This window comes from Streptomyces sp. SID12501, from assembly GCF_010550245.1.
Classification (GTDB): Bacteria; Actinomycetota; Actinomycetes; order Streptomycetales; family Streptomycetaceae; genus Streptomyces.
The window spans coordinates 1-57,671 of record NZ_JAAGLU010000011.1 but is presented as its reverse complement, the minus strand read 5'-3'; the positions used below and the strand labels follow the sequence as shown (position 1 = coordinate 57,671).

Sequence of the window (57,671 nt, the reverse complement as noted above, 5' to 3'; positions counted from 1 at the left end):
AGATCGTGCAGCTGCTCGTCAAGGACGGGCGGATGAGTTACACCGACCTGGGCAAGGCCACGGGCCTGTCCACATCTGCAGTGCATCAGCGGGTGCGCCGACTGGAACAGCGCGGCGTCATCCGCGGCTATGCCGCGGTGGTCGACCCGGCAGCCGTGGGGTTGCCCATGACGGCCTTCATCTCGGTGAAACCGTTCGACCCCAGCGCCCCGGACGACATCGCGGAACGCCTCCGGGACGTCCCGGAGCTCGAGGCGTGCCACAGCGTGGCGGGCGAGGAGAACTACATCCTCAAGGTCCGCGTCGCCACCCCTCACGAGCTGGAGGAGCTGCTGGCGAGGGTGCGCACCCTCGCGGGCGTCTCGACCCGTACGACGGTCGTCCTGTCGACACCCTACGAGGCGAGACCGCCAAAGATCTGAGGCCGCTCAGCAGTGTTCCGGGTGGCCGGCAGAGGCGCCCCAGGTGCAGGTCCGCCGGGCGCCCGCGAGAAACTGTCCCCATGAGTGAACGCCCGGCACCGCCCGACACCGTCCTCCTCCGAGGCGGCGAAGTCCACAGCCCCGCAGACCCCTTCGCGACCGCGATGCTCGTCGAGCGCGGACACATCGCCTGGGTCGGCTCGGAAGGCGCCGCAGACGCCTTCACAGGAGCGGCGGACGAAGTGATCGACCTCGACGGCGCCCTGGTCACCCCGGCGTTCACCGACGCACATGTGCACACCACCGCCACCGGCCTCGCGCTCACCGGTCTCGACCTGTCCGACGCGCCCTCCCTGGACGCGGCCCTCACCCTCGTACGCGCGTTCGCCGCCGCCCGGCCCGCCGACCGCGTCCTCCTTGGCCACGGCTGGGACGCCGCCCGCTGGCCCGGCGGCCGTCCGCCGACCCGCGCCGAACTGGACGAGGCCACCGGCGGTCGCCCGCTCTACCTCAGCCGTATCGACGTCCACTCGGCGGTCGTGACGACGGCACTGCTCGACCTGGTACGGGGCGACACCGGCCGCTCCGACGCCCCGCTGACCGGCGACGCCCACCACACGGTCCGCGCCGCCGCCCTGGGTGCGGTCACCCCGGCCCAGCGCACCGAGGCCCAGCGGGCCGCTCTCGCACGCGCCGCCTCGCTCGGCATCGGCTTCGTCCACGAGTGCGGGGGACCGGAGATCTCCTCGGAGGACGACTTCACCGGCCTGCTGCGCCTCGCCGCCGAGGAGCCCGGCCCGCGTGTGGTCGGCTACTGGGCCGAACAGGGCGAAGCGGGGATCGAGAAGGCCCGCGCCCTGGGCGCGATCGGCGCCGCCGGTGACCTGTTCGTCGACGGCGCCCTCGGCTCGCACACCGCCTGCCTGCACGAGCCGTACGGCGACCGGGCCGGCCACACGGGCACCGCCTACCTGGACACCGCAGCCGTCGCCGCCCATGTCGTCGCCTGCACCGAGGCGGGCCTCCAGGCGGGCTTCCACGCCATCGGGGACGCCGCCGTGACCTCCGTGGCCGAGGGCGTGCGCGCAGCCGCCGAGAAGGTCGGTCTGGCCCGCGTCCGAGCCGCCAGGCACCGCGTCGAGCACGCCGAGATGCTCACTCCCGAGACCATCGCCGCCTTCGCCGAGCTGGGCCTCACGGCCTCCGTGCAGCCCGCCTTCGACGCCCTGTGGGGCGGCGAGGACGGAATGTACGTCCAGCGCCTGGGCGCCGGCCGTGCGCGGGCCCTGAACCCCTTCGCGGCCCTCCTGAAAGCCGGCGTCCCGCTCGCTCTGGGATCTGACAGTCCCGTCACCCCGCTCGATCCCTGGGGCACGGTCCGTGCCGCCGCCTTCCACCGCACCCCGGAACACCGCATCTCGGTCCGCGCGGCGTTCACGGCCCATACCCGCGGCGGCTGGCGGGCCGTCGGCCGCGACGACGCGGGCGTCCTGGTGCCGGGCGCGCCCGCGGACTACGCCCTCTGGCGCACCGACGCCCTCGTGGTCCAGGCCCCCGACGACCGGGTCGCCCGCTGGTCCACCGACCCCCGCTCCGGCACCCCGGGCCTGCCCGATCTCACCCCGGGCGCCGACCTTCCCGTATGCCTGCGCACAGTGGTGGGCGGACGGACGGTGTTCGTACGGCCGGGCGAGTGATCTCCCGGGGTGGCGCGGTACCGATCGGTGGCCGACACGCCGCCGCACGACCTGCGCATCCTCGGCCCTGACCAGGCGATCGGTGAAAGAACCGCAGTTCAAGCAGCTGTTGACAGCCGACGGCAGCTGGCCGGTAGGTTCGGCCGGGTCCACCACCGGACGCCCGACCGGGGAACCTCCGCGCAGTCGCCGCAGCGCCGCTGGGTCAGGGATGGTGTGCCGCACCGGCGCACCACCACTGGCAGCCAGGCTCAGCGCCCGCGCCGCTGCGACGGAACGTTCCACCCGGTCGGCAAGGTGTGACCCGGGTGGGGCCCGGACGTCCAGTAGACAACGGCTTTCGGTCGACCCGCAGCCAGCGGGTCCCAGGTCGGCCCGAAGGGCGCCGGGCCCCGATCCGCAGTGTGCGCAAAGCGACGAAGCGGACCCCCTTACCCGGCTCTTGCCGAATAGACACCCCCGTACGCACGTGCTGACACGTCGGCGCAGGCTGCGGCCACTATGGTGGACCTCTGCGTACGGACTTGAAGGGGCAGCAGTGAACGACGGCGACGGGACCCTCGCGGCACAAGCCCAGGGACGGCGGTTCGGCCCGCTCGGTACGGCCTTGGCGATCATTCCGACCTACAACGAGGCGGAGAACATCAAGAAGATCGTCGGCCGGGTGCGCGAGGCGGTCCCTGATGTCCACGTTCTGGTGGCGGACGACAACAGCCCCGACGGCACCGGCAAGCTCGCCGACGAGCTGGCAGCCGGGGACGACCAGGTCCAGGTGCTGCACCGCAAGGGCAAGGAGGGCCTCGGCGCCGCCTACCTCGCGGGCTTCCAGTGGGGTATGGACAACGGCTACGGCGTCCTGATCGAGATGGACGCCGACGGCTCCCACCAGCCCGAGGAACTGCCCCGCCTGCTGACCGCCCTCAAGGGCGCCGACCTGGTCCTCGGCTCCCGCTGGGTGCCCGGCGGCCGGGTGGTCAACTGGCCCAGGTCGCGCGAGCTCATCTCCCGCGGCGGCAGCCTCTACTCCCGGGTCCTGCTCGACGTACCCATCCGGGATGTCACCGGCGGCTACCGCGCCTTCCGCCGCGAGACCCTCGAAGGCCTCGGCCTCGACGAGGTCGCCTCGCAGGGCTACTGCTTCCAGGTCGACCTGGCCCGCCGCGCGATCCGGGCGGGCTACCACGTGGTCGAGGTGCCCATCACCTTCGTCGAGCGCGAGCACGGCGACTCCAAGATGAGCCGCGACATCCTGGTCGAGGCGCTGTGGCGGGTCACGACGTGGGGTGTGGCGGAGCGAGTGAACCGGGCCCGCGGCAAGACCAGGAAGCCGTAGCGGTCAGTCCGGGTATGCCCGTGCGAAGTCACAGGTCCTGTTGATCGTCCTCTTATCCTGTGCTGAGCCCGGTCCAGGCACACTGGACGCATGACGACTGGCGCACCGACCCCCACTCACCCCGCCCGGCCGCGGCGTTCCCGGCTGCGCACGTTCCTGCCGCTGAGCATCGCCGCCTGGCTGGTGCTGGAGATCTGGCTGCTGTCCGTGGTCGCCGGCGCGGCCAGCGGCCTCGCGGTCTTCGTGCTCCTGACAGCCGGCTTCGTGCTCGGCTCCGTGGTCATCAAGCGAGCGGGCCGCCGGGCCTTCCGCAACCTCACTCAGACGCTGCAACAGCAGCAGGGCGGCACGCCGGCGGCAGGCACGGACCGCCCCGGCGGCAGCGAGGGCAACGGCCTGCTGATGCTCGGCGGTCTGCTGCTGATGCTGCCCGGCCTGATCTCGGACGCCCTGGGCCTGCTCCTGCTGATCCCCCCGCTCCAGAAGGCGATCAGCCGCTACGCGGAACGCACCTTCGAACGCAAACTGAGGGAGGCGACCCCGGGCACCCTGGGCGACGCCTTCCAGCAGGCGAGGATCCGCCGCCCGGACGGCAAGGTGGTCCAGGGCGAGGTCATCCAGGACCACGGGACGGGCGGGACCGCGGGGGAGCGGCGCCCGCCGCTGACCGGCTGACACACGGCTCCGGACGTGACAGGCCCGCGCCGAGTAGGCGCGGGCCTGTCACGTTTTTACCTGCCCCTGCCCCTGCTGCGGTCGCCGACGCCGGAAAACGCAAAACCGCAGGCACCGTACGCCGAATTCACGTACGGCACCCGCGGTGTCACGCGTGCGTTGTATGCCGCCCAGCCCCCGGAGGGACTACGCGGACTTGCGGCTGTCCCGCGGATGTACCGCGATGTTCATCGCTCCGGAGCGGAGTACGGCCAGTCGCTCCTCGAGGACCTCTTCGAGTTCCTCTCGGGTGCGCCGCTCCATCAGCATGTCCCAATGTGTACGCGCGGGCTTGGCCTTCTTTTCCTCAGGGCCGTCGCCGTCCACCAGGAGTGCCTGGGCCCCGCAGACCTTGCACTCCCACTCGGACGGGATCTCCGCCTCGACCGAGAAGGGCATCTCAAAACGATGGCCCTTCTCGCATGCGTACTCCACGGCCTGGCGCGGGGCCAGGTCGATGCCGCGGTCCGTCTCGTAGCTTGTCACCACGAGGCGCGTACCGCGAAGAGCTCGCTCACTCATGAATCGTGCCTCCCGGGCTTGTCGCCCACAGGACAGGTGTCGCTGTCGTCGTCATCCGGTTCAACGTCCGGTCGGCGGTAAAGATTCCCGTCCCGTGTCCCGTTTCGGGGTCATGCGTCGCCGTCGTAGCTGTCCCTTGTTGTACCCACCAGTGCCCGGTTTGTCACATCTGCAAGCAGATATCACGCAGCGCTCAGTCATCTTTGACGCGCAGTAACGGTACGCCTGGCAGGCCAACGGCGTACACTACCGCTTTTTTGCCGCCGATGCTAAATCCTTTCGGGAACGGGATTGCCCGCGTCGCGGATCGCCCGACCTACCGGAACCCGGGCGAGCAGCACGAACCCGATGACGAAGAAGGCCACGAGCGAGATGATCGCGTCCCGGTAGCTGCCGGTCAGCTGGTAGGTGATCCCGAACAGAAGCGGGCCGAGCCAGCTCATTCCGCGGTCGCTCATCTCGTACGCCGAGAAGTACTCGGCTTCCTTGCCGGGCGGCACCAGATGTGAGAACAGCGACCGGGACAGTGCCTGGCTGCCGCCGAGGACCAGGCCGATCCCGGCGGCCAGCACGAAGAACCACGCCGGTGCGCCGGCCGGCAGGAAGTACCCCGCCGCCAGTGTCACCGTCCACGCCACCAGCGATCCGAGAATCGTCCGCTTGGCCCCGTACACGCGGGCCAGTCGGCCCATCCCCAGCGCCCCCGCCACCGCGAGCACCTGCACCAGCAGCACCGCCACGATGAGGGTGGACTGGCCGAGCCCGAGCTCCTCGGAGCCGTACACCGAGGCCTGGGAGATCACGGTCTGGATGCCGTCGTTGTAGATCAGGTAGGCGAGCAGGAAGGCCAGGGTGAGCGGGTGACGGCGCATGTCGCGGACCGTCGCCGCGAGTTGCCGCAGACCCGGGGAGGTGGCCTTCTTCGCGGCGATCTCCTCCGGGGCGGCCCGGTGGTCACGGAGTCTGCGCAGCGGTACGAGGGTGAAGGCGCCCCACCACAGGCCCGCCGAGGCGAGACAGATGCGGACGGCCATGCCCTCCGACAGGCCGAAGGAGTCGTGGGCCGTGTACAGCACCAGGTTGACGACGAGGACCAGTGAGCCCGCCGCGTAGCCGAACGCCCAGCCGCGCGAGGAGACCGCGTCGCGCTCCTCGACCGTGGCGATCTGGGGGAGGTAGGAGTTGTAGAGCATCATCGACACGGACTGGGCCGCGTTGGCGACGATCAGCAGGAGCCCGCCGAGCAGATACCGGTCGCCGTCGAGGAAGAACATGGCGGCCGTCGCCGTGGCGCCCACGTAGGCGGCGGCTCCCAGGAGGGGCTTCTTGCGGCCGGTGCGGTCGGCGGCTGCGCCCACCAGGGGCATGACCAGCACGGCCACGATGACCGACAGGGACACCGAGTAGGCGAAGAACGACCCGGCGCGGACCGGTATGCCCAGCGGATGCACGAACCCGTCCGCGTCCGCCGCCTGCTCGGCGACCGAGGTCAGATATGGGCCCAGGAACACGGTGAGCACGCTCGTCGAGTAGACGGAGCACGCCCAGTCGTAGAAGTACCAGCCGTGCTGCTCGCGGCGGCGCCCGGCGGCCTCGTCGGCCGCCTCGTTCCGCGCGGTGTCGATGCCCACTCGTGGCCCCTGCTCTCCCCGTGAAGGTGGTGCGCGCGGGGAGTCAGAACCAGGTGCCCCGGTCCTCCAGAACCTTGCGCAACGTGTCGATGTGATCGGTCATGATGCCATCGACTCCCAGGTCCAGGAGCCGGTGCATGCGATCGGCATCGTTGACCGTCCATACGTGGACGTGCAGCCCGCGCGCGTGGGCGGTGCGCACGAAGCTCCGGTCGACCACCGGTACGCCCGACTGGGACTCCGGAACCTGTGCGGCGACCGCGGACCGGCGCACCCCCACGGGCACTCCCCACGAGCGCAGTCGAAGGTTGAGGACGCCCCGGGTGCCGTACGAGGTCGCCAGGCGCGGACCGGCGAGCCGCTGGGCGCGCACCACGCGCGCCTCGGAGAAGGAACCGACGCAGATCCGGTCCCAGCAGTCGGTGCGCTCGATCAGGTCCAGGAGCGGGCGCAGCGCGGGCTCGGCCTTGACATCGACGTTCCAGCGAACCTCGGGGAACGCTTCGAGCAGGTCCTCGAAGAGGGGCACCGGCTCGCTGCCCGCCACGCGCGCGTGCTGTATGTCGGACCAGGGCAGGTCCGCGATCAGGCCGCCGCCGTCCGTCACCCGGTCCAGCGTCGAGTCGTGGAAGGCGACGAGTTTTCCGTCCGCCGTGCGGTGCACGTCGGTCTCCAGGTAGCGGTAGCCCGTCTCGACCGCCCGCCGGAACTGGAACATCGTGTTCTCCAGCCCGTCCGCCGCCCCGCCCCGGTGGGCGAAGGGGATCGGGCCGGGGTGGTCGAGGTAGGGATGACGTATCCGCGAGGTCACGGTCGAAGTATCGCCTCTGCCGGTTGACCGGCGGCAACGGCCGTGCTGCCGCCCGATGCCGCGGAGACGGCGAACACGCGCAGGAACACCTGCGCCAGCGGTCCGATCGCCACCGCGTACAGGACCGTACCGATCCCCACCGTGCCGCCCAGGGCGAAGCCCGTCGCCACCACCGCCACCTCGATCGCCGTACGGACGAGCCGGATCGAGCGGCCGGTGATCCGGTGCAGGCCGGTCATCAGGCCGTCGCGCGGGCCCGGGCCGAAGCTCGCCGCGATGTACAGGCCGGTGGCCACACCGTTGAGGACGATGCCCGCCACCAGGAGCGGGACGCGGGCGGCGAGGTCGTGCGCGTCGGGGACCAGGGCGAGGGTGCCGTCCATGGCGAGGCCGACGACGAAGACGTTCGAGACCGTGCCGAGGCCCGGACGCTGACGCAGCGGGATCCAGAGGAGCAGTACGGCGGCGCCCACGAAGATCGACACGACGCCGATCGTCAGTCCGGTCAGCTCGGCCAGCCCCTGGTGCAGCACGCCCCATGGCTCCAGGCCGAGGCCCGACTCGACGAGCAGAGCCGAACTGGCGCCGTACAGCGCGAGACCGGCGTAGAGCTGGATCAACCGTCGGCCGAGCCGGTCCGGCGCTGACAACGAACTCACGAGCTGCCCCCTGTGGTGATAGTGGCCTGACACATGACACCCTGTGGCTTGGGATCGGATCCCATCCATGGCCAATTCGGGGAAGGTGGACTGATCTGCATGGTGCAGTGGACTTCGGCGGTGGGTACCGCGCAGCTCGCCCGGCTGCTCACCTCCCAGCAGGACCGCCCGGCGGGCCCCGGCACCCGCCGCCCGCCCGCCTACCGCTCACTCGCCGACGGCATCCGCCTGCTGGTCCTCGAGGGCCGGGTGCCGGTAGCCGCCCGCCTCCCCGCCGAACGCGAACTGGCCCTCGCCCTCTCTGTCAGTCGCACCACGGTCGCCGCCGCCTATGAGGCGCTGCGCGCCGAGGGCTTCCTGGAGTCCCGGCGCGGCGCGGGCAGCTGGACTGCTGTGCCCGCGGGTAACCCACTTCCCGCGCGCGGGCTCGAACCCCTGCCTCCCGAGGCGCTCGGCTCGGTGATCGACCTCGGCACGGCGGCTCTGCCCGCGCCCGAGCCCTGGCTCACCCGTGCCGTCCAGGGCGCCCTGGAGGAACTGCCCCCCTACGCGCACACGCACGGCGACTACCCGGCCGGGCTGCCCGCGCTGCGCGCGACGATCGCCGAGCGGTACACCGCGCGCGGGATCCCCACCATGCCCGAACAGATCATGGTGACGACCGGCGCGATGGGCGCCATAGACGCGATCTGCCATCTGTTCTCCGGGCGGGGCGAGCGCATCGCGGTGGAGTCGCCCTCGTACGCCAACATCCTTCAGCTGATGCGGGAGGCGGGCGCCCGGCTCGTGCCCGTCGCGATGGCCGAGGGGCTCGCCGGCTGGGATCTGGACCGCTGGCGCCAGGTGCTGCGCGAGGCCGCGCCCCGGATCGCGTACGTCGTCGCCGACTTCCACAACCCCACCGGCGCGCTCGCCGACGAGGACCAGCGACGGCAACTCGTCGAGGCGGCCCGCTCGGCGGGGACGGTGCTCGTCGCCGACGAGACGATGACCGAGCTGTGGCTGGAGCCGGATGTCGAGATGCCACGTCAGGTGTGCGGCTTCGACCCGGCCGGGTCGACGGTCATCACCGTGGGTTCCGCCAGCAAGGCCTTCTGGGCCGGGATGCGCATCGGCTGGGTGAGGGCGGCTCCGGACGTGATCCGCAGCCTTGTCGCCGCGCGCGCCTACGCGGACCTGGGCACGCCCGTACTCGAACAGCTGGCCATCAACTGGTTGCTGAGCACGGGCGGTTGGGAACAGGCGGTCGAGATGAGGCGCGAACAGGCCCGCGGCAACCGGGACGCACTGGTCGCGGCGGTACGACGGGAGCTGCCGGACTGGGAGTTCACGGTGCCCAGGGGCGGGCTCACGCTGTGGGTCCGTACGGGTGGGCTGTCGGGGTCGCGGATCGCCGAGGCGGGGGAACGGGTGGGGGTGCGGGTGCCCTCGGGACCGCGGTTCGGGGTCGACGGGGCCTTCGAGGGGTATGTGCGGCTGCCGTTCACGGTGGGGGGAGCGGTGGCCGACGAGGCCGCTGTCCGGTTGGCCGCCGCGGCGCGGATCGTGGCGAGTGGGGGGTCGGGGGGCGCAGAGTCCCCCCGTACCTTCGTGGCGTGAGCGGTGAGCGGGACGGGGCTGCTGGGCGCGGCTAGGCCACCGGCTCCTGTTCCTGTTCTTTTTCCTGCTTCACGAGTGTCTGGGCCGACCGTGGCGGCAGCAGTTCCAGTACCGCCTGGCGCTGTGCGTCGTTCGTCGCGTCGTCGTGGGGGTCCGGGGTGGCAGGGACCTGGAGGCGGTGGACCGGGCCCGTGCCCAGGCGGGCGTAGCCGCGGCCCGGGGGCATGACCGGGACCGGTGTCGTGTGCGGGGGCGCGCCCAGGACCGCCTCCAGTTGGGTGGAGGGCGCGGGACCGAGGACGACACGCGCGCGTGTGTGCTGCCGTACGGCTTCGCTCAGGGTGTCCGCGCTGTCGAACTGTTCCGCCACCACGACCGTCACGTTGGCTGCCCGGCCGTGCCGCAGGGGGACCTGGAGCAGGGACTGGGGGTCGGGGCGGCCGTCGGCGGCGGCCAGGTGGGCGAGGGCTCCGGGGCGGTCGAGGAGGAGCCAGAGGGGGCGTCGGGTGTCGTCGGGGATCGGCTGACCGGCCTGACGGGCGTGGTTGGCGGCGATCAGTCGGCGTTCCGTTTCCTGGCCGGCCCATTCGAGGCTCGCCACGGCGCCGGACGCGGCGCACTCGACGGCCAGTACGCCGTCGCGGCCGGTCAGGCACGCGTACTCACCGGTGCCGCTGCCGTCGACGATCAGGACGTCGCCGTACTGCAGGGCCTGCAGGGCGATCGAACGCAGGAGGGTCGTGGTGCCGCTGCCCGGCTCGCCCATCACCAGGAGGTGCGGTTCGGTGGAGCGAGGACCCGTGCGCCAGACGACCGGCGGGACGTCACGCTGCTCCTCGCCGTGGTTGAGGGGCAGCGTGCGCTGTACCTGGGTGGGGTCCGTGAAGCCGAGCACCGTCTCGCCCGGGGACGTGACGAAGCGCTGCGCGGCGATGTCGGTGGGCAGCGGTGGCAGGACGGTCACCGTGAGCTGGTTGCCCTCCTCGTCCCACGCGAAGTGGTACTCACGGCCCCGGCCCGACTTGGCGTGCAGCAATTGCTCGATCCGCGCGCGGGAGCCGGCCTCGCCGTCGGTGAAGTACGCCGGGTAGCGCACCACCAGGTGCGAGACGCGGCTGGTGCCGTCGAACTCGTATGTGGGGAAGGCCTTCTCCCACTCGCCGCCGTGGGCGTAGAGGGGAGCGGGGTCGTCGGCGGTGGAGAAGTAGGGGACCAGCGCGTCGTACAGGGACTGGAGGCGCTGGGTCTGGGAATCGTCGGGGCCATCGGGCTCCGCCGGGGCGCGGTCGCGGCCGTGCCAGGCCGCTGCCGCCATCACCGAGATGACGGCGAGCAGCGGGCCGTACGGCACGAGGGCCACGACCAGGACCACCGAGGCCACCAGGAACAGCAGCGGCCCGCGCCTGTCCTTGGGCGTGTCCGCCCACTTGCGCCGCCCGGCCGCGGCCAGTCGGCGAAGACCCCGGCTGATCACGATCAGCGGGTGGAGGACGTCGGTGGCGCTGTCCGCAGCGGTCCGGGCCAGCTCCCGGCTCCGGGCGATCTGTGCGCTGCCGTTGCTCAGGATGCGGGGGAGGGGGCGCCGGGCCACTGCTGTCTCCTGGGTGCGTGTGGGCGGGACGGGCGTCAGAACTTGATTCCGCCGAGCAGGCTCGCGAGGCTCTCGCCGCCGGCCTTGATGCTCGGCGCGATGGCGGTGCTCGCCATGTAGAAGCCGAACAGCGCCGCGACGAAGGCGTGCGACGCCTTGAGCCCGTCCTTCTTGAAGAAGAGGAAGACGATGATGCCGAGCAGAACGACGCCTGACATGGAGAGGATCATGAGGATCTCCTGGTGTGGTGGGGACAGTCACCATGAGTTCTTCCAGGATCACAGCATGTATCCATACGATAAAAGGTGCACTCGGGTGAATTTCGGCGTATTTCACTCGCGTGGCGTACCTGTTTGGTGTGGTCCGGGCGGGCTGATCTTTGCTGCTGAGGTGTCGGGTCATGCGCCTGTTAAGCCAGTACTCTGGCGATTCACCCGTACGGTTGTAGCGAGAGGTGGTCCGGCCGATGAGTGAAGCCCCCGACCCCGAGGTCGTGGAGCTGGCGACGAAGATCTTCGATCTGGCCCGGAAGGGGCAGACCGAAGCACTCGTGGCGTACGTCGACGCCGGCGTACCGGCCGACCTCACCAACGACCGCGGCGACTCCCTGGTGATGCTCGCCGCCTACCACGGCCACGCCGACGCGGTCCGGGCGCTCCTCGCGCGTGGTGCTGACGGGGACCGGGTCAACGACCGGGGCCAGACACCACTCGCCGGGGCCGTTTTCAAGGGTGCGCAGGATGTCATCCAGGCACTCCTGGAGGGTGGCGCCAACCCGGCCGAGGGCATGCCCTCGGCTCTCGACACCGCCCGGATGTTCGGCAAGACGGAACTGCTGGAGCTGTTCGGCGCGCACTGAGGTGTACGCGCTGACCAGCTAGGACAAGGAAAACGGGGGAGGCGGAACGGGGCCGCCGGAAATACGGTCGCGGCAGCTTGAACAGCCGGGTCATCATGACGTCGTGATTCATGGACGTGATGGCCGGGCAGATGTTGCCGAACCGCGCGGGCCGTGATGCGGTCCGCATGGGCCCACCTACGAGAGGCAGAGGAAGATGGTCTACAGCAAGCAGGAAACGGCGGACGCTCCGACGTGTTGTCACGTGGCCAGGTAGAGCAGGATCCCGGTTGCGTCGACGCTTGATGTGAGGCTGTTTCCCATGTTCGATCCGGTCATAGCGCCCAGCGGAACGCTGCTCGGCCTGCTCCAGAGGGGCCGCGGCGACGGCACGCTGCACGCGCTCACCGCACCGCGGGCCGACGCGCTCGCGGCACTGAACCACTGCGTGCTCCACGACCCCCGCCACGACTGGCAGGTGGAGAACCGCTCCCTTTACTACGCCCGTCTCTATGTCGACCTCCATGGCGGGCTCGACGAGATCGAGGCCCATCTCTTCGACGCCGAGGACATGCTCGACACCGACGAGTCACGCACCGGGCTCGCCCTCGCGGTCCTCGGGCACCTCGCCTCTTATGGCAGGCGGGACGCACTCGCGGTACTGCGCAGGTATGCCGCCACCGGCACCAGCTGGGCCTGGGCGCTGGACGAGCTGGCGCTCAGGGACGACGACGCGGGGCTGCGCGCCCTCGCCGCCCCCGTGCTCGCCCGCTTCGGCACCGACGCGGAGGGCGAGGCGGAACTCGCCGCCGTCGTGCGGGACGCCTTCGAGCCCCGGCCCTGGCGGCTGTGGGCCGACGATCCGCGCGAATCGATCTCCACGCGGGTGCGTGTCGCCCAGGAGACCGGCTGTTTCGACCGCTGGCAACGCCAGATGCGACCGTCCGGGCCCCGCCCGGGCTGGAGCGTGCAGGCCGTCTTCGAGTGGGCCCAGCAAGGCATCGACCGCGGTGCCGTGCTCCATGTGCCCGCCGCGCGCTGCCTGACGGCCGTGGCAGGCCCGGAGGACCGGCCCCAGATCCTGGAGGCGGCCCGCAGCGGTGGCGACGGTGCCCGCTGTACGGCCCTGCGCTATCTCGCGGACAGCAATGATCCCGATGCCCTCGACCTGGTCGAGGGGGCGGTCACCGACGGCACGACGGCCGTCGTGGAGGCCGCCGTCGACGCATTCGAACGTATGCGCAGTATCGCCGCCGTCGACCGCGCGCGCGGGTGGGTCCACCGACCGGATCCCCTGGGCGCCGCCGCCGGACGGATGCTCGCCTGCCTGGGCGGCACCCGGGACAGCGACCTCGTCCTCGGCGCGCTGAGGGAGGCCGTACGGGGCGAAGGGCCCGACGCGCAGACCCTGTGGACCCTGGTGGACGGCGCCGGACGGCTCGGCATCGTCTGCGCGGCCCCCGTACTGCGTCACGTCTACCGCGAGACCGCCTCGTCCCATCTGCGCGGCCGGGCCGCCCGGGCCCTCGCCGCCACCGACCCCTCCTTCGCCGCCGGCTTCGCCGTCGAATGCCTGTGGGACTGCGAGGAGACCACTCGCGAGGTCGCCGCCCGGCACGCCGAGACCGGTGACGCCAGGGTCGTCGACCAACTGCGCAGACTCGCCGCCGACCCGGCCGAGGAGGCCGAGGTCCAGACAGCCGTACGAAGCCGGATCGGGCCCGACAGCACCCGCCGTATGAACGGGGGATGACCCGGGGACCAGGAGCGTGTGGACGCGCGCCGACCCGGGAGGGGGCGGTGCGCAACGCTCATGGGACGTTCCCCGTCCGGAAAGATCGACGTTGACGCGAGCACGTCCAGTACGGCGACAACACCCCTATGCGTGTAGTCATCGTGACCGAATCCTTTCCCCCCGATGTGAACGGCGTGGCCCACTGCGCGCTCCAGACCGCCCGGCACCTCGTCGATCGCGGTCACGTTCCCCTCGTCGTCGCCCCGGCCACCGCCGCCGGGAACGGGCCCGACGCCTCGTCGCCGTGCCCCGTCGTCCGTGTCCCCTCCCTGCCGCTCCCCGGCTACCCCCAGGTCCGCGTCGCCCTCCCCAGCCGACGCGTCGCCGCCGCGATCACCGAGCACCGCGCGGACATCGTCCACCTGGCCAGCCCGTTCGTCCTCGGCGTACGCGGCATGGCCGCCGCCGCCCGGCTCGGCATCCCCGCCGTGGCCGTCTACCAGACCGACCTGGCCGGATACGCCCGTACGTACGTCCACGCGGGCGAGGCGGCCGCCTGGCGGCGCATCCGCTCCGTCCACGCCGCCGCCGACCTCACCCTCGCGCCCTCCAGCGCGGCCCTGCACGATCTGGAGTCCCACGGCGTGCCCCGGGTGAAGCTGTGGCAGCGCGGAGTGGACACCGCGCGCTTCCGCCCCGAACTCCGGGACGAGGCCATCCGCCGCGAACTCGCCCCGAACGGCGAGCTGATCGTCGGCTACGTCGGCCGGCTCGCTCCCGAGAAGCAGGTCGAACTCCTCGCCGGTGTCTGTGCGCTGGACGGCGTGCGGGTCGTCGTCGTGGGCGACGGACCCAGCGAGCCGGGACTGCGCGAGCAGCTGCCGGGAGCGGTCTTCCTGGGCCGCCGTACCGGCGACGAACTCGCCCGGATCTTCGCCTCGCTGGACGTCTTCGCGCACACCGGCCCGTTCGAGACCTTCTGCCAGACCGTGCAGGAGGCCATGGCGAGCGGTGTGCCAGTCGTCGCGCCCGCCGCCGGCGGACCGCTGGACCTGGTCGCCCACGGGCGCACCGGCCTGCTGGTCCCGCCGCGCGACGCGGCCGCCGTCCGGGACGCGGTGTGGTCCCTGGCCCGTGACCCGGGCCTGCGGGCCGCCTACGGCGCCACCGCCCGGGAGGCCGTCGAGGGCCGTACCTGGGCGGCTGTCGGCGACCAGCTCGTCGGGCACTACGCCGACATCCTCAGCGCGCGGACGGCGGTGGCCGCATGAACGGCGAGACACCACGGGGCGCGAGCGGACCGCTGCGCATCGTCCGGCTGGCGAACTTCGTCGCCCCCGCCTCGGGCGGCCTGCGCACCGCGCTGCGCGAACTGGGCGCCGGCTACCGGGCCGCCGGGCACGACCCCGTCCTGATCGTCCCCGGTGAGCGGGTGAGCGACCGCGACACCGAACAAGGGCGCGTGATCACTCTGCCCGGCCCGCTGCTGCCCGGCACAGGCGGCTACCGCGTCCTCACGGACAAGCGGCGCGTCGCCGCCCTCCTGGAAGAACTCGCGCCCGACCGCCTGGAGGTGTCCGACCGGACGACCCTCAGGTGGACCGGCAGATGGGCGCGCCGGGCCCGCGTCCCCGCGGTGATGGTCTCCCACGAGACCGCCGACGGCGTCCTGCGCACCTGGGGCCTGTCGGAGAACCTCTCCCGGCGCGCCGCCGACGCCCTCAACGTCCGTACGGCACACACCTACGCGCGCGTGGTGTGCACCACGGAGTTCGCCGAGCGGGAGTTCGTGCGGATCGGGGCGCGCAATGTCGTACGGGCTCCGCTGGGCGTCGACCTGGTGCGGCGGCATCCGTCACTGCGGGACCCGGCGGTGCGGGCCGCGCACGCGCGCGGGGACGAACTGCTCCTGGTGATGTGCTCCCGGCTGTCCGTCGAGAAGCGGCCCGGTACGGCGCTGGACGCCCTGGAGGCACTCCTGCGGCGCGGACAGCGGGCGAAGCTGGTGGTGGCCGGGGACGGGCCGCTGAGGGCCCGCTTGGAGCAGCGGGCGCGGGAGCGCGGGCTGCCGGTCACCTTCCTCGGGCACGTCACCGACCGCGCACTGCTGGGCGGACTCCAGGCGTCCGCCGACGTGTGCCTGTCGCCCGGGCCCGCGGAGACGTTCGGGCTCGCCGCGCTGGAGGCGATGGCCTGCGGCACACCCGTGGTCGTCAGCGCGTCCTCCGCGCTGCCCGAGGTGATCGGGTCCGCCGGGGCCGTCGCCGCCGACGACGGAGAGGCGTTCGCGGCCGCCGTACGGCTGCTGCTGGGGCGGCCCGAGCACGAGCGCCGGGCGAACGCACGCACGCGTGCGGAGTGTTTCGGCTGGCCGGCAGCGGTCGAGGCGTTCCTCGCGGCGCACGACGCGGTGGTGCCGTCCGTCGGTGACGTTCCCGTGCGGCCCGTCGTACCGGAGGGCGTCGGATGAGACCCCTGCGGTTCGTGGCGCTCGGTGACTCGCTGACCGAGGGTGTGGGCGATCCCGTGGACGGCGCCTGGCGCGGCTGGGCCGCGCTGCTCGCCGACGGGTTCGGCGACACGCCGGTGGAGTTCACCAACCTCGCGGTCAGCGGCGCGCAGACGCGTGACGTGCGGGAACGGCAGACGCCGGCCGGGCTCGACCTGGAGCCGGACGTCGTGTCCGTGGTCATCGGGGTGAACGACACACTGCGCCGCACGTTCGACATCCACGCGGTGGCCGCCCGGCTGGACGAGGTGTACGCGGCCTTCACCGAGCGGGGCGCGCTCCTGCTCACGGCGTGTCTGCCCGACCCCGGGACGATGCTGGGGCTGCCCGGTGTCCTGGCGAACCCGCTGGCCCGGCGGCAGCGGGCGGTCAACACCGTCGTCCACGCGCTCTCCGAGCGCTACGGGGCCGTGCATCTGCACGCGGCCGAGGGGGAGTGGCTCAGCGGGCGCGAGATGTGGAGCGCGGACCGGCTGCATCCCGGCGAGCAGGGGCACCGGCAGCTCGCGGTCCGCTTCCACGCGCTGCTCGCGGACGCGGGCGTCACGGGCGGGGCGGGTCCGTCGCTCGAGCCGGAACATCCCGCGCCCACCCGATCGGAGAGTCTGCGCTGGCTGGCCACCGCGGGCACGGGTTGGGTGGCGCGGCGGTGCACGGACCTGTTGCCGCAGCTCCTCCGGCTCGCCGCTCAGGAGGTCCGGCACCGCGCGCGGGGCACCAGTGCCCGCCTCGACCTGGGGGCGTCCCACGCCGTCGTGGCGGCGCTGGCCGCCCTGACGGTGGCGGAGCACCGGGCCGAGCCGGACGTGGCGTAGGCCTGGCCGGCGGATCGGGTGGAGGACGGCTACGGCGCCGAACAGGCACGGGCGAGCGCGGATTCGGTGGGTCCGGCTGAAAGGCGGAAGGGACGCCGACATCAGCTGTGGCCACGTCGGGCGACGCGGCGGGGAGTCGGCAACCGCGTCGTCCGCCGCAGACGGGCGCCCGTCGCGGAGCAGCTGGTGGCACCGCAGCGCCGCGTCTCCGGCCTGATCCGCCGGACCGGCCCAGGGTGGCTCAGCGGCGGTGCGCGGGCACGAATCTGACCGGGGTGCCCGGCGCCGCCTGGGCGGCGGCGCGCAGGTCCGCGGTGCGGACGACGGCGATCACCGGGTAGCCGCCGGTGGTGGGATGGTCGGCGAGGAAGACCACCGGCCTGCCGTCCGGGGGCACCTGGACCGCGCCCAGGACCATGCCCTCGCTGGGGAGTTCGCCGGAGAAGGCCCGCTCCAGGGAAGGGCCCTCCGTGCGCAGCCCGATGCGGTTGCTCGCGGAGGACACCCGGTACGTGGACGTGGTGAAGGCCCGTAGCGCCGCCGGAGTGAACCAGTCGTCGCGTGGCCCGACGGTGACCCGGAGCACGAGTTCGGCCGGGGGCGCGGGCTGCGGAGCGACGTCCACGCGTGCGTGCCCGCCGATCACGTGCCCGAGGGGCAGCACCGCGCCGTCCGTGAGGGGCGGCGGGCCCAGGCCGGACAGCAGGTCGGTGGAGCGGCTGCCGAGCACCGGTTCGACGGCGACTCCGCCGGAGACGGCCACGTAACCGCGTACTCCGGTCAGGGCGGCTCCGACGTTCAGCAGCGCGCCGGCGGGCACCCGCACCGGAGCGCCCCAGGCCACCGGGCGACCGTCGACGGTGACCCGGCAGGGGGCGCCGCCGACCGCGACGGTGACCGGGCAACGGGGGCGCAGGGCGCAGCCGTTGAGGGTGGTCTCCAGAACGGCCGCCCCGGACGGGTTGCCGACCAGCCGGTTGACGAGCGCGGCTGTGGGCGAGTCCAGGGCGCCGGATCGCGGCACCCCGAGATGGGCGTACCCGGGACGCCCCAGGTCCTGCACGGTGGTCAGCGCCCCCGCCCGTACGACGGCGAGCGCACGATCCGTCATGGGCGGCCCACCGGGACGAAACGGACCCGGGTGCCCGGGGACAGCAGTGCGGCCGGCACGCGCGTGTGGTCCCACAGGACCGCGCCCGTCGTACCGATCAGCTGCCAGCCGCCCGGCGAGGAACGCGGGTACACGCCTGTGTACGGACCCGCCAGTCCCACCGCACCGGCCGGGACGGACGTCCGCGGGGTGGCCCTGCGCGGTACGTCGTAGCGCGCGGGGAGACCGGTGAGGTACCCGAAGCCGGGCGCGAAGCCGCAGAAGGCGACCCGGAACTCGGTGGCCGCGTGGATGCGTGCCACCGCTTCCTCGGACACGCCCCACAGGGCGGCGACGTCGGCGAGGTCAGGGCCGTCGTAGCGGATCGGGAGTTCGATGAACTCCTGGGTCAGGGGGAGCGCCGGGGGCACTTCGGAGGCGGTCAGTTCCGAGGCCAGCCGGGCGGGGTCGTCGAGGCCGTCGAGGAGGACCGTACGGGCGGCGGGGACGATCTCCCGTACGGACAGGGTGCCCTCCGCGCGGCGGCGCAGCAGTTCGGCGTGCAGAGCCTGGGCCTGTTCGCCGGAGGAGACCTCGACCAGCAGCGCGTCGTCGCCGACGGGCAGCGCCCTCATCCCGTGCGTCGTACCGCTCGTCGCGCTCATGCGAAGGCCTCCACGCGGATGCCCGACGCCTCCAGGCGCTCGCGGACCCGGCGGGCCAGGTCCACCGCGCCTGGTGTGTCGCCGTGTACGCACAGGGAGCGAGCGCTGATCGCTAGGAGCGTCCCGGAGAGCGACGCGACCACGCCGGTCCGGGCGAGGGTCACCGAACGCGCCACGACGGCCTCCGGGTCGGTCACCAGTGCCCCTTCCTGGCCGCGCGGCACGAGAGTGGCCTCCTCGGTGTACGCGCGGTCGGCGAACGCCTCGGGGACGGCCGGGAGGCCCGCCCCCTCGGCGAGTTCCAGCAGGCGCGAGCCCGGCAGCCCGAGCACCGGCAGTCCCTTGCCGGCCAGAAGCACGCCGGCGATCACCGCCCCCGCCTGCTCCGCGTCGTGCACGACGCGGTTGTACAGCGCGCCGTGCGGCTTGACGTACGACACGCGCGTGCCCGCCGCGCGTGCGAACACCTCCAGGGCGCCGATCTGGTAGGCCACCTCGGCCGCCAGTTCGTCGGGCGGCACGTCCATCGCGCGCCGCCCGAAGCCGGCCAGGTCGCGGTAGGAGACCTGGGCGCCGATCCGTACGCCGCGCTCGGCCGCCAGGTCGCACACCCGCCGCATGGTGACCGGGTCCCCGGCGTGGAAGCCGCAGGCCACGTTGGCGCTGGTGACGACGGACAGCAGCTGTTCGTCGTCGGTGAGCCGCCAGCGGCCGAAGCCCTCGCCGAGGTCGGCGTTGAGGTCGATCATGTTCCGGACTCCTGTCACGCTCCGGTCAGGCGACGCGGTACTGCTCGTCGCGGGTGTCGGTGAGGAACATCTGGCCCGGCGCGTGTGTGATGGCGAAGGGCGGGCGGGACGCCATCACCGCGGCCTGCGGGGTCACCCCGCAGGCCCAGAACACCGGGATGTCGTCCGGCGCGAGGTCCACCGGTTCGCCGAAGTCCGGCCGGCCGAGGTCGTCGATGCCGAGCCCCGACGGATCGCCGCAGTGTACGGGGCTGCCGTGCACCGCCGGGAGCAGGCTGCTCTCCCGGATGGCGGCTGCCAGATGCTGCGGCGGCACCGGACGCATGGACACCACCATGGGGCCGTGCAGCCGCCCGGCGGGACGGCACTGACGGTCGGTCACGTACATCGGGACGTTGCGCCCCTGTTCGATGTGCCTGATCGGGACGCCCGCTTCGGCGAGCGCCCACTCGAAGGTGAAGCTGCACCCGATGAGGAACGTCACGAGATCGGCGCGCCAGTGGGCGAGCACGTCCGTGGGTTCCTCCGTCAGTTCGCCGTCCCGCCAGACCCGGTAGCGCGGCAGGTCGGTGCGCAGGTCCGCGCCCTCGGCGAGGACGGTGGTCCAGGAACCGGCGTCCGTGACGTCGAGTACCGGGCAGGGTTTCTGGTTGCGCTGACAGAACAGCAGCATGTCGTACGCCCAGTCGGCGGGCACCGAGATCAGGTTGACCTGGGTGTGGCCGGCGGCGACGCCCGCCGTGGGGCCCGTCAGGCCCGCGCGGAACCGGGCTCGCGCGGATTTCGGGCTCCACGCGTGCGCGTGCTCGTCGAGGAGGGACAGGGGGCGGTCGTCCGTACGGTTCACTGGAGTTCCTTTCCGCGGGTCTCCGGCAGGCCGAGCAGTGCCAGGGCGGCGATGCCGTATCCGATCGCGCCGAAGACCAGCGCGCCGCCCACGCCCCAACTGTCGGCCAGGAAACCGACCGTGGTGGGGAAGACGGCGCCGACGGCGCGGCCGGTGTTGTAGGTGAAGCCCTGTCCCGTGCCGCGTACGGCGGTCGGGTACAGCTCGCTCAGATAGGAGCCGAAGCCGCTGAAGATCGCCGACATACAGAACCCGAGCGGGAAACCGAGCACCAGGAGAAGGGTGTTGGCGCCGTCGGGGATGTTCGCGTAGGCGAGGATGCACAGCGCCGAGAGGACCGCGAACAGCCAGATGTTGCGCTTGCGGCCGATCCGGTCGGTGAGGTATCCGCCGGTCAGATAGCCGATGAAGGCTCCGGAGATCAGGAAGGCGAGATACGAACCGGTGCCGACGACCGACAGTCCGCGCTCCGTCTTCAGGTAGGTGGGCACCCAAGTGGCGAGGGTGTAGTAGCCGCCCTGTACACCGGTGGACAGCAGGCCCGCGAAGACCGTGATGCGCAGCAGTCCGGGTGCCTCGGGTGTGCCGGGCTTGAAGATCGCGGCGAACGAGCCCTTCTGGGGGTTCTTCTCGCGCTCGGCGACCGCCCGGGGCGCGTCCTGCACCGAGCGTCGCACCCAGATGACCAGCAGCGCGGGCAGAGCGCCGGTCCAGAACATCACGCGCCAGGCCAGGTCGTCGTCGAGGAACGAGAAGACCACGGTGTAGACGACCACGGCCAGGCCCCAGCCCACGGCCCAGGAACTCTGGATCGCGCCGAGCGTACGGCCGCGGTGCTTCGGGCTCGCGTACTCGGCCACCAGGATCGCGCCGACGGCCCATTCGCCGCCGAAACCGAGGCCCTGGAGGGCGCGGAACACCAGCAGCGTCTCGTAGTTGGGTGCGAAGCCGCAGGCGACGGTGAAGACCGCGTACGTGATCACCGTGATCATCAGTGCCTTGACCCGGCCGATCCGGTCCGCGAGTACCCCCGCGCCGGCGCCGCCCACCGCGGAGACGACCAGGGTGACGGTGGTGAACAGCCCGGTCTGGCCGCTGTCCAGACCGAAGTACGCGGACAGCGCCACCATGGTCAGGGGCAGTGTGAAGTAGTCGTACGAGTCCAGGGCGTAGCCGCCGAACGCGCCGCCGAAGGCACGGCGACCGCGCGGGCCCAGTGCCCGCAGCCAGGCGAACGCGCCGTCGTCGACAGCGGGTTCACCCGCTCCGGGGCGGGATTCGGCGGCCAGGGCCTGCGGTGGAGGGGTCGTGCTCATGTGCACCTCGCAGATGAGGGACGGAGAGTGCTTGAGGAATGAGCGGTGCGGGAGCGGTCGGCACCGCGTGGATCCCGCGGTGTCTGTTCAGCAAGGTAGAGGATCGTTGAACGATCCTTCAATACCCGTGTTGTTTCGTTCTTGTATCTACGATTGAATTCCGGGCATGGCAGAGCAGCTGACGGGACTGGCCGACGACCGTGCGCTCCTCGGGCGCACCAGTACGGCCGAGCGGGTGTCGGACATCCTCAGAAGCCGTATCGCCGACGGGTACTTCCCGCCCGGGACCCGGCTCTCCGAGGACAGCATCGGCGGGGCCCTCGGTGTCTCGCGCAACACGCTGCGCGAGGCGTTCCGGCTGCTCACGCACGAACGCCTGCTGATCCACGAGCTCAACAGGGGCGTCTTCGTGCGGGTCCTCACCGTCGAGGACGTCGAGGACATCTACCGCACCCGCGCCCTCGTCGAGTGCGCCGTGGTCCGCGGCCTCGGTGAGCCGCCGTACGCCCTGGAGAACCTCGCCGCGGCCGTCGAGGAGGGGCAGCGGGCGGCGCGCGACGGTGACTGGAAAAAGCTGGGTACGGCCAACATCCACTTCCACGGCGAACTCGTCGCGCTGGCCGGCAGCGCCCGCACCGACGAGCTGATGCGCAGCGTCTTCGCCGAACTTCGCCTCGCCTTCCACGTCGTGGACGACCCGCGGCGCCTGCACGAGCCCTATCTCGCGCGCAACCAGCAGATACTGCAGGCCCTCCAGACAGGCGACCGGGAGCGGGCCGGGGGCCTGCTTTCGGTCTATCTCGACGACTCGCTCAAACGGGTTGTCGAGGTCTACCGGCGGCGGGTGGGCGAGGACGGGTAGCGGGTACGGGTAAGCCGGTACGGGGGTCGGGACCTGCGGTCTTCCGCAGGGCGTGAACGGCACGGTGGCGGGGTGGCAGCGGGTCGCTTCTGAGTCGTTTGGGCCGTTGTCAGACCGAGGACCTAGTCTGTGCACCGTGACTTCGCCTGCATCGACGGACAGCGTTCCGCCCCAGCTCAGCGCGGGGCCGCGCCCCGCTCCGGGCCCGGCCGCCGACGAGGGACTGGCACGTCGCCTGCGCGCGCTCGCCTGCACCGCCCCGCTCCACGACCTGGACGCGCGCAAGGCCAATCTCGCCGGCGAGTACTCGGTGTACGGCATGGCGGAGGTGGCCCTCTCGGCCATCGACCTGGTCACCCTGAACATGGACTTCGACACCGGCGCCGACCACGACCAGATCGTCGCCCGCCTCATCCCGCGCATCGCCGCCCAGGCCCCGCAACGGCCCGTCACCGAGCACGAGCGCGTCGCCCGCTGGGTCCTCGAGAACCTGATCAACGTCGGCAGCGTCGACCGCGGCTTCCGGGCCGTATACGGCACGTTCGCACCGGACGGTACGTATGTACGCCGTGACTACGACTTCAAACTGATCGAAGAGGTCCCGGGGTACGGCGGAAGCGTCTACCTCCGTACGACGGACGAAGCGGTCAACGTGCTCGTCGGCGCCCTCGACACCGACGTCACCAGCGCCCAGATCGCCGCCGAGGTCAAGCTGGAGGTGCTGATCAGCCGGGGCCGGCTGGCCGACGCCCAGCTCGCCGCGGAGCAGGCCCGCTACCGGACCGTGCAGTACTCGGAGATCCTGCGCCGGGCGCTGGACGCGACCCGGCGGAACGTGCGCGCGGTGGACTGGCTCCAGACCGTCCCCGACATGATCGCCGAGGCGCTCGACCATGTCGCCGACCGGTACCGCCATGAGAACGCGATCCTGACCAACATCCGCAAGGCCCGTGACGAGTCCGAGGACCCGGAGCAGAAACGGCGCGCCGCCGAACTCGTCGACATCGTGAAGGACTGCATCCGGCGGCACACGCTGCTCCAGTCCCGGCTGCTGGAGGCGGGCCCGCTGTTCCGCGCGGAACAGGACCGGCAGGCTTTCGCGACCCCGATGACGTCGTCCGGGATCGATCTGTACGGGCATCTGGTCGCCCCTGTGCTGCCGTTGCCCCTGGAGGCGGCGGTGCGGGTCACCGACGCGTTCTTCGCGCGCGGGACGGGGCTTCGTACGCCGGTGTCGGTCCGGGTCGGCGACCTCGTGGACATACTGCTGACCCCACCGGTGGAGCGGGAACATCTCGGGGCGGAGATGCCGGAGCCGGATCTCATCGCCACACCGGACGACAGCCGGTTCAGCGAGGAGCAACTGGCGTCGGCGATGGAGCTGCTGGACCTGCCCGCGGATGCGCCTCGGCGGTTGTCGGGGCTGTTGGCCGAGGCGCGTCTCCGGGATGCGGAACTTCCGTATCTGGTGGCCCTGTTGGCCGTGCACGCGGCCAGTCCGCCGGTCGGTACGGCTTATCGGCAGGGCGAGGAGAAGTTGCTGTTCGCCGTGGATGACGGGACGGAGCTGGACGATCCGGAGTTCGGGGGCGCCGATCTGATCGTGGGGATGGCGTTGCTGGATGCGGTCGGGATGGCTGCGGGCCGGTTGGAGGCGGCGTGATGTTCCGCGGGTTGTTCTTCGGCTTGCGGCCAGTGGGGGCCTGTCGCGCCCACGCGGCTGAGCCGCACATGTCACAGCCCCGTGCCCCCATAGGGGTGCCTGTCCGCCCGTCCGATGATCAGAACCCCAAGGAGTCTCGGCCGTGAACGAGCACGTCGACCGGAGTGAGCCGGAGGTTGTTGTCGCGCCGGCTGCTGCCGGTGCCGTCATCACTCCTGGCGATGCCGCCGATGCGGCGCGGCTGGTTGCCTTCGGGCTTCAGGCCAAGCTTCAGGCCGCGCGGGACCAGGAGTACGCCGAGTTGTTGCGGCGGTACCGCGAGGACTCGGCGTTCGCACGGCTCGCCGATGCCGTGGCCGCCGGGCTGGGGTTGGTCGTGCTGGAGGTGTCCCCGCGCGCGGGGATGGCGGTCACCGCCGCCGAGGACTCCGTCTTCGCCGTGCGGATGGGGGACTACGCACGGCGTACGTCCGCCGACGGCTCGGACCGTTTCCTGCACGGGCTCGCCCATCTCGCCGTGGCCGCCATGGCGTTTCCGCGCCCCGAGGATCTCGCCGACGACGGCTACATCGGGCGCGTCACCGTCAACGGGGTCGAGGCCTTCGTGCGGCAGGCCTGTCGGCGACTGGAGGAACGGGCCGAGGCACAGGGCGAGAACACCGACCCGGTCAGCGACGCTCCGGGACTCGAGGCCGCCTGGCGGATCTGGATAAGGCGCAGCGCCACGGGGGCCACCAAGGACGCGCGGAGACCGGCCGGTTCGACGACCGGCATCGTCGGCAAGGCCGTCGTCTTCCTCACCGACTCCGGCTTCCTCCAGCGCACGGGTGACGACAACGGCGGCACGTATCGGACGACAGCCCGCTACCAGCTCCAGGTCCGGGACATGGCCGGCAACGCCGCCATGGCCGAGCTGCTGGAGCTGGGCGTCGTGCCGGTCACCGACGGGACACCGACGCTGCTGCCCGCCGAGGACACCGAGGACCTGGACCTGGTGGCCGACGCCGGACTGCCCTTCCACCACTCCTGACCGCCGCCCCGACTCCCTCCACACCCAACCCGACTGCTCCCTCACCCGACTACTTCCTTACGACTACGAGAGTCCGCCATGTACGAGCTGTCCCGGGTCCGCCTCTACTCCATCGGTCCTGCCGGTGCGCGCTACGCCGACACCGTGCTTGACCTGCGGGGTGTCGGCGAGCCGGTGCCCGACCCCGCGCCCACCCAGGCGGAGTTCTTCGAGGACGAGCCCGTCGGACCGCCGCGCCGGCCCGCCCCCGCGGGCGTGCTCTTCCTGGAGAACGGCGGCGGCAAGTCCGTACTCCTCAAGCTGATCTTCTCCGTGATGCTGCCCGGGCACCGCAACACGCTCGGTGGCGCCAGTTCCGGTGTGCTGCGGAAGTTCCTGCTCGCCGACGACTGCGGGCACGTGATCCTGGAGTGGCAGCACACGCTCACCGGCGAACTGGTCGTGGTCGGCAAGGCGAGCGAGTGGCGGGGGCGGCAGGTCTCCAACGATCCGCGGAAGTTCGCCGAGGCCTGGTACTCCTTCCGGCCCGGCCCGGGGCTGAGCCTCGACAACCTTCCCGTCGCCGAGTCCACCGCCGTACGGCCACCGGTGGAGGGTGCCTCCGGTGCTCAGGGACGTCGCCGGACCATGAAGGGCTTCCGGGACGCGATCACCGAGGCGGGCAAGGCGTACCCGCATCTCGAAGTGCACTGGGAGGAGATCCACGACCGCTGGATCGAGCATCTGGGGGAGCTGGGGCTCGACCCCGAACTCTTCCGCTACCAGCGGGAGATGAACGCCGACGAGGGTGAGGCCGCCGGCCTCTTCGCGGTCAAGAAGGACTCCGACTTCACCGACCTGCTGCTGCGCGCGGTCACCGACACCCGGGACACGGACGGGCTCGCCGACCTGGTCGGCGGCTTCGGCAACAAGCTGGGCCGACGGTCCGAACTGATCGCCGAACGGGACTTCACCGCCGGGTCCGTGGACCTGCTCGGCCGGATCGTCGAGGCCGCGCAGACGCGTTCCCGCGCGCGGGACGTCCACGCGGGTGCGGAGCGGCGTACGCGCACCCTCGCCCGGCGGCTGTCCGCACGGGGCGTGCAGGAACGCGTCCGGGCCGGCGATCTCGCCCAGCGGGTCACCGCCGCGGCGTATGCCGTCACCCATTCCGAGGGCGGGCGGGAGCGCAGCGCGCTGATCGCCGCCGAACTCGCCTTCCGGCACGCTTCGCTGGCACTCGCGGCGGCTGAGAAGACGGCAGCCGCGCAGAAGCGCGAACTCGCCGACGCGCGCACCATGCACTCCGCCTGGCAGGCCGCCGAGGTCGTCCTGCGGCACCGCGCCGCAGCCGACCGCTCCGCGCGCGTGGCTGTCGCGATCCGCGAGGCCGAACGGGACGCCGCCCCTGCGCTCGCCGCCCGCGCCAAGGCCGCTGTCGACCTCGTACGGGCGCTGCACTCGGCGGCGGAAGGCGCGGAGGCGCTCGCCAACGAGGAGGAGGAGCGGTCCGTCGCCCTTCAGGAGGTCAGCGAGGTCGCCCACCGCGACTCGACGGGCGCGGCCACCGAGGCGCAGCGCGCCCGCAGCGAGGTCGGGCATCTGCGGCAGCGGCTCAGCGAGGTCGAGCAGGAGACCGCCGAGGCGGTGCGCGCGGGCTGGCTCGACGACAGCGCTCCCGACGCGGATCCGGCACGGGCCGCGCTTGCCGCGAGCGACGCCGAGAAGACGGCCGTCGCGGCCTGGGACACCACCCGTGAGGCCTCCCGGCGGGCTTCCGAACACGCGCGTGAGGCGGCGTCCGCCGAGTCCCGAGCGGAGCTGACGGCGGCCCGCGCGGCGGATGCCGCCACGGCGGCCGAGCGCGCGTACGACGCCGAGCGGAGCACCGCCGAGGCCCTGGCGGAAGAGGAACGGCTCGCCGAACTGCTGAACCTGCCGTCCGCCGGCGGTGCGCGACAGCGGGGCCGGGCCGCGCTGCCGCGCCAGCACGGCGCGAGCGAGGGCGAGGCCGGCGGCGCCGGGGGTACGGCCGCGGACGGCGGGAAGGGCGCCCCCCGCGCCGTCGACGAAGGTCCCCTGACCTCCGAGGAGCTGGACCGCTTCGCCGACGAACTCCGTGAGCTGCTCGTCGACGGTGTCACCTCCGCCGAGCGCCAGCTCTTCGAGCTGCGCACCGGTGCCGCCGACGACGCCCGCATCCTCGGCGCGCTCGGCGACGGCGGACTGCTGCCGCCCGGCCCCGACGTGCTGGCCACCGTCGAGTTCCTCGGCGAGCACGGCATCCCCGCGCTGCCCGGCTGGCGCTATCTCGCCCAGGCCGTCGACCCCGCCGACCACGCGCGCGTGCTGGCCGCCCGCCCCGAACTCGTCGACGGCGTCATCATCACCGACCCCGGCACGCACGCGCGTGCCCGCGAGACCCTCGCCGACGCGGCCCTGCTGCCCCGGTCGGCCGTGGCGGTCGGCACGGCAGCCGCCCTGCTCGCCCCCACCCCGGCCCCCGGACCGGGCGACGGCGACGTGTTCCTCGTACCGCCGAACCCGGCCATGCACGACGAGCACGCCGCCGACGAGGAACGGCAGGCGCTGCGGGCCCGGGCGGGTGAGCGGGAGGAGGAGATCCGCACGCTCGCGGCGCGGCTCGGGAAGGACCGCGAGCTGGCCGCGCGGCTCACCTCCTGGCGTACGGGCTGTCCGGCCGGGCGGCTCGTCGAGCTGGCCCGGGTCGCGCACGACGCGCGTGCCTTCGCCGAGGAGGCCGAAGCCGAGCTGGCCGAGGCGCGGACCGTACGGGCCGAGGCCGACGAGGTGATGAGCGAGGCGTCCCGGGTGCGGGACGAGCGGCAGGAGGCCGCCCAGCGCGCCCGGCGCGCCGCCGACGCGCTCGCCGGACTGGCGTTCCGGCTGCGTGAACGCGCCGGGTGGCAGGTCAAGGTGCGTGAACTGGCCGACGAGGCAGTCGAGTCGGAGGCCCGTGCCCAGGTCCTGCTGGAGCGTGCCCGGTCCGCCGACGAGGACCGGCGCGCCACCCAGCGCGCCGCCGACGACGCACGCCGCACGGCCCGAGCCCTGCGCGCAGAGCGCGCGGAGATCGCGGGCGCCCCCGATGACCTGCCGGAACCTGACGAGGACGCCGCGAAGTCGTCGCTGCCCGCCCTCCGCGAGGCCTACCGTGCCGCATCCCAGCTCTACGAGAAGGTCGGCGTCGGAGCCGACCTGCGGGCGGAGCAGGCGCGCTCCGAGAGCGAGGAGAGCGCCAGTCGCGCGGACCTGGACCGGCTGAGCAACAAGGTGCGTACGCGCGCCGAGCAGTTGCTGCAGGTGCCCGAGGGAGCGGACGGACCGTCCAGGCAGGCCGCATCCGCCCGGGCCGAGGAACTGGTGCAGGTCCTGGAGACCCGGGTGTCCACGGCCAGCGAGCAGCTCGGGCGACTGCGCGGCGAGGCCGAGCGGCACGCGCCCGAGGACGGCGAGACGCACACCGAGCTGGCCGAGGAACTCGTCCCGCGCGACGCCGAGCACGCCCAGGTACTGCTGCGCACCGCCACCGCCGAACTCGCCTCCCGCAGCGAGGCGTTGACCCAGGCCAGGGAGGCGCACGCCGAACTGCTCGGCTCCCACCGGGCGGCCGAGGGCGCTGCCTCCGGGTTCGACGAGATCGCCGCCATGCTCCGCGACCTGATGCGCGAACACGCCACCGACGACGAGCAGGAAGCCCCGGAGCCCTACCCCGGCAGCCCGGAGGAAGCACGGCAGTCGGCCGCCGAGGCCCGCCGCTCCCTGCGCGGCTGCGCCACCGACCTGTCCGCGGCCGAGGGCGCTGTGCGCGAGGCGAGCGACATCCTCGTTCGGCATGCCAACTCCACGCGGTACGAGGCGGTGCGGACTCCCGCCCGCCAGCAGATCCGTGAACTGCCCGCGTCCGCGCTGCCCGAGCACGCGCAGAAGTGGGCCGACGCCTTCGCACCCCGACTCCGGGTCCTGACAGACGAGTTGGCGCAGTTGGAGCGGAACCGGGACTCGATCGTGGACCGGTTGCGCGGGCTGGTGGAGTCGGCGCTGGCCACCCTGCGGTCCGCGCAGCGGCTGTCCCGGCTGCCCGAAGGGCTCGGTGAGTGGTCGGGGCAGGAGTTCGTGCGGATCCGGTTCGAGGAGCCCGACCAGGCGACGCTCACCGAGCGGCTCGGCGAGGTCATCGACGAGGCCACCCGGTCGGCCGTGAAGAAGAACTCCGACCTGCGCCGGGACGGAATGTCCCTGCTCCTGAGGGGAGTCGGCGCCGCACTCGAGCCCAAGGGCATCGCCGTCGAGATCCTCAAGCCCGACGCCGTACTGCGCGCCGAGCGCGTACCCGTCGGACAGATGGGCGACGTCTTCTCGGGCGGTCAGCTGCTCACCGCGGCCATCGCCCTGTACTGCACGATGGCCGCGCTGCGCAGCAACGACCGGGGCCGCGACAAGCACCGGCACGCCGGCACGCTGTTCCTCGACAACCCCATCGGGCGCGCCAACGCGACGTACCTGCTGGAACTCCAGCGAGCCGTGTCCGACGCGCTCGGCGTCCAACTCCTCTACACCACCGGCCTGTTCGACACGACCGCGCTCGCCGAGTTCCCCCTCGTCATCCGCCTCCGCAACGACGCCGACCTCCGGGCGGGCCTGAAGTACATCCGCGTGGAGGAACACCTCCGCCCGGGACTGCCCCAGCAGGCCCCGGACGGGGAGGGAGACGCGGTGCACAGCGAGATCACGGCAACACGAATGTTCAAACGCCCGGCACAGGCAACTCCCTCAGGGGCAACCCCCTAGGGGCGCGGGGCTGTGACATTTGCGGCTCCGCCGCGCGGGCGCGACAAGCCACGACGGCGCCGCAGTTCCCCACCACCCGCACCCCTCTACGCATCCTCCTTCAAAAGGTCCGCACACTTCTCCCCGATCATCATCGTCGTGATGCACGGATTCACCGACACCAGATCCGGCATCACCGACCCGTCGGCAACCCGCAACCCCGAGACCCCTTTGACGCGCAGCCGCGCGTCCAGCGGCGCCGACGCGTCGTCGTCCGCACCCATCTTCACCGTGCAGGCCGGGTGGTAGACGGTGTTGTGGGTCTTGTGGATGTAGTCCAGCAGCTCGTCGTCCGTCCGGACGTCCGGCCCGGGGGCCAGTTCCGCCCCCGCCCAGCCGCTCAGCGCGGGCTGGGCGGCGATCCGACGCGCCAGCTTCAGCCCGTACGTCATCACGCGCGCGTCGTGCTCGTGCGTGAAGTACCGCGGATCGACCATCGGCTTGTCCCGGTAGTCGCGGGTGCGCAGCCGCACCGTGCCGCGCGACTTCGCCCGGGTCACGTTCGGAGTGAGGCAGAACGCGTTCTCCGAGGTCGGATAGCCCCAACGCGCCGTGTTCATGTCGAACGGCACCGAGCCGTAGTGGAACATCAGGTCGGGCCGGTCCAGGCCGGGTTCGGTGTCGTAGAAGATGCCCGCCTCCCACCACTGACTGGATGTCGTGGTCATCGGCTGCTTGGCGTCCCACATGATGACGCCCTCGGGGTGGTCCTGCAGGTTCTCACCGACGCCCACCGCGTCCACGACCACCTCGACGCCGGCCTCGCGCAACTGCTCCGCCGGTCCGATACCGGACAGCATCAGGAGTTTCGGGGTGTCGATCGCGCCGCACGACACGATGACCTCGCGGCGCGCCCGTACGGTCCTCGTGTGGATGAGATCCGGGTCGAGGTACTCGGCGCCCACGCACCGGCGCCCCTCCAGCACGAGCTGCTTCGCCCGCACCCCCGTCCGTACCTCCAGGTTCGGCCGCCTGCCCATGACCGGGTGGAGATAGGCGACCGAGGACGACTGACGGATGTTGTTCTCGTCGGAGTTGATCTGGAACCAGTTGGCCCCGCGGATCACGGTCTCACCGGTGTTGAAGGGCGTGGTCGGGATGCCCGCCTGCGCGCACGCCTCCAGGAGGGCGCCGCCGCACGGGTCCTCGCTCTTCAGCGTACGGAGCTTCACCGGGCCGGTGCGGCCGTGGTGGTCGCCAGGGGCGTCGTTGGTCTCCAGGCGCCGGTAGAGCGGGAAGAGGTCGGCCGCGCTCCAGCCCGTACAGCCTGCCGCCGCCCAGTCGTCGAGATCCTCGGCCGGGGCCCAGAAGGCGATGCAGGAGTTGTGGGACGAGCAGCCGCCGAGCACCTTCGCGCGGGCGTGCCGCATGAAGCTGTTGCCCCTGGACTGCGGTTCGACCGGGTAGTCCCAGTCGTAGCCGGACTCCAGCAGTCCCATCCAGCGCTCGAGTCTGAGGACGTTGTCGTCGCCGACGTCGCTCGGGCCCGCTTCGAGTACGCACACGGTGACGGACGGGTCCTCCGAGAGGCGTGCGGCCACCACGTTGCCGGCGGTGCCACCGCCGACCACCACGTAGTCGAACTCGTCGGTGCTCATGAGTGATCGGTCCATGACTGACCGGGCGATGTGAGGTTGGTCCATGTGGGGCTGGTCCATGTGGGGTTGACCTCCTTCAGTCGGCCGCCGGGGCGGCGAGGGTAGCGGCCGGCGTGGCCGGGTTCTCCTCAAGACGGTGTCCGGCGAGCACACCCGTCCGGTGCCGCTGGACGAACCAGTAGTAGGCGAAGCCGCCACCCGCGATGACCGCGACGAACAGCACGGCGCCCCACTGGAGGTACCAGTGGAAGGGGGCGGTGGCGTTGTAGACCGAGGCTCGCGGCCAGATCAGGTTGATCGTCATGACGGCGCCCCAGATCACGGCCCCGATGTTGACGAGCAGGCCCCAGCGGCCCAGTGAGAACTTGCCGTCGCCGGCCGGCTGCCACCTGCCGCGCAGCCGTGCCACCAGCATGGGTCCGGTGACGCCCAGATAGGCGAGGTAGATCATGATGATGCCGATGCTGGTGACCACGGTGAAGATCTGCGGCTGGCGGATGTTGACCACCAGGATGCTCAGCGCCAGCACACCGACGATCACGGCCGGCAGTACCGGCGTCTGGAAGCGCGGGCTGACCTTCGCGAGCAGTGAGGACGCGGGCAGGTTGTTGTCGCGGGCCATCGCGAACGCCAGCCGGATCGCCGCCGTGTGCACGGCCAGCGCGCAGACGGTCACCGCGATCAGCACGCACCACAGCATCGCCTTGCCTGCAGTCGGCCCGAGCACGTCGAGCACGACGTACTGCAGGCCGTCCGTGGACAGCTCCTTGCCCTTGAGGCTGGAGACGCTCATCAGCGCGAGGAGGAGGACCAGGCCGCCGAGGACGAAGGAGGCGACGATCGCCCGGATGATGGCGCGTGGCGCGTTCCGGGACGGATCGCGGGACTCCTCACCGAGCGACGCCGCGGTGTCGAAGCCGTACATGACGTACGCCGATGCCAGCGAGGCCACCAGGAACGCGCCGAGGTAGCCGGCGCCGTGGCCCGCACCCGTGCCGTTCGTCTCCATGACGACCTGCGGACCGCGCGTGATGTGAACGGCGAACAGGACGATCAGTACGACCGTGGCGACGAGCTCGATGAAGACACCCGCCGTGTTGATCGTGGCCATCAGCTTGACGCCGAAGGCGTTCACCACAGTCGTGAAGAGGATCAACACGGTGGCCAGGATCACCGCGTTGGTGGCCACGTCGTACTTGCCGGTGCCGTCCCCGACGATCTGGAACACGCTGGAGATCTGCGGCAGCGTGAGCTGGTAGGCGAGCGCCACCGCCGCGATCGACACGATCGAGGCGATCAGCATCATCCAGCCGGCCAGCCAGCCCAGGTGTGGATTGCCGACCTTCTTGGACCAGTTGTAGACCGAGCCCGCCACCGGATAGCGGGCGGCCAGCTCCGCGAAGCAGAGGGCGACCATGAACTGGCCGACGAACACCATCGGCCACGACCACCAGTAGGCGGGGCCACCGCTGCCGTAGCCGAAGTAGAACAGCTGGAAGGTGCCGGTCAGGATCGAGATGTAGCTGATCCCGGCCGCGAAGGTGTGGAAGTTGCCGAGGGTGCGCTTGAGCTCGGGCTTGTAACCGAACTCGGCGAGTTCGGCGTCGTCCGTGTTCCCTGAACCTGTCGGTTGGTCGGTGGTTGCCATGAGCGGACTCCTGGGGGACCGGGGAGTGGGAGGGAGCGGCTCGTTGCGGGTGCCGGGATCAATGGGGGCGCACATTCAGGACGTACACAAGGGGAACGGCGCACAAATGACGCACAAAAGGAGCGGAAGGGGTGTCAGGCGAACCAGCCCTGCGGCGAAGGATCGGTGTTCCGGTAGATGTGCTTCGCTTCGCGGTACTCGGCGAGTCCCGAGGGGCCGAGCTCGCGGCCGAAGCCGGACTGCTTGAAGCCGCCCCACTCCGCCTGGGGGACGTACGGGTGGTAGTCGTTGATCCACACCGTGCCGATCCGCAAGCGGGCCGCGACCCTCTGCGCCTTGGCCTCGTCGGTGGTGAAGACGCCTCCGGCGAGCCCGTACACGGTGTCGTTGGCGAGCCGGACGGCCTCCGCCTCGTCCGTGAACCGCTCCACGGTGAGCACCGGACCGAACGACTCCTCCTGGACGACCGTCATCCGGGCGTCGCACTCGTCGAGCACCGTCGGCGGGTAGTAGAAACCGTCGTCGAGCCCCTCGGGGCGTGCCCCGCCGCAGCGCAGTACCGCACCCTCGGCCAGGCCCTGGGCGACATACGCCTCGACCTTCGCACGATGTGCCTCGGAGATCAGCGGGCCGGTCTGGGCCTCTTCGTCGAACGGGCCGCCGAGCCGGATCAGCTGGGCCCGCCGGACGACCTCGTCGACGAACCGGTCGTGCAGCGAGTCCTCCACCAGCAGCCGGGCCCCGGCTGAGCAGACCTGCCCGGAGTGCAGGAACACGGCGGTGAGCGCCATGTCGACGGCCATGTCGAAGTCGGCGTCGGCGAACACGATGTTGGGGTTCTTGCCGCCGAGTTCGAGCGCGACCTTCTTCACCGTTCCGGCCGCGGCGGCCATGAGGCGGCGGCCGGTCTGGAGTCCGCCCGTGAAGGAGAGCAGGTCGACGTCCGGATGGTCACCGAGCGGCGCGCCCGCCTCCGGGCCGGCGCCGAGGACGAGGTTGGCCACGCCCGCCGGCAGTCCGGCCTCCTCCAGGAGCCGCATCAGGTGGATCGCGGTGTGAGGGGTGAGCTCGCTCGGCTTGAGGACGAAGGTGTTCCCGGCCGCCAGTGCCGGGGCGACCTTCCAGGCGGTCTGGAGGAGCGGATAGTTCCACGGGGTGATCAGCGCGCAGACACCGACCGGTTCGTAGACGACCCGGCTGTCCACGCTCGGCGAGCCGGTGTCGATGACGCGTCCGGTCTCGTTCGCCGCGAGCCGGCCGAAGTAGCGGAAGCAGTTGACGATGTCGTCGATGTCGTAGGCGCTCTCCACCAGGCGTTTCCCGGTGTCGAGGGACTCCGCGCGGGCCAGCTCGTCCTTGTCTCGCACCATGAGGTCGGCGACACGCAGGAGCAGGTCACCACGCTCGGCGGCCGGCGTACCGGGCCAGGGGCCCTCGTCGAAGGCACGGCGGGCGGCGGTGATGGCCTCCACCGTGTCCTTGCCGTCCGCCTCGTCGACGACACCGACCAGGGAGCCGTCGGCGGGGCAGCGGATCTCGCGGGTGCGCTCGTCGAGCGCGGATCTCCAGGTACCGCCGATGAAGAGTTCGGGCATGTTCTCGTTCCTCCTGGTCAGCGCCACACCGAAGGCGCCCTTCCGGTTGCGCGCCTTTCCGGCCGAAGACGGTTCATGCCGAATGTGATCTTCGGCACACCCGATCGGGCGCTCGGCGACGCGTCACGGCCGGGGGGCTCCGTCCGGGACCCCTTCGTCGGCACCCAGCACACCACCGTTCCGGCGCGTCCGCGATGCAGTTGGAGGTCGTACATGCCCGCAGGAACCGAATAAACATTCGATCGCTTACTGGAAGTGTCCCGCGGGTTCCGCCACATCGGTGACCGGAGAGAACCCGTGGGGGAGGCCGACATGGCCGAAGGCGGCGCTCATCGGGGCCGCCGGGTCAGTGACGGGTCGGTGCGACGGTGGAGGGGGCGCGGCAGCCCTCGGCCCGCCCGGGCTCGTTCATATGGCTCAGGGCGCGGCCCTGTGCGGGTCCTGCCCGCCCAGGGCCCTCAGGGGTGCGACAACTGAGAGGACCCGCCGCCCTGCCTGCGTATGCGCTCCTGGGTCCGGGCGATGGTCCGGGCGAGTCGTCGGGCCTTGCGGCGTTCGCGCCGCAGCGCCCGTGCCGTGCTGCTGGGGGTCGACACCACGCCGTTGCGCTGCCTCCAGACCTGGCGCGTCACCCACACGTCGAGCGCGGCCCAGGTGGCCAACACCGTGCTGGCCACGCTGCTGATCACCATCGGGAAAGCCAGCCAGGAACCGGCCAGCGTGGACAGGAAGGCCACCATCGCCTGGATCAGCGTGACGGAGATGACGAGCACCGCCCGCACCGCCGCCGTACGCACCGGGTCCGGCAGTCGGCGCCGACGTGCGGGCTCCTCGATCCACAGCTGTCGGTAGGAGGGCTGCGCCTCCGCCCTCGCCGGTGTGGGGAGTTGCTCGGCCGCGGTGGAGGCGTGGACGCGGCCGGAGGATGGTTCGGTGCCGCCGCTGCCCCTGCCGTCGCCCATGTCCGGGCCCGTGCCGTTGTTCCTGGCGCCCCCGTGCACCACCAAGGGTGCCGCAACCGCAACGCCGTTCCCGAGCGTTTCGCGTCGTTCCGCCGTGCCCATCACGTGTCACTCCCCACCGCCCAGCAGACCGCCCGTCCCGGTGTCGGTGACACCGGCTCCCCAGTGGTTGCCCGGCTTACGCTGTTTTACGCGGCCTGTGCGCGGGATGCGGACCCTGCTGACGGTTCCGCCACCCATCTCCTGTGTACAAAGACGATCGACGTGTCTCGAAGATTCCCGTCAAACGTAAAAATCCAGCCAAACGGCCAAGTTGGCCGACGACTGGCCTCGTGCGGTCATGCCGGATTCGAGGAGGCAATCTCCCGTAATGATCGGACAACTCGCCATGTCTCGCCCGGAGCGCGGCAGTTCAGACCTCAGACAGGTCTTCGAGTTCTCTGTGGGTCAGTAGTAGGCTCACGCCGATTATTGACGCACATGTGTACCCCCGCGTCGACGGGGGCGAGCTGGGGGAGGCCATGCGCTTTCGCGGGAAGTCCATCCGCCGGAAGATCGTGGCGCTGCTTCTCGTGCCGCTGGTGTCCCTCACCGCGATCTGGGGCTTCGCCACCGTACTCACGGGGCGTGAGGCGGCCGAGTTGTTCAATGTGTCGTCGATCGTGGAGAAGGTCAGCTACCCCACCGAGGACGCGGTACGCGTGCTTCAGCAGGAGCGGCGCCAGACCCTCGTCTATCTTGCCGACCCCCGTGCCTCCGATGCGCTGGCGGCCCTTCGTCGCAGCCGCACCGCCACCGACGACGTCATCGGCAAGATCCGTGACAACGCCGACAAGTCCAGCGTGCGCAACTCGATCAGCGGCAGCGACAGCGAGCGCCTCACCGCCGTCCTGGAGGCGTTCGACGGCATCGGCCCGTTGCGCCGCAGCGTCGAGGAAGGCACCGTCACCCGGACCCAGGCACTGAACCTCTACAACAACCTGGTCGACCCCTGTTACGTCCTGCTCGCCAACCTGCACATCATCGACAACCTGGAGATGGACAAGCAGGCCCGCGCCCTCGTCAACGCCGCCCGTGCCCGCGAACTCCTCTCCCGCGAGGACGCCCTGCTCGGCTCGGCACTGGTCGTCGGCAAGCTCACCCGCGACGAATCCCGCGACATCTCCGACCTCGTGGCGCAGCGCACCGTCATGTACGACGTCAGCCTGCCGCTGCTCCCGCTGACGGACCGCGCACGCTACGAGCGGTTCTGGAAGAACGCCTCCACCGCGCCGCTCCGGGTGGCCGAACAGGCCGCCATCGGCGCCGAGTCCGGCAAGCCGCGGGGCGTCACGGCGAAGAGCTGGGACACCACGGCCGGCGATGTCCTCGACGAACTCCGCAAGCTCAACGACGAGTCGGGCGACCGCTATCAGGACCGGATCCGTCCGGTCGTGATGGGCGTCATCGTCAAGGCCGTCGTCGCGGGCGTCCTCGGACTGGTCGCCCTGCTGTTCTCGCTCTTCCTGTCCGTACGCATCGGCCGCGCCCTCATCCGCGACCTGCGCCAACTCCGCCTGGAGGCCCACGAGGCGTCCGGCGTCCGGCTGCCCAGCGTGATGCGCCGTCTGTCGGCGGGCGAACAGGTCGACGTGGAGACCGAGGTCCCGCGCCTGGAGTACGACAAGAACGAGATCGGCGAGGTCGGCCAGGCCCTCAACACCCTGCAGCGCGCCGCCGTCGAGGCCGCCGTCAAACAGGCCGAACTCCGCTCCGGAGTCTCGGAGGTCTTCGTCAACCTCGCCCGGCGCAGCCAGGTCCTGCTGCACAAGCAGCTCACCCTGCTCGACACCATGGAACGCCGGACCGAGGACACCGACGAACTCGCCGACCTGTTCCGCCTCGACCACCTGACGACCCGTATGCGCCGGCACGCCGAAGGCCTGGTGATCCTCTCCGGGGCCGCGCCCTCCCGGCAGTGGCGCAAACCCGTCCAGCTGATGGACGTCGTACGGGCCGCCGTGGCCGAGGTCGAGGACTACGAGCGCATCGAGGTCCGCAGGCTGCCCCGGATGGCCGTCACCGGTCCGGCCGTCGCCGACCTGACCCACCTCGTGGCCGAACTCCTGGAGAACGCAACGGTGTTCTCGCCCCCGCACACGGCCATCCAGGTCCTGGGTGAGCGTGTCGCCAACGGCTTCACCCTGGAGATTCACGACCGGGGCCTGGGTATGGCGGCGGAAGCACTGCTCGACGCCAACCTGCGACTCGCCGAGACACCCGAGTTCGAACTGTCCGACACGGACCGGCTCGGCCTGTTCGTCGTCAGCCGGCTCGCCCAGCGGCAGAACGTCCGGGTCTCCCTCCAGCCTTCCCCGTACGGCGGCACCACGGCCGTCGTCTTCGTCCCCGACGCACTCCTCACGGACGACATCCCGGACACCAACGGCATCGGCTTCCGCCTCGACCGCGCCCGGCCCTCCAAGGAGACCGAGTTCGAGGAGAGCCGCAGGGCCGCGCTCTCCTCGGCACCCGTGCGCCTCCCCGGCCTGCCCGCCTCACTCATCGACGGGCCGGTCGAACTGGAGGCGCCGGTCGAGCTGGACGCCCTCAACGACCTGCCCGGTTCCTTCGGTGACGCGGACAGCGAACCCGGCGTACTTTCCCGGCCGCACCGCTCGATCCCCGGAGCGACGGGCGAAACGAGCGACGTCCCAGGCGAGCAGCAACAGCAGACTTCCGGAAGCTGGCGCGCACCCGCCCCCGACGGGGTGGCCGGCCGTTCGGGAGATCCCATGACGCTGCCGCGCCGCCGTACCCCGAAGCTGGTCAGCTCCCACGGCCGTCCGGTCACCGAACAGCCGCCCCGGCGCAGCCCGTCGTCGTCGGACGAACAGTCGGCGGAGGGTGTGGGTTCGACGGACCCGGACACGCTGGCCCCGCTTCCGGCCCGCCGCCGGGGCGACACAGCGACCCACCGCGAAACGGAACCGGGCGACGCCTTTGGCGACCGCACGGAGTCCCCGGTGCGGCGTTGGGAGGGCAGAGGGGAAACCGTCGGCCGTGGTCTCGACGACCGTACGGATTCAACGGCTTCCAGGGGCTTCACCGACCGTACGGAAATGTCCGCCTCGCGTTTCGGAGACCGATCCGTGAGCAGCCGTCCCGACGGGCCCGCCCGTGGTGTCGGCGGGCGAGCGGAGACGGGACGCAACGGCCTCGGTGACCCGGCGCCACAAGTCCCGGCACTTCCGCAGCGTGACCGGCGTGGTGGCTCCGGCGGGACCGCCTCCCGCCCCGGTGCGGCGGCCGACCCCGCCGCCTCCGGTGCGGCAGGGCTGCCCCGCCGGGTACGCCAGGCCAACCTGGCTCCGCAGCTGAGGGACGGCCCGGAGCGGCGCGCCGAACGGACGAAGCCACGTCCCCAGGACGGGGCCGACCTGTTCGACCGCGACGCCGACGAGGTCCGCAGCCGCATGGCCTCGCTGCAGCGCGGCTGGCAGCGTGGCCGTGACGAGAACGCCGAGGGCGACAGCGCCCAGGACGGCACAGCGCAAGGAACGAGTAAGGGGGACGGTCGATGACCGCACCGAAGCCGACCGGCCAGACCTCGAGCGACAAGGCGTCGGGGGAGCTCAACTGGCTCCTCGACGACCTCGTCGACCGGGTCGCCAGCATCCGCAGAGCGCTCGTGCTCTCCGGCGACGGACTGCCCACCGGGGTCTCCAGGGACCTCAGCCGGGAGGACAGCGAGCACCTGGCCGCGGTCGCCTCCGGATTCCACAGCCTCGCCAAGGGTGTGGGACGTCACTTCGACGTCGGCAGTGTCCGCCAGACGGTCGTGGAGCTCGACGACGCCTTTCTGTTCGTGACGGCAGCCGGGGACGGCAGCTGCCTGGCCGTGCTCTCTGACGCGGACTCGGACGTGGGTCAGGTCGCCTACGAGATGACTCTCCTGGTGAAGCGTGTCGGTGTGCATCTGGCGTCTGCTCCGCGCACCGATCTGCCCGCAGGCGGGTAGTGGGATGACATGAGCGGAGACGGCCAACCCAGAAGCCACTGGTTCGACGACGAGGCGGGACCGGTCGTCCGTCCGTACGCCATGACGCGAGGCCGCACCAGCCATTCGGCCCAGCACCGCCTGGACCTGATCGCGGTGGTGATCACGGAGGCGCACGCGGACGACCCGGAAGCCGATCGCACGCTGTCCCCGGAACACGTGGACATCGTCGAACTCTGTCGTGACACCCCGCAGTCGGTCGCCGAACTCGCTGCCGAACTCAATCTCCCCATCGGTGTGGTGCGGGTCCTCATCGGGGACCTCGTGGACGAGGAAATGGTCCATGTGACGCGTCCCGTACCCCCCGCCGAGCTGGTGGACGAGAATATTCTGCGCGACGTCATCAACGGCCTCCGGGCGCTCTGAGCAGCGCGGAAGCGGGGTAGAGACGTGACAGGCCGACAGTTTTGGGACGATCGCGGCGGAAACCTCACCGACACCGGGGAGCCCGTCGAGGCCGTCCGGACGGGTACGACCGTCGCCACCGACGCGCCGCGCATCGCCGCCGACGGCGCCGTCCCGCGCGGCAGCATCGGTACGGGAGAATGGCGCGGTGGAGACGGGCCGGTTCGCCGTCCCGGCGACGTACGTCATCGAAACCCCGGGCGGCGGGGGCCAAGGCCCACCGCCGACCGACCCCGAACAAGCAGGAGAAGAGACCGATGATCTTCGGGCGTTCTGAGCGCGGCAAGCCCCCGGTCGAGCCCGTCACGCTCAAGATCCTCGTGGCCGGCGGATTCGGTGCGGGCAAGACGACCCTCGTCGGCGCGGTCAGTGAGATCAAGCCGTTGCGCACCGAGGAGTTGCTCACCGAGGCGGGCCGCCCGGTCGACGACATCAGAGGGGTGGAGGGCAAGAACACCACCACCGTGGCCATGGACTTCGGCCGCATCACCCTTCGCGAGGACCTCGTGCTGTACCTCTTCGGGACGCCCGGACAGGACCGCTTCTGGTTCCTGTGGGACGAGCTCGCCACCGGTGCGCTCGGCGCGGTCGTCCTCGCCGACACCCGCCGCCTGGAGGACAGCTTCGCCGCGGTCGACTACTTCGAGCGGCGCTCCATACCCTTCCTGGTCGGCGTCAACTGCTTCGACGGAGCGTCCCGTTACCCGTCGGATTCCGTCCGGGCGGCGCTCGACCTCGACCCCAACGTGCCGCTCGTGCTGTGCGACGCGCGCAACCGGGAGTCGGTCAAGGAGGTCCTCATCGGAGTCGTCCAGCACGCGATGGCGTACGCGGCCGACCGCCGGGCGACCGTCACCACCTGACAGCTCTTCACCGCCCCGCACGTGCACGGCCCGTACCCCCGCCGACCGGGGTACGGGCCGCGGTCCGAAGGCACGCGCGCGCGTGGACGTGTCCTGCGAGGGGTGACCCTAGCCCCGGCCGTCCTCCTCCCAGCCGAAGCTCTTCTCCACGGCCTTGCGCCAGTTGTGGTACTCGCGGTCGCGGACCGACGCCTCCATGGCGGGCGTCCACTCGACGTCCTTCTGCCAGTGCGACTTCAGCTCGTCGAGGTCGTTCCACACCCCGGTCGCCAGCCCGGCCGCGTAGGCCGCTCCCAGGCAGGTCGTCTCGGAGACCTTCGGACGGATGACCGGCACCCCGAGGACGTCCGCCTGGTGCTGCATCAACAGGTTGTTCTTCGTCATCCCGCCGTCCACCTTCAGGGTCGTGATGCTCACCCCGGAGTCCTGGAACATGGCGTCCACGACCTCCCGCGTCTGCCAGCTCGTCGCCTCCAGCACCGCGCGCGCCAGATGCCCCTTGGTGACGTACCGCGTGAGACCGGTGACCACCCCGCGCGCGTCGGAGCGCCAGTAGGGCGCGAACAGGCCGGAGAACGCGGGCACGATGTACGCGCCGCCGTTGTCGTCGACGCTCGCCGCGAGCGTCTCGATCTCGTCGGCGGTACGGATGATGCCGAGCTGGTCGCGGAACCACTGCACCAGTGCACCGGTGATCGCGATGGACCCTTCGAGGCAGTAGACGGGAGCCTCGCCGCCGATCTTGTAACCCATCGTGGTCAGCAGACCGTTCTTGGAGGGAACGGGCCGGTTGCCGGTGTTGAGCAGCAGGAAACTGCCGGTGCCGTACGTGTTCTTGGCCGTCCCCACGTCGTAGCAGGCCTGGCCGAACACCGCGGCCTGCTGGTCGCCCAGCGCGGAGGCCACGGGGACACCCGCGAGCTGGCCCACCCCGGTGCCGTACACCTCGGCCGAGGACCTGATCTCGGGGAGGATCTTCTCGGGGACGTTCATCGCGGCCAGGATGGACGCGTCCCATTGGAGGGTCTCCAGGTCCATCAGCATGGTGCGGCCGGCGTTGGTCACGTCGGTGACGTGCCGTCCGCCGTCCGTGCCGCCCGTCAGGTTCCAGATCAGCCAGGAGTCGATGGTGCCGAAGGCGATCTCGCCGCGCTCGGCGCGGGCACGCAGGCCCGGCACGTTGTCCAGCAGCCAGGCCGCCTTCGGGCCGGAGAAATAGCTGGCCAGGGGCAGCCCGGTCTGCTCGCGGAAACGATCCTGCCCGTCGGTGCCGCCGAGTTCGTGGCAGAGCGCGGCCGTACGCGTGTCCTGCCAGACGATCGCGTTGTGCACCGGCTTGCCCGTGGCGCGGTCCCACAGGACCGTCGTCTCGCGCTGGTTGGTGATACCGAGTGCGCTGAGCTGGTCGGCGCGCAGCCCGGCTTTGGCGAGTGCGCCTGCGACCACTGCCTGGACCTTCGACCAGATCTCGGTGGCGTCGTGTTCCACCCACCCGGGCTTGGGGAAGATCTGGCGGTGCTCGCGCTGGTCGACGGCGACGATCGCGCCGTCGTGGTTGAAGACGATGCAGCGACTGGATGTGGTGCCCTGGTCGATCGCGGCGACGAACTTGTCCGTCATGACGTCCCCTTCGTGGGAAGCTCCGGAAGTCTGCGGCCCCGGCACGCGCGTGCGCGTCAGAAGGCCGCGTTGAAGACGATCCCCGCCAGCGCGCCGCCGATCAGCGGCCCCACCACCGGGATCCACGCGTAACTCCAGTCCGAGGTCCCCTTGTTGGGGATCGGGAGCAGGGCGTGGGCGATGCGCGGGCCCAGGTCACGGGCCGGGTTGATGGCGTACCCCGTGGGACCGCCGAGCGACAGACCTATGCCGACCACCAGGAAGGAGACGATCAGGATCGCTGTGCCGGACTCGCCGAGCCCTTTGGTCAGACCGAATGCGAGGATCGGCAGAACCAGCGCCATGGTCGCGATGATCTCGGTGACGAGGTTCGCCACGGGATGGCGGATCGTGGGCGTAGTGGAGAAGATCCCGAGCGTGGGCTGGGCGATCTCCTCCTCCGTGTTGGCCTGGAACTGGGCGTAGTAGACCAGCCAGCACAGGATCGCGCCGAGGAAGGCGCCGACCATCTGTCCGGCGATGTAGAAGGGCACCTTGTCCCACTCCCCGGTGTCGACGGCGATCCCGATCGTCACCGCGGGGTTGAGATGCCCTCCGGACAGGGGCGCGGCGGTGTACGCCCCGGCGAGTACACCGAAGCCCCAGCCGAACGTGATGACGACCCAGCCGGCGTCCTTCGCCTTGGAGTAGTTCAGTACGACAGCGGCTACCACGCCGGCGCCGAAGAGGATCAGAATCGCTGTACCTATGATCTCGCCGACAAAGATGTCCCCATTGCTCATGGCGGCTCCTGGGCCCTCGCCCGGGGCGATCCGGCCCCGGTCGACCTTGCAGAGTGCGTTCCCATGGCTACTTCAGCCGAGGGCGGGGAGCTCCCGCGCCCATCCGGCGTCCGTGACGAGCATGCTGCCGCAGCCGAATCGCACGCAGGGAAGGGCCCGTGGCTCAGAGGGGGCCCGCACGGCGCATTGTCTGAATACGCCGAGAATGTGCGGCGATGCCGACTGACACCGGAAGTGTTCTCCGACGTCCTGTGGGCGTCAAGGTCGCCGACGACAATGGTTGAGGCGCTCGGTTCTCGGGGGACGCGGCGACGGTCACCGTGCGGCGGCTTCTCCGCCGATGCCGGTCGTCCCGCCGCCCTCACCCCGCCTGGGCGGGAGCCGTTCCCGGACCCTGCCGGATCCCGTGCCCGGGATACCTGCCCGTGCGAGCACCCAATCCGCTCCGTCGAGGGACTCGCCCCGGCTCGTCACCGGCCGCGAACCCGGCACCGTCGTTGACCCGTTCGAAGTGGCCGACGTCCAGTCGGCTCGGCGCGAACGCCCGCTCGTGCGCGATCCGTTGGTCCACCACCCGGTGATCGCGTCCGAACCGGGCAGCCGCGTCAGCGGATCGAGCCACGCCGCCTCCTCGCCCCGGCTCTCGGCGAGCGCTTGTACGAGAGCCGCCGGCTGTACGACGCCCACATACCGCCCATGCCGGTCGACGACCGTGCGCGGCGGGTCGCCGTCGGCGAACACGTTGACGTGGACCGGCAGCAGCCTCCCGGTTGCCGACCGGCGGGCAGGCGCAACGGGGAGTGTCCGTCCGGCGTGGCGATTCCCGGCCGTGCGTGTACCGCGCACGGCCGGGAACACCTATGTGTGCATCACCGCACCGCGATCACGGAGGAACCGTGCCCGAACAGACCCTGGTTGGCCGTGATGCCCACACGCGCCCTCGCGACCTGCCGGTCACCGGAGTCGCCCCGCAACTGCCATGTCAGCTCGCACACCTGGGCTATGGCCTGCGCGGGGACGGCCTCTCCGAAGGAGGCGAGGCCGCCGCTGGTGTTGACGGGTATGCGCCCGCCCAGGGCCGTCGCGCCCTCCCGGAGCAGCTTCGCCGCCTCGCCCTCGTCGCACAGACCCAGATCCTCGTACCACTGCAACTCCAGGGCCGTGGACAGGTCGTAGACCTCGGCCAGGGAGAGGTCCTCGGGGCCGATGCCCGCCTCCTCGTAGGCCGCGCGTGCGATCGACGCCCGGAAGGTCCCACCCGTCGGCTCCACCGTCGCCGCCGAGTCCGTGGCGATGTCCGGCAGGTCCAGGACGGTGGTCGGGTACCGCGGTGTCACCGTGGACACCGCCCGGATCCGCACCGGCTCCGCCACCCCGTGCCGGCGCGCGAACTCCATGCCGGTCAGCACCAGCGCGGCCCCGCCGTCCGAGGTGGCGCAGATGTCGAGCAGCCGAAGCGGATCGGCGACCACCGCGGACGCGGCGACCTCGTCGGCGGTCACCCGCTTGCGGTAGCGCGCGTTCGGGTTGAGGGCACCCAGGGCCGCGTTCTTCACCTTGACCTGCGCGAAGTCCTCCAGGGTGTCGCCGTGCAGGGTCATCCGACGCCGCGCGTACAACCCGAAGTACGTCGGGTTCGTCGCCCCCAGGACCCGGAACCGCAGCCAGTCCGGATCGTCGGACCGGTCCCCGCCGGCCGGCCGGAAGAATCCCTTCGGCGCCGAGTCCGCGCCCACGACGAGCACCACCTCCGCGAGCCCGGCGAGGATCTGCGCGCGTGCCACGGCGACCGCCTGCGCCCCGGACGCGCACGCCGCGTACACGCTGGTCACCCGGGCGCCCTGCCAGCCCAGCGCCTTGGCGAACGTCGCCCCCGCCACATACCCGGGATAGCCGCCGCGCACGGTGTCCGCCCCGACGACCGAGTCGACGTTCCGCCAGTCGACCCCCGCGTCGGCGAGCGCCGCGCGCGCGGCGGCCGTGCCGTACTCGGTGAAGCCGCGCCCCCACTTGCCCCAGGGGTGCATGCCCACGCCGAGCACTGCCACCTCTCCGGTCATCTCACCGCCCCCGTCGGCCGCCAGTGCCAGGTCGTCCAGGTCGTCTCCGCGTCCTCGTGGAGCACACCCGGGACGACCTCCACCTCCATGCCCACCGTCAGATCGGCGACGGTGACCCCGGGAACTGCCTGTCCCAGTACCACCATCCGCTCGGACTCCAGCTCCACAGCGATCAACGCGTACGGCTCCCACGGAAGTTCCGGATCGGTCACATACGGTGACGGAGGCCGGTATCGACCGTCGGTGTACGACCAGACGCGCCCACGTCTGGACAGCGGAACCTCGTCCAACTGGCCGCCCCGGCAGCCCGGATTGCGGCAGTGGACATCCTCGCGAGGGAAGAAGACCGAGGCGCAGGCCGAGCAACGGGTGCCGAGGAGCCGGAAGCCGTCCCCGTCCTCCGTGAACCACCCGGCGACCACAGGTGTACGGACGCGTGCCACATCCCCTCCAGAGACCTGGATCTGACGGAACGTCAGAAGTGTGGCACGATCACCCCGGATTGGGCAGCCGTCGCACAGAACCGCGCACGCCCTGTGCGCGTCGTCGTATCGGTAGGGACGGCCGGGGTCCACGGGGGTGGTTCCGGCCGTCCCTACCGCACGGCAAGGTCCCGAGGCGCCCCCGGACGGTCTCCGTCCGCATGATCGGATACAGTCCGCCGCGTGTCCGTAAAACAACTATCAACCGACAACTCCGCGCCGGGCTCCCACTGTTCGAGCTGCGGAGCGCCCTACGGAGAGGGCGTTTCCGGCTGGCCCCGCACCTGCCCCGCCTGCGGCACCGTGGCCTACCGCAACCCGCTGCCCGTCGCAGTGGCACTCCAGCCCGTGTACGACACCAAGGGGGCCGCCCTGGTCGTCATCACCCGAACCATCGCCCCCGCGCGCGGAGGCACCGCCCTGCCCGGCGGGTTCGTCGACCATGGCGAGGACTGGCGGCAGACCGCTGTCCGTGAACTCAGGGAGGAGACAGGCATCGAGGCGGCGAGCCGCGACGTCCGGCTCGTCGACGCGATGAGCTCGCCCGACGGGCACCTGCTGCTCTTCGGAACCCTGCCGGAACGCCCCGCCGACCAGCTGCCGCGGTCCGAACCCACGGACGAGACCGACGGCTGGCACCTTCTGCGCAGGCCGGAGGAGCTCGCCTTCCCGCTGCACACAGTGGCCGTACGCGCCTGGTTCGAGGGCCGATACTGAGCCCGCTCAGCGCCCGTCGAGTCCTCGTACGCGCACGGGATGGGGCGACTCGCTCACGCCGTCCTCCCCCTCCCGCTCCACGACCACTCGACGCCCCTCCCAGCGCGTGACGTACCGCTCGACCTCCGGCTCCGCCCACCCGTCACCCGCGTCCTGCACCACAAGCCCGCCCCCGGTATGTCCGCGGGCGGGCGCCCAGACCTCCAGCTCCAGGCCGCCGTCGTCGCCCCGCACAGGCACGACGGCGCCCGCGCGCGCGAGAACCGGAATCCGCGACAAGGGGGCGTCGACCAGCACCTGACAGGGCCCCTCGTACGCCTGCTCCGTCACCGTGTCGTACCAGCGCCCGCGCGGCAGCCGCACCGCCCGCCGGTCCGCACCAGGGTGGAGCACCGGCGCCACCAGAAGACAGTCACCCAGCAGGAAGGCGTCCTCGCAGTCGCGCAGAGCGCGCTCCTCGGGCGCCTCCCACCACAACGGCCGCACATAGGGCGCTCCCGTGAGGCGCGCCAGATGCGCCAGCGTCATGAAATACGGCTGCAGACGCCGGCGTTCGACGAGTGCCACGCGCGCGTGTGCCAGGACGTCCGCACCGAACTCCCAGGGCTCCCTGCGCCCAGCCCGCAGACTCGCGTGCGTGCGGAACAAGGGCAGACAGGCGCCCAGTTGGAACCATCGCAGATACAGCTCCGGCGACGGGCTCCCGTCGAAGCCGCCCACATCAGTGCCCGAGTAGGGCACTCCGCACAGCCCGAGGCCCATGACCAGCGACAGCGACGCCCGCAGCCCCGGCCAGCCTGTCGCCACCTCCCCGGACCACGCCCCTCCGTAGCGCTGCATACCGGCCCAGCCGGACCGGGAGAACATGAACGGCCGCTCCTCCGGCGCAAGTTCACGCAGCCCCTCGTAGGCGGCCTGGGCCATGCACAGGGCGTACACGTTGTGCGCCTCGCGATGGTCGCCGCCGTGCCCCTCCAGTCCGTGGCGGGCGGAACGCGGCAGGGTCGACTCTCCGAAAGCGGTGAAGGACGTGGGCTCGTCCATGTCGTGCCAGAAACCGGCGAATCCCTGCCCGAGCCGCTCCTCGTACAGCCGGCCCCACCAGGCACGCACGCGCGCGTGCGTGAAGTCGGGGTAGACCGAGTCCCCGGGCCACGCGACTCCCCGTACGAGCCGCCCCGACGCGTCCCGTACGAACGCGTCCTCGGCGCTCCCGCTGTCGTACACGGTGTCGCCCGGCTCGGCCCTGACCGCGGGGCCGACGACCGACACCAGACGTATGCCGTCGCGCCGCAGATCCTCGGCGAGGGTCGGCAGTTTCGGGAACCGCTCCGCGTCGACGGTGAACACCTGGTGCCCGTCGAAGTGGTCGATGCCGAGATGGACCGCGTCGAGCGGCAGGTCGTGCTCCTGATGGCCCGCGACGATCCGCCGCGCCTCCTGCTCGCCGCCGAGGCCCCGGCGCGCGTGGTGGTGGCCCAGCGCCCACGAGGGCGGCAGCGCGGGCGCACCCGTGAGCGTGGCCCAGGTGTGCAGCACGCGCGCGGGGGTGCCCACCATCATCCAGCAGCGCAGCGGCCCGCCGTCCATCCGCAGCTCGGACGTGCCGGCCCGGTCATGCCCCGAACCCGCGCCCTCCGCACCCTCCCGCAGTGTCACCGTGCCGTCCCAGGAGGTGTCCTGGAACACCAGATGGGTCGCCGCGTCGGCCACCACCAACTGCACCGGCATGGTGATGGGCGACGGATCGTCGCCGGGACCGAAGGCGCGACCGGGATCCGTGTTCCACAGGCGGTACGTTCCGTCGCGCAACCGCGGTCCCGAGGCGCGCCCGCCGAGCCCGAAGAACCGCGCGTCCGCGGCCACCTCGGAGCGCTGAGTCCAGCGGCTCGTGCCACCGCCCACGGGTTCCCACCAGCGAGGCGGCAGCTCCCGTCGCAGGCTCACCCCTCCGGGGGTGAGCACTTCCACCGCACCGTGCCGCGAGACCACGACCGTCACCCGCTCGGCCACGACCCGCCAGCCGCCGTCCGTGTCCGGCTCCAGCGACGCCCGGGGATCCGGCTCCGGACAGCGGCCGGCGAGTGCGTACGACGGCTCGGGACCGGCCCCGTCCCAGCCCCAGAAGAGCGCCCCGTTGACGGCGACGACGATCCGCAGCTCTGACCTCGCGAACCGGACGACACCACCACCGGGCCCCGGCTCGACGTCTCGCACGGGCCCGGGCACCCGCGCCAGCTCGGCACCCCGCGGCGGCAGCCCGGCGGCGTCGGCACGCCTCCGGCGCCAGGCGGCCCGCACGGTACGCAACCCCTGGGCCGCCCCCGCCGAACCGACCGCCTTCACCGAACGCACCAGGTCACGACCTTCCATGCTGCTCAGCCTGCCACTGACTTCGCCCGATAGGCGCACAGTTCAGCAGCCGTTCACCCTGGTAGGGACCACATCTTCATCTCCACGACACGACCCCCGCGCGGCGCGCCCTGGTGTCGGAGTCGATCAAATGGCATGGTCCGTGTCAGCCGTGTCACGCGCACAGTCCGGGAGCCGCCCCATGTCCACCACGAACCCCACGCCTCTCTGGCAGCCCGACCGAGAACGCGTCGCCCGGGCCCGGATCACCAAGTTCCAGGCATGGGCGGCCGAGCACCACGGAGCCCCCGCCGACGGCGGCTACGCAGCACTGCACGCCTGGTCCGTGGACCAGCTCGACACGTTCTGGCAGGCCGTCACCGAGTGGTTCGACGTGCGATTCTCGACGCCCTACGAGCGCGTACTCGGCGACCGCTCCATGCCCGGCGCGCAATGGTTCCCCGGGGCGAAACTCAACTACGCCGAGCACGCCCTGCGCGCCGCGGACACCCGCGCGGACGAACCGGCCCTCCTGCACGTCGACGAGACCCACGAACCCCGCCCGGTGACCTGGTCCGAGCTGCGCCGCCAGGTCGGCTCCCTCGCCGCCGAGCTGCGTACGCTCGGAGTGCGCCCCGGAGACCGCGTGAGCGGCTATCTCCCGAACGTTCCCCAAGCCGTGGTCGCTCTGCTCGCCACGGCCGCCGTGGGCGGCGTATGGACGTCCTGCGCCCCCGACTTCGGCGCCCGCAGCGTCCTCGACCGCTTCCAGCAGGTCGAACCGGTAGTGCTGTTCACCGTCGACGGCTACCGCTACGGCGGCAAGGAGCACGACCGCCGTGACACGGTCGCCGAACTCTGCCGGGAACTGCCCACCCTGCGCGCGGTCGTCCATATCCCGCTGCTGGGCACCGAGCCGCCCGAAGGCGCCCTGGAATGGTCCGCCCTCACGTCCGCCGATGTGACACCGGCCTACGAGCAGGTCGCCTTCGACCACCCCCTGTGGGTGCTCTACTCCTCGGGCACGACCGGCCTCCCCAAGGCGATCGTCCAGTCCCAGGGCGGCATCCTCGTCGAGCACCTCAAACAACTCGGCCTGCACTGCGACCTGGGGCCGGAGGACCGCTTCTTCTGGTACACGTCGACCGGCTGGATGATGTGGAACTTCCTCGTCTCCGGCCTCCTGACGGGCACGACGATCGTCCTCTACGACGGCAGCCCCGGCTACCCGGACACGGGTGCCCAGTGGCGGATCGCCGAACGTACGGGGGCGACCCTTTTCGGCACCTCGGCGGCCTACGTCATGGCCTGCCACAAGGCCGGAGTGCACCCGGCCCGGGATTTCGACCTGTCCAAGGTGCAGTGCGTCGCCACGACCGGCTCGCCGCTGCCCCCCGACGGATTCCGCTGGCTGCACGACGAGTTCGCGGCGAGCGGGGCCGCCCTGTGGATCGCCTCGGTCAGCGGCGGCACGGACGTGTGCTCCTGCTTCGCAGGAGCCGTACCGACGCTCCCGGTGCACATCGGTGAACTCCAGGCACCCGGACTGGGCACCGACCTCCAGTCCTGGGACCCGAGCGGAAGACCCCTCGTGGACGAGGTCGGCGAACTCGTGGTCACCAACCCGATGCCGTCCATGCCCATCCACTTCTGGAACGACCCCGACGGCAGCCGATACCACGACAGCTACTTCGACACCTATCCCGGAGTGTGGCGCCACGGCGACTGGATCACCGTCACCTCGCGCGGCTCCGTGATCATCCACGGCCGCTCCGACTCCACGCTCAACCGCCAGGGCGTACGCATGGGGTCGGCCGACATCTACGAAGCCGTCGAACGACTCCCCGAGATCAAGGAATCCCTCGTCATCGGCGTCGAACAGCCCGACGGCGGCTACTGGATGCCCCTCTTCGTCCACCTTGCGCCCGGTGCCGTCCTCGACGAGGCCCTGCTGCACCGCATCAAACAGACGATCCGCGAGCAGCTCTCCCCGCGCCACGTCCCCGACGAGGTCATCGAGGTCCCCGGAGTTCCGCACACCCTCACAGGCAAACGCATCGAGGTCCCGGTGAAGCGCCTTCTCCAGGGCAGTCCCCTGGAGAAGGCCGTCAACCCCGGCTCCATCGACAACCTGGACCTGCTGCACTTCTACGAAGAGCTGGCCCGCAAGCGCGCCTGACAGGCGCCCCCGGAACAGCGGTCAACCGCCGTAGGTGGCCTCGGACTCGCCCAGAACAGAGGCGAAGTCCGAGGCCAGCCGCGCCGCGTCGGCCGACTGGAGGTCAGCCACCGCGATCCGTACCGCCGGCCCGGACACGAGCCGGAACCGCGCCCCGGCCGCGACCCACCAGCCGTACGACCGCAGCCCGTTCACCACGGCGGATTCGTCCGGCACGGGCACCCACACGTTCATCCCGCTCGCTCCCTGGGCCGGGATCCCGTGCCGTTCGAGCTCCTGCAGCAGAGTGGTCCGCCGCTGTGAGTACGTTTCCCGCGCACGTGCGACCAACGCGCGCGTGGCGTCGTCCGTCATCAGCCCGTACACGGTCTCCTGGAGCAGATGACTGACCCAGCCGGAGGTCAGCAGCATCCGTCCGTCGTGCCGGGCCAGCGTGGTCGGGTCACAAGCCGCCGCGGCCCACCGCAGGTCGGTCCCGAGGAACTTGCTCACCGTGCGGACGTGCACCCACCGCGCCAGTCCACCCGAGGTCAGCGTGTACAAGGGAGCGTCCGCGACGGCGGACGCGTGATCGTTCTCCACCACCAGAACCTCCGGCTCCTCCCGGAGCACCCCGACAAGCGCGTCCCGGCGCGCCACCGAGAAGCACCCACCGCGCGGATTCTGCGCGCGCGGACTGCACACAACAGCCCGCACACCCGCCCGAAGCGCCGCTCGCAGCGCTTCCGGAAGGAGCCCCTCGTCGTCCACGGCGACAGGGACGTTGCGCAGCCCCAACGCGGTCACCAGATCGAGCAGATGGTGGTACCCAGGGTCCTCCATGGCCACCGCATCGCCGGGTCTCAGCTCCACCGACAGCAGTCGCCCGATCAGATCCAGCGCCCCGTGGGCGAAGGCCACGTGCTCCGTAGGCACCCCGTCGGGCCCGAACCACTCCCGGACGACATGTTCCAGCCGCGTCACCCGGGGCGTCGCACGATGCGACCGGGCGCCGGGGGAGAGGTGCGAGGGCGGCACCAGCCGCGGAAGCAGCTGCGGATCCGGGTGACCGCCGGCCAGGTCGCGCAGTCCGGCCGGGACTCTGGGAGGCCGCCGCGAGGCGACCGCGGGAGCAGCCGCCACGACGGTCCCGCCCCGGCCACGCGTGACCACGATCCCGCGCCGCCGCAACTCCTTGTAAGCCGTCGCGACCGTCCCCGGACTCACCTCCAGTTCATCGGCGAGCCGCCGCACGGGAGGCAGCGCGGCCCCCGGCCGCAACGACCCCTCGGACACACCTCTTTCGACGGACGAGGCAATCCCCTTGGCCGTCGTACCGCTGATCCTATATTGTGTTGCCACGTTGACGATTATGTATCAGTACATAAATTAAAGCAAGGGGGAAACGTGAATCCACTGCGCCGTGCGGCTGCCTGGACCGACCGCGTACCAGGAGGCCACCACGGCCGCAGAATGCTCCTGATCACCTTCGTCGACCGCATCGGCAGCGGTCTGTGGGCATCCGTCTCCGTCCTGTACTTCACCTATGTCTCCGGCCTCTCCATCGTGCAGGTCGGCACTCTTGTCGCCGCCGCAGGAGCCGTCGGCATCGCCGGAGCGCCGATGGGCGGCCACCTTGCCGACCGCTTTCCGCTCACCCGTGTCCTGGTCGCCCTCCAACTGATACGCGCCCTGGCCTCGTTCGCCCTGCTCACGACCGATCACTACGCGGTGCTCCTCGCGTGCACGGCCGTCGGCGGCTTCGGCGACCGCGCGTCGAGCGTCATCACCAAGCTCTATGCCACCCGCGTCGCCGGACCGGACCGCGTCCGGTACCAGGCGATCAACCGGACGGCCGCCAACGCGGGATGGGCCCTCGGCGGCCTCGCCGCCGCAGCGGCCCTGGCCTTCGGTACCACCGTGGCCTACCAGTGGCTTCTCGTCGGCGACGCGCTCTCGTTCGCCGCCACCGCGATTCTCACTCTCCGCTGCGCCGAACCCCCCTCGCCCTCCCGCACGGTGGCCACGTCGTCCGACGCCACACCCGCGACCGGACCGGCGAATCCCTGGCGGGATCGCACCTACCTCGCCTACGTCGCGACCGAGGCCGTCCTCTTCCTCGACGACGCGGTCTTCAAGGTCGGCCTGCCCCTCTGGATCGCCCACACCAGCAGCGCACCGACCGGCCTCGCCCCGCTGCTGATGGTGCTCAACAACGTGATGGTGGTGGCCCTCCAGGTCCCCCTTGCCCGCTTCGGCGCCACCACCAAGGCCGCTCGCAGACTCCTGCGCCCGCTCTCCGCGGTCTTCGCCCTGGGCGGTGTCACGATGGCGCTGTCGGCAACCGGTACGGCTGCCTCCGCGACGCTGTTCCTCACCGTCTCGGCCGTCGCCTTCACCCTGGCCGAGATGCTCCACACCACCGTCTCCTGGGAACTCTCCGTCGCCCTCGCTCCCGACACCGCTCAGGGCGCGTACCTCGGGGTCCACGGACTCGCGCAAGCCGTCCAGCGCACCATCGGGCCACTGGCTGTCACTGCGGCCATCGCCACCGGCCCTCTGGGCTGGACCGGCTTCGGCGCCGGCATCGCTGTGACCTGCATGATCCAGCACCGGCTCGTCCGTGACCGTCTGACCCGAAAGCCACTGTCAGTGGCTCCCGTTACCGTGAGTGAGCATTGATCGCTGCACGTAGGGGGAACCATGTCAAACACCGGCCACTCGACCATGCGGCGCGTTCTGCGCCGCGAAATCGCGGGCACCATCGGCCTGCTCACCGACGAGCACGACTTCCGGGCGATGCGGCGCTACCGCACCTTCACCTTCCAGAACCACACGGACTACCTCCGCGAGGTGGAAGCTCTCCTGAAGAGCCTCGCCGCCCAGGGCAACCACACCACCGTGGCGCTCTTCGACCCCGAGGAGTACGCCGAGTTCTGCGTCTCCACCGGCCTCGACCCGGACGCCCCGGCCAGCCGCACCCGCTTCACAGCGGAACTCGCCACCACGGGCCCGACCGTTCCGTACGACGGCCAACCCCTCGCCGAACTGCTTCCGCACCTGGTCGACGAGGCCGTCCGCCAGGCGACCTGGGAGTACGCCGCCACACTCCTGGCACGAATCGGCCCCTGCGCATCCTGCGGTGAGGACATCGGACGCGCGGCCTTCGCCCGTGCCTCGAACCTCCTTGTCCGCATCCTCGACACCGCTCCACAGGGAAACAGGCACCTCGTCTGCAGCGTCACAACATCAGCCGAAACACTCGTCGCCGTCCTCCACGCAGACGACGACAGTGAGGGCGCGACAGAACTCGACGAGGCCGAAGCCCTCGAATTCACCACGGTCCTGGCTCTCGGGCTCGCCACCCAGAGCCCCGGAGGCCTGGTCATGCGCACCACGGCCCCCGGCACCACCGACCGCATCTACGGCTGGCACCTGCGCGGCAACGGTGTCGAGCCGCTGACCGCAGGCGAGGTCTTCGACGCCTACTGCACGGACGCCGAATCAGGCGACCTCACCTCCCCGGAACCGGACGTCGACTACTGCACACCCCCCGACCTCGGAGGAGAGGAACCGACGACGGGCCACATTCACTGAACGAGAGCGGGCGAGGGGCGCCCCACACAAAGTGGAACGCCCCTCGCCCGACGGCGTGGTTCGGCCGGCCGACTACTCGCCCGACAGCACCGCCTGAGCAGCGTCGCGAGCCTCGTCGGCGCTGTCCGCAGCCCGGGCTGCCACGGCGGCCCGCTCGCACTGCGCCAGCGTGTACTTGGCCAGCGACGCCCGCACGTAAGGAATCGAAGCCGCGCCCATGGAAAGAGAGGTGACACCCAGACCGATCAGCACACACGCGAGCAGCGGATCCGACGCCGCCTCACCACAGACACCGCAGCTCTTGCCCTCCGCCCTCGCCGCCTCGGCGGACAGCGCGACCAGGTCGAGCAGCGCGGGCTGCCACGGATCCTGCAGACGGGAAACCGCCCCCACCTGGCGGTCGGCGGCGAAGGTGTACTGCGCGAGGTCGTTGGTCCCCAAGGACAGGAACTCGACCTCCTGCAGGATCGAGCGCGCCCGCAGCGCGGCCGACGGTATCTCCACCATCGCACCGAACTTCGCCCGCAGGCCGGCCGCACGGCACGCGTCCGCGAACGCCTTGGCATCGGCACGGTCCGCCACCATCGGGGCCATGACCTCAAGGTGAACAGGCAGCCCCTCCGCGGCTTTCGCGAGCGCCGTCAGCTGCGTACGCAGGACATCGGGGTGGTCGAGCAGGCTCCGAAGACCGCGCACACCCAGAGCCGGGTTCGGCTCGTCGGCGGGCGTCAGGAAGTCCAGTGGCTTGTCCGCGCCCGCGTCGAGCACCCGAACGACGACGCGCCCCTCGGGAAAGGCCTCGAGAACCTGCCGGTACGCCTCGACCTGCTTCGCCTCGGTCGGCGCGTTCTTACTGTCGTCAAGAAAAAGGAACTCGGTACGGAAGAGGCCGACACCCTCGGCCCCGGCCTCAACAGCAGCCGGTACGTCCGCGGGCCCGCCGACGTTCGCCAGCAGTGGCACCTTGTGACCGTCGGAGGTAGCACCCGGCCCGGTCGAGCCGCCCAGCGCCGCCTTGCGCTGGGCGGCTGCCGCCTGCAACTGCGCCTTCTTCTCGGCACTGGGTTCGACGAAGATCTCCCCTGTGCTGCCGTCCACCGCGATCACTGTGCCCTCGGCGAGCTCACCCGCACCGGGCAAAGCCACCACAGCGGGGACACCGAGGGCTCTCGCCAGGATCGCGCTGTGGCTGGTCGGCCCGCCCTCTTCCGTGACGAAGCCGAGCACCAGGGTCGGGTCCAGCAGCGCGGTGTCGGCGGGGGCGAGATCACGAGCAATAAGGACGTACGGCTCGTCACTGTCGGGGACACCGGGCATGGGCACCCCGAGCAGCCGGGCGACGATACGATTCCGCACGTCGTCGAGATCGGCCACGCGACCGGCGAGGTACTCGCCGGCACCCGCCAGGAGAGCTCGATACGAGGCGAACGCGTCGTACACAGCGCGCTCGGCCGTACTCCCGACCGCGATACGCCGGTCCACATCCGCTATCAGTTCGGGATCCTGGGCCATCATGGCCTGCGCCTCGAGCACTGCCTGGGCCTCGCCGCCCGCCAGATTGCCGCGTGCGTTCAGGTCCGCCGCCACAGCATCCACGGCCTGGCGGGCACGACCCTGTTCGCGCTCCGCATCTTCCGCCGGGATCTGCTTGGCAGGCGGTTCGAGGACAGCCGTTCCCATGTGCCGAACTTCGCCGATCGCCACACCGTGGCTCACGCCGACGCCTCGCAGAGTTGTCTCCATCTCACCGTCTCCGTTAATGCGGCGGGTCCCGCCGCCGCGGTGGGTTATCTGCTTACGGTCGCGGAACGGCGCTGACGTCACTGCCACCCGAAGAGGCTGTCGCCGGCCTTCACGGTGCCGTCTTCAACGAGATCGGAGAGGGAATCGGCCGCGGCTTCGAGCGCCACGACCGGGCACACCGGGGACTTGCCGGCGGCTTCCACGGCGGCAGGGTTCCAGCGCACGACGCTCTGCCCACGCGTCACGGTGTCGCCCTTGTTGACGAGCACTTCGAAGCCCTCGCCGTTGAGTTGCACGGTGTCGATACCGAGGTGAGTGAGTACACCGTGGCCTTCGTCGTCAACGACGACGAAGGCGTGCGGGTGGAGCGAGACGATGACTCCAGCCACCGGGGCGACGGCCTCCGAGGGCTCACGCACGGGGTCGATCGCGGTGCCGGGGCCGACCATGGCTCCGGAGAAGACCGGATCCGGCACGGCGGCCAGTCCGATGGCGCGTCCTGCAAGAGGGGACGTCACGATGGTCAAGGGAAGCCTCCCGGGGGTGGAGATCCATAGGGGCCGTCACTGCCTGTTCCCGGACGGCACACTGTTGAGCAGCGTATGTCATATGAAGTGCCGTTTCCGTGCGAGAGACGCCGGTTGGCATCACGGCAGCACCGTGCAATCGATTTGCGCCCGCTCCGATGGCCCGTGTACAGTCGTTCTCCTGCCTGGGGCGGAGTGACGCGATCAAGCGTCCTAGCCTGGCAGCATTCAACTTGTCAGATCCTAATCCCGGGGTCTCCTTCTGCATGCTTGCGGAACGGTGGTCAGGGAGACGGAAAATCACTGATAGAGTTTGAAACACCGAAGGGAAGCGCCTGGAGGAAAGCCTGAGAGTGTTTCTTGGGTGAGTACGAAGGAAGCGTCCGTTCCTTGAGAACTCAACAGCGTGCCAAAAATCAACGCCAAGTTTGTTGATACCCCGGCTCATGGGCTTTGTCTGTGGGTTGTGGTTCCTTTGAAGTAGTAAACACAGCGAGGACGCTGTGAACGGTCGGGCTTATTCCGCTTGACTGTTCCGCTCTCGTGGTGTGACCCGATTACGGGTTGACATTCACGGAGAGTTTGATCCTGGCTC

45 protein-coding genes and 1 pseudogene (1 of these 46 running past the window's edge) are annotated in these 57,671 nt (G+C 71.1%); 22 read left to right on the top strand and 24 right to left on the bottom strand.

Going from position 1 to position 57,671, the window contains the following annotated elements; genetic code table 11:
* The 4 genes from G3I71_RS15010 to fxsA form a co-directional block, all read left to right on the top strand.
* On the top strand, positions 1 to 422 hold the 3' portion of the coding sequence (locus G3I71_RS15010; RefSeq protein WP_164314928.1) for an Lrp/AsnC family transcriptional regulator. It extends 19 nt beyond the left edge of the window; only the last 422 of its 441 coding nucleotides appear in the window; its start codon lies off the left edge, out of view; it ends in the stop codon at positions 420 to 422.
* Between the two features lie 80 nt (positions 423 to 502).
* Positions 503 to 2,119, top strand: a complete 1,617-nt coding sequence (locus G3I71_RS15005; RefSeq protein WP_164314926.1) for an amidohydrolase — start codon at positions 503 to 505, stop codon at positions 2,117 to 2,119.
* Between the two features lie 538 nt (positions 2,120 to 2,657).
* Positions 2,658 to 3,452, top strand: coding sequence for a polyprenol monophosphomannose synthase (locus G3I71_RS15000; protein ID WP_164314924.1), 795 nt, complete (start codon positions 2,658 to 2,660; stop codon positions 3,450 to 3,452).
* A 90-nt stretch (positions 3,453 to 3,542) separates the two neighbouring features.
* On the top strand, positions 3,543 to 4,127 hold the full coding sequence (gene fxsA / locus G3I71_RS14995; protein ID WP_164314922.1) for an FxsA family membrane protein: 585 nt from the start codon (positions 3,543 to 3,545) through the stop codon (positions 4,125 to 4,127).
* A gap of 186 nt (positions 4,128 to 4,313) precedes the next feature.
* Here the strand turns inward: fxsA and G3I71_RS14990 are convergent, their stop codons facing one another.
* From G3I71_RS14990 to G3I71_RS14975, 4 genes are all read right to left on the bottom strand, one after another.
* A complete protein-coding gene (locus tag G3I71_RS14990; protein WP_164314920.1) occupies positions 4,314 to 4,688 on the bottom strand; it encodes an RNA polymerase-binding protein RbpA in 375 nt (124 codons plus the stop codon).
* A gap of 269 nt (positions 4,689 to 4,957) precedes the next feature.
* Positions 4,958 to 6,319 carry an MFS transporter gene (locus tag G3I71_RS14985; RefSeq protein ID WP_164314918.1) on the bottom strand — a complete coding sequence of 454 codons (1,362 nt, stop codon included), beginning with the start codon at positions 6,317 to 6,319 and terminating at the stop codon, positions 4,958 to 4,960.
* 43 nt (positions 6,320 to 6,362) lie between these two features.
* Positions 6,363 to 7,130 (bottom strand): glycerophosphodiester phosphodiesterase, encoded by a 768-nt coding sequence (locus G3I71_RS14980; RefSeq protein ID WP_164314916.1) that lies wholly within the window; start codon positions 7,128 to 7,130, stop codon positions 6,363 to 6,365.
* Positions 7,127 to 7,780, bottom strand: a complete 654-nt coding sequence (locus G3I71_RS14975; RefSeq protein ID WP_164315238.1) for a YitT family protein — start codon at positions 7,778 to 7,780, stop codon at positions 7,127 to 7,129. Before G3I71_RS14975 ends, G3I71_RS14980 begins: the two co-directional genes overlap by 4 nt.
* Before the next feature lie 108 nt (positions 7,781 to 7,888).
* Between G3I71_RS14975 and G3I71_RS14970 the strand changes: the two genes are divergently transcribed.
* Complete coding sequence (locus G3I71_RS14970; protein ID WP_164314914.1) at positions 7,889 to 9,388, top strand: PLP-dependent aminotransferase family protein; 1,500 nt, start codon at positions 7,889 to 7,891, stop codon at positions 9,386 to 9,388.
* A 31-nt stretch (positions 9,389 to 9,419) separates the two neighbouring features.
* On the opposite strand, the gene G3I71_RS14965 is transcribed toward G3I71_RS14970, so the two are convergent.
* Positions 9,420 to 10,979 (bottom strand): ATP-binding protein, encoded by a 1,560-nt coding sequence (locus G3I71_RS14965; RefSeq protein ID WP_164314912.1) that lies wholly within the window; start codon positions 10,977 to 10,979, stop codon positions 9,420 to 9,422.
* Positions 10,980 to 11,014: 35 nt separating this feature from the next.
* Complete coding sequence (locus tag G3I71_RS14960) at positions 11,015 to 11,209, bottom strand: hypothetical protein (protein WP_164314909.1); 195 nt, start codon at positions 11,207 to 11,209, stop codon at positions 11,015 to 11,017.
* A gap of 236 nt (positions 11,210 to 11,445) precedes the next feature.
* Between G3I71_RS14960 and G3I71_RS14955 the strand changes: the two genes are divergently transcribed.
* From G3I71_RS14955 to G3I71_RS14935, 5 genes are all read left to right on the top strand, one after another.
* A complete protein-coding gene (locus G3I71_RS14955) occupies positions 11,446 to 11,838 on the top strand; it encodes an ankyrin repeat domain-containing protein (RefSeq protein WP_164314907.1) in 393 nt (130 codons plus the stop codon).
* 301 nt (positions 11,839 to 12,139) lie between these two features.
* A complete protein-coding gene (locus G3I71_RS14950; RefSeq protein WP_164314905.1) occupies positions 12,140 to 13,570 on the top strand; it encodes a HEAT repeat domain-containing protein in 1,431 nt (476 codons plus the stop codon).
* Between the two features lie 128 nt (positions 13,571 to 13,698).
* Positions 13,699 to 14,823, top strand: a complete 1,125-nt coding sequence (locus G3I71_RS14945) for a glycosyltransferase family 1 protein (protein ID WP_164314903.1) — start codon at positions 13,699 to 13,701, stop codon at positions 14,821 to 14,823.
* Positions 14,820 to 16,022, top strand: coding sequence for a glycosyltransferase (locus tag G3I71_RS14940; RefSeq protein WP_164314901.1), 1,203 nt, complete (start codon positions 14,820 to 14,822; stop codon positions 16,020 to 16,022). The genes G3I71_RS14945 and G3I71_RS14940 overlap by 4 nt, the downstream gene beginning before the upstream one ends.
* Positions 16,019 to 16,876, top strand: a complete 858-nt coding sequence (locus G3I71_RS14935; protein WP_164314899.1) for an SGNH/GDSL hydrolase family protein — start codon at positions 16,019 to 16,021, stop codon at positions 16,874 to 16,876. The genes G3I71_RS14940 and G3I71_RS14935 overlap by 4 nt, the downstream gene beginning before the upstream one ends.
* Before the next feature lie 241 nt (positions 16,877 to 17,117).
* On the opposite strand, the gene G3I71_RS14930 is transcribed toward G3I71_RS14935, so the two are convergent.
* Genes G3I71_RS14930 through G3I71_RS14910 form a run of 5 tightly spaced genes read right to left on the bottom strand, consistent with a single transcriptional unit; the run spans position 17,118 to position 21,543 of the window.
* Positions 17,118 to 17,987 (bottom strand): biotin-dependent carboxyltransferase family protein, encoded by an 870-nt coding sequence (locus G3I71_RS14930; protein ID WP_164314897.1) that lies wholly within the window; start codon positions 17,985 to 17,987, stop codon positions 17,118 to 17,120.
* A complete protein-coding gene (pxpB, locus tag G3I71_RS14925) occupies positions 17,984 to 18,601 on the bottom strand; it encodes a 5-oxoprolinase subunit PxpB (RefSeq protein ID WP_164315237.1) in 618 nt (205 codons plus the stop codon). Before pxpB ends, G3I71_RS14930 begins: the two co-directional genes overlap by 4 nt.
* A gap of 26 nt (positions 18,602 to 18,627) precedes the next feature.
* Complete coding sequence (locus G3I71_RS14920; protein ID WP_164314896.1) at positions 18,628 to 19,380, bottom strand: LamB/YcsF family protein; 753 nt, start codon at positions 19,378 to 19,380, stop codon at positions 18,628 to 18,630.
* A gap of 25 nt (positions 19,381 to 19,405) precedes the next feature.
* The gene (locus tag G3I71_RS14915; RefSeq protein ID WP_164314894.1) at positions 19,406 to 20,227 is read right to left on the bottom strand and encodes a putative hydro-lyase; all 822 of its coding nucleotides are present in this window, start codon (positions 20,225 to 20,227) and stop codon (positions 19,406 to 19,408) included.
* Positions 20,224 to 21,543 (bottom strand): MFS transporter, encoded by a 1,320-nt coding sequence (locus tag G3I71_RS14910; protein WP_164314892.1) that lies wholly within the window; start codon positions 21,541 to 21,543, stop codon positions 20,224 to 20,226. Before G3I71_RS14910 ends, G3I71_RS14915 begins: the two co-directional genes overlap by 4 nt.
* A 166-nt stretch (positions 21,544 to 21,709) precedes the next feature.
* Between G3I71_RS14910 and G3I71_RS14905 the strand changes: the two genes are divergently transcribed.
* The 4 genes from G3I71_RS14905 to G3I71_RS14890 all read left to right on the top strand — a co-directional run bounded on the left by G3I71_RS14905 (position 21,710) and on the right by G3I71_RS14890 (position 29,889).
* The gene (locus tag G3I71_RS14905; protein WP_164314890.1) at positions 21,710 to 22,405 is read left to right on the top strand and encodes a GntR family transcriptional regulator; all 696 of its coding nucleotides are present in this window, start codon (positions 21,710 to 21,712) and stop codon (positions 22,403 to 22,405) included.
* A gap of 136 nt (positions 22,406 to 22,541) precedes the next feature.
* Positions 22,542 to 24,068: a hypothetical protein gene (locus G3I71_RS14900; protein WP_164314888.1), complete on the top strand. Its 1,527-nt coding sequence runs from the start codon at positions 22,542 to 22,544 to the stop codon at positions 24,066 to 24,068.
* 142 nt (positions 24,069 to 24,210) lie between these two features.
* Positions 24,211 to 25,098, top strand: coding sequence for a hypothetical protein (locus G3I71_RS14895; protein WP_164314887.1), 888 nt, complete (start codon positions 24,211 to 24,213; stop codon positions 25,096 to 25,098).
* 78 nt (positions 25,099 to 25,176) lie between these two features.
* Complete coding sequence (locus G3I71_RS14890) at positions 25,177 to 29,889, top strand: hypothetical protein (protein WP_164314885.1); 4,713 nt, start codon at positions 25,177 to 25,179, stop codon at positions 29,887 to 29,889.
* Between the two features lie 86 nt (positions 29,890 to 29,975).
* On the opposite strand, the gene G3I71_RS14885 is transcribed toward G3I71_RS14890, so the two are convergent.
* From G3I71_RS14885 to G3I71_RS14870, 4 genes are all read right to left on the bottom strand, one after another.
* Positions 29,976 to 31,526 (bottom strand): GMC family oxidoreductase, encoded by a 1,551-nt coding sequence (locus tag G3I71_RS14885; RefSeq protein WP_164314883.1) that lies wholly within the window; start codon positions 31,524 to 31,526, stop codon positions 29,976 to 29,978.
* Between the two features lie 76 nt (positions 31,527 to 31,602).
* Positions 31,603 to 33,174 (bottom strand): APC family permease, encoded by a 1,572-nt coding sequence (locus G3I71_RS14880; protein WP_164314881.1) that lies wholly within the window; start codon positions 33,172 to 33,174, stop codon positions 31,603 to 31,605.
* Between the two features lie 134 nt (positions 33,175 to 33,308).
* Positions 33,309 to 34,769, bottom strand: coding sequence for an aldehyde dehydrogenase family protein (locus tag G3I71_RS14875; RefSeq protein ID WP_164314880.1), 1,461 nt, complete (start codon positions 34,767 to 34,769; stop codon positions 33,309 to 33,311).
* A 458-nt stretch (positions 34,770 to 35,227) separates the two neighbouring features.
* Positions 35,228 to 35,833, bottom strand: a complete 606-nt coding sequence (locus G3I71_RS14870) for a hypothetical protein (protein WP_164315235.1) — start codon at positions 35,831 to 35,833, stop codon at positions 35,228 to 35,230.
* A 419-nt stretch (positions 35,834 to 36,252) separates the two neighbouring features.
* Between G3I71_RS14870 and G3I71_RS14865 the strand changes: the two genes are divergently transcribed.
* From G3I71_RS14865 to G3I71_RS14850, 4 genes are all read left to right on the top strand, one after another.
* Positions 36,253 to 39,294 carry a nitrate- and nitrite sensing domain-containing protein gene (locus G3I71_RS14865; RefSeq protein ID WP_164314878.1) on the top strand — a complete coding sequence of 1,014 codons (3,042 nt, stop codon included), beginning with the start codon at positions 36,253 to 36,255 and terminating at the stop codon, positions 39,292 to 39,294.
* A complete protein-coding gene (locus tag G3I71_RS14860) occupies positions 39,291 to 39,731 on the top strand; it encodes a roadblock/LC7 domain-containing protein (RefSeq protein ID WP_164314877.1) in 441 nt (146 codons plus the stop codon). Before G3I71_RS14865 ends, G3I71_RS14860 begins: the two co-directional genes overlap by 4 nt.
* A 9-nt stretch (positions 39,732 to 39,740) precedes the next feature.
* The gene (locus tag G3I71_RS14855; RefSeq protein ID WP_164314875.1) at positions 39,741 to 40,136 is read left to right on the top strand and encodes a DUF742 domain-containing protein; all 396 of its coding nucleotides are present in this window, start codon (positions 39,741 to 39,743) and stop codon (positions 40,134 to 40,136) included.
* 296 nt (positions 40,137 to 40,432) lie between these two features.
* Positions 40,433 to 41,038 carry an ATP/GTP-binding protein gene (locus tag G3I71_RS14850; RefSeq protein WP_164314874.1) on the top strand — a complete coding sequence of 202 codons (606 nt, stop codon included), beginning with the start codon at positions 40,433 to 40,435 and terminating at the stop codon, positions 41,036 to 41,038.
* A gap of 108 nt (positions 41,039 to 41,146) precedes the next feature.
* On the opposite strand, the gene glpK is transcribed toward G3I71_RS14850, so the two are convergent.
* The 5 genes and pseudogenes from glpK to G3I71_RS14825 form a co-directional block, all read right to left on the bottom strand.
* Entirely contained in the window at positions 41,147 to 42,658 is a 1,512-nt protein-coding gene (glpK, locus tag G3I71_RS14845) for a glycerol kinase GlpK (protein ID WP_164314872.1), read from the bottom strand.
* Between the two features lie 56 nt (positions 42,659 to 42,714).
* Entirely contained in the window at positions 42,715 to 43,440 is a 726-nt protein-coding gene (locus G3I71_RS14840; RefSeq protein WP_164314870.1) for an MIP/aquaporin family protein, read from the bottom strand.
* Between the two features lie 466 nt (positions 43,441 to 43,906).
* Positions 43,907 to 44,151, bottom strand: a pseudogene (locus G3I71_RS14835) (diguanylate cyclase); the annotation flags it as partial.
* A gap of 158 nt (positions 44,152 to 44,309) precedes the next feature.
* Entirely contained in the window at positions 44,310 to 45,500 is a 1,191-nt protein-coding gene (locus G3I71_RS14830; protein ID WP_164314868.1) for a lipid-transfer protein, read from the bottom strand.
* A complete protein-coding gene (locus G3I71_RS14825; protein WP_164315233.1) occupies positions 45,497 to 45,922 on the bottom strand; it encodes a zinc ribbon domain-containing protein in 426 nt (141 codons plus the stop codon). Before G3I71_RS14825 ends, G3I71_RS14830 begins: the two co-directional genes overlap by 4 nt.
* A 243-nt stretch (positions 45,923 to 46,165) precedes the next feature.
* Here G3I71_RS14825 and G3I71_RS14820 point away from each other — a divergent pair, with 243 nt between their 5' ends.
* Entirely contained in the window at positions 46,166 to 46,699 is a 534-nt protein-coding gene (locus tag G3I71_RS14820; protein ID WP_164314867.1) for an NUDIX domain-containing protein, read from the top strand.
* 6 nt (positions 46,700 to 46,705) lie between these two features.
* On the opposite strand, the gene G3I71_RS14815 is transcribed toward G3I71_RS14820, so the two are convergent.
* The gene (locus G3I71_RS14815) at positions 46,706 to 49,072 is read right to left on the bottom strand and encodes a TIM-barrel domain-containing protein (protein WP_164314864.1); all 2,367 of its coding nucleotides are present in this window, start codon (positions 49,070 to 49,072) and stop codon (positions 46,706 to 46,708) included.
* A gap of 181 nt (positions 49,073 to 49,253) precedes the next feature.
* On the opposite strand from G3I71_RS14815, the gene G3I71_RS14810 reads away from it, so the two are divergent.
* Positions 49,254 to 51,230: an acetoacetate--CoA ligase gene (locus G3I71_RS14810; RefSeq protein ID WP_164314862.1), complete on the top strand. Its 1,977-nt coding sequence runs from the start codon at positions 49,254 to 49,256 to the stop codon at positions 51,228 to 51,230.
* A gap of 21 nt (positions 51,231 to 51,251) precedes the next feature.
* Here G3I71_RS14810 and G3I71_RS14805 read toward each other — a convergent pair whose 3' ends face one another.
* Positions 51,252 to 52,571, bottom strand: coding sequence for an aminotransferase class I/II-fold pyridoxal phosphate-dependent enzyme (locus G3I71_RS14805; protein WP_164314860.1), 1,320 nt, complete (start codon positions 52,569 to 52,571; stop codon positions 51,252 to 51,254).
* 45 nt (positions 52,572 to 52,616) lie between these two features.
* On the opposite strand from G3I71_RS14805, the gene G3I71_RS14800 reads away from it, so the two are divergent.
* Positions 52,617 to 53,891: an MFS transporter gene (locus tag G3I71_RS14800; protein ID WP_343242964.1), complete on the top strand. Its 1,275-nt coding sequence runs from the start codon at positions 52,617 to 52,619 to the stop codon at positions 53,889 to 53,891.
* Positions 53,892 to 53,912: 21 nt separating this feature from the next.
* Positions 53,913 to 54,806: a hypothetical protein gene (locus tag G3I71_RS14795; protein WP_164314858.1), complete on the top strand. Its 894-nt coding sequence runs from the start codon at positions 53,913 to 53,915 to the stop codon at positions 54,804 to 54,806.
* A gap of 72 nt (positions 54,807 to 54,878) precedes the next feature.
* On the opposite strand, the gene ptsP is transcribed toward G3I71_RS14795, so the two are convergent.
* Together ptsP and G3I71_RS14785 are read right to left on the bottom strand one after the other, a co-directional pair.
* A complete protein-coding gene (gene ptsP / locus G3I71_RS14790) occupies positions 54,879 to 56,549 on the bottom strand; it encodes a phosphoenolpyruvate--protein phosphotransferase (RefSeq protein WP_164314856.1) in 1,671 nt (556 codons plus the stop codon).
* A gap of 77 nt (positions 56,550 to 56,626) precedes the next feature.
* Positions 56,627 to 57,076, bottom strand: coding sequence for a PTS glucose transporter subunit IIA (locus G3I71_RS14785; RefSeq protein ID WP_164314854.1), 450 nt, complete (start codon positions 57,074 to 57,076; stop codon positions 56,627 to 56,629).
* Positions 57,077 to 57,671: the final 595 nt, after the last annotated feature.

What these genes read in the sequence shown, in the direction of transcription:
- G3I71_RS14875 (WP_164314880.1), bottom strand. Translation starts at nt 34,769, where the DNA reads ATGCCCGAACTCTTCATCGGCGGTACCTGGAGATCCGCGCTCGACGAG.
- G3I71_RS14885 (WP_164314883.1), bottom strand. Translation starts at nt 31,526, where the DNA reads ATGAGCACCGACGAGTTCGACTACGTGGTGGTCGGCGGTGGCACCGCC.
- G3I71_RS14905 (WP_164314890.1), top strand. Translation starts at nt 21,710, where the DNA reads ATGGCAGAGCAGCTGACGGGACTGGCCGACGACCGTGCGCTCCTCGGG.
- G3I71_RS14945 (WP_164314903.1), top strand. Translation starts at nt 13,699, where the DNA reads ATGCGTGTAGTCATCGTGACCGAATCCTTTCCCCCCGATGTGAACGGC.
- G3I71_RS14870 (WP_164315235.1), bottom strand. Translation starts at nt 35,833, where the DNA reads ATGGGCACGGCGGAACGACGCGAAACGCTCGGGAACGGCGTTGCGGTT.
- pxpB (WP_164315237.1), bottom strand. Translation starts at nt 18,601, where the DNA reads ATGAGGGCGCTGCCCGTCGGCGACGACGCGCTGCTGGTCGAGGTCTCC.
- G3I71_RS14940 (WP_164314901.1), top strand. Translation starts at nt 14,820, where the DNA reads ATGAACGGCGAGACACCACGGGGCGCGAGCGGACCGCTGCGCATCGTC.
- G3I71_RS14935 (WP_164314899.1), top strand. Translation starts at nt 16,019, where the DNA reads ATGAGACCCCTGCGGTTCGTGGCGCTCGGTGACTCGCTGACCGAGGGT.
- G3I71_RS14815 (WP_164314864.1), bottom strand. Translation starts at nt 49,072, where the DNA reads ATGGAAGGTCGTGACCTGGTGCGTTCGGTGAAGGCGGTCGGTTCGGCG.
- G3I71_RS14860 (WP_164314877.1), top strand. Translation starts at nt 39,291, where the DNA reads ATGACCGCACCGAAGCCGACCGGCCAGACCTCGAGCGACAAGGCGTCG.
- G3I71_RS14960 (WP_164314909.1), bottom strand. Translation starts at nt 11,209, where the DNA reads ATGATCCTCTCCATGTCAGGCGTCGTTCTGCTCGGCATCATCGTCTTC.
- G3I71_RS14990 (WP_164314920.1), bottom strand. Translation starts at nt 4,688, where the DNA reads ATGAGTGAGCGAGCTCTTCGCGGTACGCGCCTCGTGGTGACAAGCTAC.
- ptsP (WP_164314856.1), bottom strand. Translation starts at nt 56,549, where the DNA reads ATGGAGACAACTCTGCGAGGCGTCGGCGTGAGCCACGGTGTGGCGATC.
- G3I71_RS14830 (WP_164314868.1), bottom strand. Translation starts at nt 45,500, where the DNA reads ATGACCGGAGAGGTGGCAGTGCTCGGCGTGGGCATGCACCCCTGGGGC.
- G3I71_RS14890 (WP_164314885.1), top strand. Translation starts at nt 25,177, where the DNA reads ATGTACGAGCTGTCCCGGGTCCGCCTCTACTCCATCGGTCCTGCCGGT.
- G3I71_RS14855 (WP_164314875.1), top strand. Translation starts at nt 39,741, where the DNA reads ATGAGCGGAGACGGCCAACCCAGAAGCCACTGGTTCGACGACGAGGCG.
- G3I71_RS14840 (WP_164314870.1), bottom strand. Translation starts at nt 43,440, where the DNA reads ATGAGCAATGGGGACATCTTTGTCGGCGAGATCATAGGTACAGCGATT.
- G3I71_RS14810 (WP_164314862.1), top strand. Translation starts at nt 49,254, where the DNA reads ATGTCCACCACGAACCCCACGCCTCTCTGGCAGCCCGACCGAGAACGC.
- G3I71_RS14865 (WP_164314878.1), top strand. Translation starts at nt 36,253, where the DNA reads ATGCGCTTTCGCGGGAAGTCCATCCGCCGGAAGATCGTGGCGCTGCTT.
- G3I71_RS14850 (WP_164314874.1), top strand. Translation starts at nt 40,433, where the DNA reads ATGATCTTCGGGCGTTCTGAGCGCGGCAAGCCCCCGGTCGAGCCCGTC.
- G3I71_RS14910 (WP_164314892.1), bottom strand. Translation starts at nt 21,543, where the DNA reads ATGAGCACGACCCCTCCACCGCAGGCCCTGGCCGCCGAATCCCGCCCC.
- G3I71_RS14950 (WP_164314905.1), top strand. Translation starts at nt 12,140, where the DNA reads ATGTTCGATCCGGTCATAGCGCCCAGCGGAACGCTGCTCGGCCTGCTC.
- G3I71_RS14970 (WP_164314914.1), top strand. Translation starts at nt 7,889, where the DNA reads ATGGTGCAGTGGACTTCGGCGGTGGGTACCGCGCAGCTCGCCCGGCTG.
- G3I71_RS14955 (WP_164314907.1), top strand. Translation starts at nt 11,446, where the DNA reads ATGAGTGAAGCCCCCGACCCCGAGGTCGTGGAGCTGGCGACGAAGATC.
- G3I71_RS14930 (WP_164314897.1), bottom strand. Translation starts at nt 17,987, where the DNA reads ATGACGGATCGTGCGCTCGCCGTCGTACGGGCGGGGGCGCTGACCACC.
- glpK (WP_164314872.1), bottom strand. Translation starts at nt 42,658, where the DNA reads ATGACGGACAAGTTCGTCGCCGCGATCGACCAGGGCACCACATCCAGT.
- G3I71_RS14880 (WP_164314881.1), bottom strand. Translation starts at nt 33,174, where the DNA reads ATGGCAACCACCGACCAACCGACAGGTTCAGGGAACACGGACGACGCC.
- G3I71_RS15005 (WP_164314926.1), top strand. Translation starts at nt 503, where the DNA reads ATGAGTGAACGCCCGGCACCGCCCGACACCGTCCTCCTCCGAGGCGGC.
- fxsA (WP_164314922.1), top strand. Translation starts at nt 3,543, where the DNA reads ATGACGACTGGCGCACCGACCCCCACTCACCCCGCCCGGCCGCGGCGT.
- G3I71_RS14920 (WP_164314896.1), bottom strand. Translation starts at nt 19,380, where the DNA reads ATGATCGACCTCAACGCCGACCTCGGCGAGGGCTTCGGCCGCTGGCGG.
- G3I71_RS14795 (WP_164314858.1), top strand. Translation starts at nt 53,913, where the DNA reads ATGTCAAACACCGGCCACTCGACCATGCGGCGCGTTCTGCGCCGCGAA.